Annotated in this window: 48 protein-coding genes, 1 tRNA gene and 1 pseudogene (1 of these 50 running past the window's edge); 28 read left to right on the top strand and 22 right to left on the bottom strand. The window is 62.9% G+C overall.

What is annotated here, in order from left to right:
* Window positions 1–1261, bottom strand: partial view of an ABC transporter substrate-binding protein gene (locus NKI35_RS27010; RefSeq protein ID WP_023685055.1) — the 5' portion only. It extends 8 nt beyond the left edge of the window; 1261 of the gene's 1269 nt are visible here — the first part of the coding sequence; its start codon is at window positions 1259–1261; its stop codon lies beyond the left edge, outside the window.
* A 106-nt stretch (window positions 1262–1367) separates the two neighbouring features.
* Here NKI35_RS27010 and NKI35_RS27005 point away from each other — a divergent pair, with 106 nt between their 5' ends.
* Complete coding sequence (locus NKI35_RS27005; protein ID WP_352741854.1) at window positions 1368–2237, top strand: helix-turn-helix domain-containing protein; 870 nt, start codon at window positions 1368–1370, stop codon at window positions 2235–2237.
* Window positions 2238–2476: 239 nt separating this feature from the next.
* Here the strand turns inward: NKI35_RS27005 and NKI35_RS27000 are convergent, their stop codons facing one another.
* The 5 genes from NKI35_RS27000 to NKI35_RS26980 form a co-directional block, all read right to left on the bottom strand.
* The gene (locus NKI35_RS27000; protein ID WP_352741853.1) at window positions 2477–3865 is read right to left on the bottom strand and encodes a HAMP domain-containing sensor histidine kinase; all 1389 of its coding nucleotides are present in this window, start codon (window positions 3863–3865) and stop codon (window positions 2477–2479) included.
* Window positions 3866–3921: 56 nt separating this feature from the next.
* Window positions 3922–4593, bottom strand: coding sequence for a winged helix-turn-helix domain-containing protein (locus tag NKI35_RS26995; protein WP_023740151.1), 672 nt, complete (start codon window positions 4591–4593; stop codon window positions 3922–3924).
* 120 nt (window positions 4594–4713) lie between these two features.
* Window positions 4714–5127: a cytochrome b gene (locus NKI35_RS26990; RefSeq protein WP_352741852.1), complete on the bottom strand. Its 414-nt coding sequence runs from the start codon at window positions 5125–5127 to the stop codon at window positions 4714–4716.
* A gap of 206 nt (window positions 5128–5333) precedes the next feature.
* On the bottom strand, window positions 5334–6134 hold the full coding sequence (locus tag NKI35_RS26985; protein ID WP_352741851.1) for a COG4705 family protein: 801 nt from the start codon (window positions 6132–6134) through the stop codon (window positions 5334–5336).
* Window positions 6135–6167: 33 nt separating this feature from the next.
* Window positions 6168–6455 carry a hypothetical protein gene (locus NKI35_RS26980; protein ID WP_352741850.1) on the bottom strand — a complete coding sequence of 96 codons (288 nt, stop codon included), beginning with the start codon at window positions 6453–6455 and terminating at the stop codon, window positions 6168–6170.
* A 229-nt stretch (window positions 6456–6684) separates the two neighbouring features.
* Here NKI35_RS26980 and NKI35_RS26975 point away from each other — a divergent pair, with 229 nt between their 5' ends.
* Window positions 6685–7317: a methyltransferase family protein gene (locus NKI35_RS26975; RefSeq protein WP_023685059.1), complete on the top strand. Its 633-nt coding sequence runs from the start codon at window positions 6685–6687 to the stop codon at window positions 7315–7317.
* Here NKI35_RS26975 and NKI35_RS26970 read toward each other — a convergent pair.
* Together NKI35_RS26970 and NKI35_RS26965 are read right to left on the bottom strand one after the other, a co-directional pair.
* Window positions 7311–7526: a hypothetical protein gene (locus NKI35_RS26970; protein WP_352741849.1), complete on the bottom strand. Its 216-nt coding sequence runs from the start codon at window positions 7524–7526 to the stop codon at window positions 7311–7313. The genes NKI35_RS26975 and NKI35_RS26970 overlap by 7 nt on opposite strands.
* Window positions 7523–8278, bottom strand: a complete 756-nt coding sequence (locus NKI35_RS26965; RefSeq protein ID WP_352741848.1) for a COG4280 domain-containing protein — start codon at window positions 8276–8278, stop codon at window positions 7523–7525. Before NKI35_RS26965 ends, NKI35_RS26970 begins: the two co-directional genes overlap by 4 nt.
* Before the next feature lie 59 nt (window positions 8279–8337).
* On the opposite strand from NKI35_RS26965, the pseudogene NKI35_RS31385 reads away from it, so the two are divergent.
* Window positions 8338–8523 (top strand): annotated as a pseudogene (locus tag NKI35_RS31385) (ABC transporter permease); the annotation flags it as partial.
* Between the two features lie 90 nt (window positions 8524–8613).
* Window positions 8614–9615, top strand: coding sequence for a LacI family DNA-binding transcriptional regulator (locus NKI35_RS26955; protein ID WP_023692902.1), 1002 nt, complete (start codon window positions 8614–8616; stop codon window positions 9613–9615).
* Between the two features lie 6 nt (window positions 9616–9621).
* On the opposite strand, the gene ocd is transcribed toward NKI35_RS26955, so the two are convergent.
* Window positions 9622–10683: an ornithine cyclodeaminase gene (gene ocd / locus NKI35_RS26950; protein WP_352741847.1), complete on the bottom strand. Its 1062-nt coding sequence runs from the start codon at window positions 10681–10683 to the stop codon at window positions 9622–9624.
* Complete coding sequence (gene rocF / locus NKI35_RS26945; protein ID WP_352741846.1) at window positions 10680–11615, bottom strand: arginase; 936 nt, start codon at window positions 11613–11615, stop codon at window positions 10680–10682. The genes ocd and rocF overlap by 4 nt, the downstream gene beginning before the upstream one ends.
* A 146-nt stretch (window positions 11616–11761) precedes the next feature.
* On the opposite strand from rocF, the gene NKI35_RS26940 reads away from it, so the two are divergent.
* The 4 genes from NKI35_RS26940 (at window position 11762) to NKI35_RS26925 (ending at window position 16398) form a co-directional block, all read left to right on the top strand.
* Entirely contained in the window at window positions 11762–12202 is a 441-nt protein-coding gene (locus NKI35_RS26940; protein WP_023685065.1) for an Lrp/AsnC family transcriptional regulator, read from the top strand.
* Window positions 12203–12792: 590 nt separating this feature from the next.
* Window positions 12793–14007 (top strand): glycosyltransferase family protein, encoded by a 1215-nt coding sequence (locus tag NKI35_RS26935; RefSeq protein ID WP_023754931.1) that lies wholly within the window; start codon window positions 12793–12795, stop codon window positions 14005–14007.
* 1 nt (window position 14008) lies between these two features.
* Window positions 14009–15253, top strand: coding sequence for a glycosyltransferase (locus NKI35_RS26930; protein ID WP_352741845.1), 1245 nt, complete (start codon window positions 14009–14011; stop codon window positions 15251–15253).
* Entirely contained in the window at window positions 15250–16398 is a 1149-nt protein-coding gene (locus NKI35_RS26925; protein ID WP_352741844.1) for a glycosyltransferase family protein, read from the top strand. Before NKI35_RS26930 ends, NKI35_RS26925 begins: the two co-directional genes overlap by 4 nt.
* On the opposite strand, the gene NKI35_RS26920 is transcribed toward NKI35_RS26925, so the two are convergent.
* Window positions 16376–17047, bottom strand: coding sequence for a class I SAM-dependent methyltransferase (locus NKI35_RS26920; RefSeq protein ID WP_352741859.1), 672 nt, complete (start codon window positions 17045–17047; stop codon window positions 16376–16378). The genes NKI35_RS26925 and NKI35_RS26920 overlap by 23 nt on opposite strands.
* Before the next feature lie 266 nt (window positions 17048–17313).
* Between NKI35_RS26920 and NKI35_RS26915 the strand changes: the two genes are divergently transcribed.
* The 3 genes from NKI35_RS26915 to NKI35_RS26905 all read left to right on the top strand — a co-directional run bounded on the left by NKI35_RS26915 (window position 17314) and on the right by NKI35_RS26905 (window position 21493).
* Window positions 17314–20028, top strand: coding sequence for an ABC transporter transmembrane domain-containing protein (locus tag NKI35_RS26915; protein WP_352741843.1), 2715 nt, complete (start codon window positions 17314–17316; stop codon window positions 20026–20028).
* A gap of 34 nt (window positions 20029–20062) precedes the next feature.
* Window positions 20063–20530, top strand: coding sequence for a cyclic nucleotide-binding domain-containing protein (locus tag NKI35_RS26910; RefSeq protein WP_023672144.1), 468 nt, complete (start codon window positions 20063–20065; stop codon window positions 20528–20530).
* Between the two features lie 111 nt (window positions 20531–20641).
* The gene (locus NKI35_RS26905) at window positions 20642–21493 is read left to right on the top strand and encodes an MBL fold metallo-hydrolase (RefSeq protein WP_352741842.1); all 852 of its coding nucleotides are present in this window, start codon (window positions 20642–20644) and stop codon (window positions 21491–21493) included.
* 1 nt (window position 21494) lies between these two features.
* Here NKI35_RS26905 and NKI35_RS26900 read toward each other — a convergent pair whose 3' ends face one another.
* Both NKI35_RS26900 and NKI35_RS26895 read right to left on the bottom strand, forming a co-directional pair.
* A complete protein-coding gene (locus NKI35_RS26900; RefSeq protein ID WP_352741841.1) occupies window positions 21495–22253 on the bottom strand; it encodes a polysaccharide deacetylase family protein in 759 nt (252 codons plus the stop codon).
* Window positions 22250–23338, bottom strand: coding sequence for a glycosyltransferase family 4 protein (locus NKI35_RS26895; protein WP_352741840.1), 1089 nt, complete (start codon window positions 23336–23338; stop codon window positions 22250–22252). Before NKI35_RS26895 ends, NKI35_RS26900 begins: the two co-directional genes overlap by 4 nt.
* Window positions 23339–23412: 74 nt before the next feature.
* Between NKI35_RS26895 and NKI35_RS26890 the strand changes: the two genes are divergently transcribed.
* The 7 genes from NKI35_RS26890 (at window position 23413) to NKI35_RS26860 (ending at window position 32983) form a co-directional block, all read left to right on the top strand.
* Window positions 23413–24591 carry a DUF3095 domain-containing protein gene (locus NKI35_RS26890; RefSeq protein WP_352741839.1) on the top strand — a complete coding sequence of 393 codons (1179 nt, stop codon included), beginning with the start codon at window positions 23413–23415 and terminating at the stop codon, window positions 24589–24591.
* Window positions 24592–24894: 303 nt separating this feature from the next.
* Entirely contained in the window at window positions 24895–26235 is a 1341-nt protein-coding gene (locus NKI35_RS26885) for an adenylate/guanylate cyclase domain-containing protein (RefSeq protein WP_023672139.1), read from the top strand.
* A 151-nt stretch (window positions 26236–26386) separates the two neighbouring features.
* Complete coding sequence (locus NKI35_RS26880) at window positions 26387–28282, top strand: ABC transporter ATP-binding protein (protein ID WP_023672138.1); 1896 nt, start codon at window positions 26387–26389, stop codon at window positions 28280–28282.
* Window positions 28279–30177 (top strand): ABC transporter substrate-binding protein, encoded by a 1899-nt coding sequence (locus NKI35_RS26875; RefSeq protein WP_023672137.1) that lies wholly within the window; start codon window positions 28279–28281, stop codon window positions 30175–30177. The genes NKI35_RS26880 and NKI35_RS26875 overlap by 4 nt, the downstream gene beginning before the upstream one ends.
* A 2-nt stretch (window positions 30178–30179) precedes the next feature.
* Window positions 30180–31178 (top strand): ABC transporter permease, encoded by a 999-nt coding sequence (locus NKI35_RS26870; protein ID WP_023672136.1) that lies wholly within the window; start codon window positions 30180–30182, stop codon window positions 31176–31178.
* Window positions 31175–32356: an ABC transporter permease gene (locus NKI35_RS26865; RefSeq protein ID WP_352741838.1), complete on the top strand. Its 1182-nt coding sequence runs from the start codon at window positions 31175–31177 to the stop codon at window positions 32354–32356. The genes NKI35_RS26870 and NKI35_RS26865 overlap by 4 nt, the downstream gene beginning before the upstream one ends.
* A gap of 147 nt (window positions 32357–32503) precedes the next feature.
* Window positions 32504–32983 (top strand): class I SAM-dependent methyltransferase, encoded by a 480-nt coding sequence (locus NKI35_RS26860; RefSeq protein ID WP_352741858.1) that lies wholly within the window; start codon window positions 32504–32506, stop codon window positions 32981–32983.
* A 15-nt stretch (window positions 32984–32998) separates the two neighbouring features.
* On the opposite strand, the gene NKI35_RS26855 is transcribed toward NKI35_RS26860, so the two are convergent.
* Window positions 32999–34414, bottom strand: a complete 1416-nt coding sequence (locus NKI35_RS26855) for an adenylate/guanylate cyclase domain-containing protein (protein WP_352741837.1) — start codon at window positions 34412–34414, stop codon at window positions 32999–33001.
* Between the two features lie 298 nt (window positions 34415–34712).
* Between NKI35_RS26855 and NKI35_RS26850 the strand changes: the two genes are divergently transcribed.
* The 3 genes from NKI35_RS26850 to NKI35_RS26840 all read left to right on the top strand — a co-directional run bounded on the left by NKI35_RS26850 (window position 34713) and on the right by NKI35_RS26840 (window position 37562).
* Complete coding sequence (locus NKI35_RS26850; protein ID WP_023715730.1) at window positions 34713–35534, top strand: hypothetical protein; 822 nt, start codon at window positions 34713–34715, stop codon at window positions 35532–35534.
* A 136-nt stretch (window positions 35535–35670) separates the two neighbouring features.
* Complete coding sequence (locus NKI35_RS26845; protein WP_023816106.1) at window positions 35671–36189, top strand: GNAT family N-acetyltransferase; 519 nt, start codon at window positions 35671–35673, stop codon at window positions 36187–36189.
* Window positions 36189–37562: a hypothetical protein gene (locus NKI35_RS26840; protein ID WP_031244223.1), complete on the top strand. Its 1374-nt coding sequence runs from the start codon at window positions 36189–36191 to the stop codon at window positions 37560–37562. Before NKI35_RS26845 ends, NKI35_RS26840 begins: the two co-directional genes overlap by 1 nt.
* 20 nt (window positions 37563–37582) lie before the next feature.
* Here the strand turns inward: NKI35_RS26840 and NKI35_RS26835 are convergent, their stop codons facing one another.
* Entirely contained in the window at window positions 37583–39346 is a 1764-nt protein-coding gene (locus tag NKI35_RS26835; protein WP_352741836.1) for an adenylate/guanylate cyclase domain-containing protein, read from the bottom strand.
* 290 nt (window positions 39347–39636) lie between these two features.
* Between NKI35_RS26835 and NKI35_RS26830 the strand changes: the two genes are divergently transcribed.
* Window positions 39637–42921 carry an adenylate/guanylate cyclase domain-containing protein gene (locus NKI35_RS26830; protein ID WP_352741835.1) on the top strand — a complete coding sequence of 1095 codons (3285 nt, stop codon included), beginning with the start codon at window positions 39637–39639 and terminating at the stop codon, window positions 42919–42921.
* A gap of 19 nt (window positions 42922–42940) precedes the next feature.
* Window positions 42941–43621 carry a redoxin domain-containing protein gene (locus tag NKI35_RS26825; RefSeq protein WP_352741857.1) on the top strand — a complete coding sequence of 227 codons (681 nt, stop codon included), beginning with the start codon at window positions 42941–42943 and terminating at the stop codon, window positions 43619–43621.
* A gap of 20 nt (window positions 43622–43641) precedes the next feature.
* On the opposite strand, the gene NKI35_RS26820 is transcribed toward NKI35_RS26825, so the two are convergent.
* Both NKI35_RS26820 and NKI35_RS26815 read right to left on the bottom strand, forming a co-directional pair.
* A complete protein-coding gene (locus NKI35_RS26820; protein WP_352741834.1) occupies window positions 43642–45669 on the bottom strand; it encodes an SAM-dependent methyltransferase in 2028 nt (675 codons plus the stop codon).
* Between the two features lie 323 nt (window positions 45670–45992).
* A tRNA-Gly gene (locus NKI35_RS26815) sits at window positions 45993–46067 on the bottom strand.
* Window positions 46068–46283: 216 nt separating this feature from the next.
* Here NKI35_RS26815 and NKI35_RS26810 point away from each other — a divergent pair.
* The 4 genes from NKI35_RS26810 (at window position 46284) to NKI35_RS26795 (ending at window position 48925) form a co-directional block, all read left to right on the top strand.
* Window positions 46284–46781: a prolyl-tRNA synthetase associated domain-containing protein gene (locus NKI35_RS26810; protein ID WP_023672125.1), complete on the top strand. Its 498-nt coding sequence runs from the start codon at window positions 46284–46286 to the stop codon at window positions 46779–46781.
* An 80-nt stretch (window positions 46782–46861) separates the two neighbouring features.
* Window positions 46862–47869, top strand: coding sequence for a thioredoxin (gene trxA / locus NKI35_RS26805; protein WP_352741833.1), 1008 nt, complete (start codon window positions 46862–46864; stop codon window positions 47867–47869).
* A gap of 111 nt (window positions 47870–47980) precedes the next feature.
* The gene (locus NKI35_RS26800; protein ID WP_023685086.1) at window positions 47981–48652 is read left to right on the top strand and encodes an LON peptidase substrate-binding domain-containing protein; all 672 of its coding nucleotides are present in this window, start codon (window positions 47981–47983) and stop codon (window positions 48650–48652) included.
* Window positions 48653–48682: 30 nt separating this feature from the next.
* The gene (locus NKI35_RS26795; RefSeq protein WP_023687636.1) at window positions 48683–48925 is read left to right on the top strand and encodes a Trm112 family protein; all 243 of its coding nucleotides are present in this window, start codon (window positions 48683–48685) and stop codon (window positions 48923–48925) included.
* A gap of 121 nt (window positions 48926–49046) precedes the next feature.
* Here NKI35_RS26795 and NKI35_RS26790 read toward each other — a convergent pair whose 3' ends face one another.
* Genes NKI35_RS26790 through NKI35_RS26780 form a run of 3 tightly spaced genes read right to left on the bottom strand, consistent with a single transcriptional unit; the run spans window position 49047 to window position 54788 of the window.
* Window positions 49047–52319 carry an error-prone DNA polymerase gene (locus NKI35_RS26790; RefSeq protein ID WP_352741832.1) on the bottom strand — a complete coding sequence of 1091 codons (3273 nt, stop codon included), beginning with the start codon at window positions 52317–52319 and terminating at the stop codon, window positions 49047–49049.
* Complete coding sequence (locus NKI35_RS26785; protein WP_023816098.1) at window positions 52316–53794, bottom strand: DUF6504 family protein; 1479 nt, start codon at window positions 53792–53794, stop codon at window positions 52316–52318. The genes NKI35_RS26790 and NKI35_RS26785 overlap by 4 nt, the downstream gene beginning before the upstream one ends.
* Window positions 53736–54788: an ImuA family protein gene (locus tag NKI35_RS26780; RefSeq protein ID WP_023747409.1), complete on the bottom strand. Its 1053-nt coding sequence runs from the start codon at window positions 54786–54788 to the stop codon at window positions 53736–53738. The genes NKI35_RS26785 and NKI35_RS26780 overlap by 59 nt, the downstream gene beginning before the upstream one ends.
* 228 nt (window positions 54789–55016) lie before the next feature.
* On the opposite strand from NKI35_RS26780, the gene NKI35_RS26775 reads away from it, so the two are divergent.
* On the top strand, window positions 55017–55439 hold the full coding sequence (locus NKI35_RS26775) for a metallopeptidase family protein (protein WP_023673918.1): 423 nt from the start codon (window positions 55017–55019) through the stop codon (window positions 55437–55439).
* A gap of 161 nt (window positions 55440–55600) precedes the next feature.
* Here the strand turns inward: NKI35_RS26775 and NKI35_RS26770 are convergent, their stop codons facing one another.
* A complete protein-coding gene (locus NKI35_RS26770) occupies window positions 55601–55807 on the bottom strand; it encodes a DUF1737 domain-containing protein (RefSeq protein WP_023699283.1) in 207 nt (68 codons plus the stop codon).
* Between the two features lie 63 nt (window positions 55808–55870).
* Complete coding sequence (locus tag NKI35_RS26765; protein WP_352741831.1) at window positions 55871–56767, bottom strand: HpcH/HpaI aldolase/citrate lyase family protein; 897 nt, start codon at window positions 56765–56767, stop codon at window positions 55871–55873.
* Between the last annotated feature and the right edge of the window lie 256 nt (window positions 56768–57023).

Below are 57023 nucleotides of genomic sequence, written 5' to 3'. Positions count from 1 at the left end.
TCGGCAGTCCCGTCGCCGAAGCGATCTGGCTGGCGGCGTCGTCGAGGGCGGCCTTGGCATCGGGATAGCCGCCGCCGAGATATTTGGTCTGCACGGCGCGCATGATGATTTCGGCGTCGCTCTGGAACGGCGTGCCGCGGCTCGGCACCACCTTGGGCAGCGTGGCGAGAATGTCCTTCCACACTGCCTGGCCGCCCCAATAGGGCAGGCCTTGCGAGACATAGGGATCGTCGAGCGCCGAGATCAGTGACGGCACCAGGCCGAAATCCCTGAGCATGGTGATCTGGCCCTCATTGGTCTCGAGCGTGTATTTCAGATAGGCGTAGGCGGCCTCCTTGTTCTTCGAGGCCGAGGTGATGGCGAGCGACGAGCCGCCGAGATTGGCGGCGCGCGGGCCGTCGGCGGTCAGGCTCGGCATCAGATAGACACCCCATTTGCCGTTTTCGCCGGCCGATTCGGTGCGGATGGTGCCCTCATACCAGCCGCCATAGACCTGGGTGGCGACGGTCCCGGCGGTGTTGTTGGTGATCTTGGTGCCCCAGTCGGCCGACGAGATGATGCCGGCGTCCTTCATGTCCTTGATCTTGGCCAGCGTGTCGACGCATTTCGGCTGGTTGACGGTGATCGACTGCCCATCGGCGGCGAAATAGCCGCAGCCCTGTTCGTTGGAAATCATGCGGAAGAATTCGGTGTCGCCGTTGAAATCGGCATTGGTCATGGTGACGCCGGGATTGGCGGCCTGGACCTTCTTGCCGGCGGCGATGAAATCGTCCCAGGTCTTGATTGAGGCCGGATCGACGCCGGCCTTCTCGTAGAAGTCGCGGCGGTAGAAGGCGGCTACCGGGCCGGAATCCCACGGCATGGCATAGGCCTTGTCGCCGACCTCCAGTTCGGTGCGCTTGAAGTCCGGGAATTTCTTCTGGTCGTCGGCGGTGTAGCCCAGCGTGTGCAAATCGACGAAGCAATCGGGGAACTGGCTCCAGTAATTCTCGGCCTCGCCGTTTTCGATCGAGACGATATCGGGCAGGCCGACGCCGCCGGCCGCGCAGCCGGCGATCGACTTGTCATAGGTCGGCTGGTTGCCGAGATCCTGAACGGTGACCTTGACGTCGGGATGCTGCTTGTTGAAGCCGGCCACCGTCGCCTTCAGCGACGAAGCGGCGATATTCCAGCTCCAGATCGTGATTTCGCCGGACTGCGCCAAAGCCGGGGTTGAGCCCAGGCCAAGCGCCAGCGCGGCACAGATCAGTGTCGTGCGCATTGAAATCCTCCCATTTCATTTGCTCTCTCTTCGCGAGCATGGCTAGACTAGGCGGCGCGGAAGGCTTGTCCCTGACAACGGGAATAAAAGATGGGCGGAAAGTAAGATGCCGGAACGGCCGTTTTACCAGCCTGGCGCCAGCAGCGTCGAAGGCCTGCCGATGGCTTTGCAGATGTTTCACAACCATCCGCTGGTGATGCTGAAGCCGCATTGGCATGCCCAGGTCGAGGTCAATTTCATCGTCCGCGGCAGCGTGCACTACCGCATGAACGAGCACGAGATCGCGCTCACGGCGGGCGACATGTGCCTGTTCTGGGGCGGGCTGCCGCACCAGATGGACGATCTCTCCGACGACGCCATCTATGCCGGCGCGCATCTGCCGCTGGTGCATTTCTTCCGCCTGCACCTGCCGACGGATGTCCGCCACCGGCTGATGACCGGCGCCACGCTGGTGACATCGGCGACCGACCAGGCCGACCATCACAATTTCGAACGCTGGAACCGCTATTTCCGCTCGGGCGATCCGGCGATAACCGAGCACGCCGTGAACGAGCTGCTGCTGCGGTTGGAGCGGGTGCGCTTCGAGCCCTACCGGCTGGTGCCGGAAACCGCCATCGGCCAGGAACCCGGCGGCCCGTTCGACCAGCAATCGCTGCGCAATGTCGGGCGCATGTGCGACTTCATCGCCGAGAATTTCCTCTACGAGATAGACTGCGTCGACATCGCGGCGGCGGCCGACATCCATCCCAAATACGCCATGAGCATTTTCAAGAAATCGACAGGCATGACGCTCAACGAATATATGAATCTGCTGCGGCTGAGCTACGCGCAGGCGCTGCTGATGCATGAAGACGCCAATGTGCTGCGCGTCGCCATGGATTCAGGCTTCGGCTCGCTCAGCGCCTTCAACAAATCCTTCCGCAAGCTGGCAGGGATGTCGCCCTCGGATTTTCGCCGGGGTGCGGTGGGCCGATAGGTTCGACGGTCATCTTGATCAACCCGCAGCCGTTCCGGGTGGAAACATGTGCAAGGCTAATCGCGACCGCCTTTGTCGGATGCGATCATCAACTTGGAGAAAGTTGTCAGCGACTTCGCGTTTCATGAGCGCCTTCCCCCACTCCGTCGCTGCTTCGCAGCGTCCCCTCCCCCCCGTCGTGGGGGGTAGTGGTGTCGTGCGAAGCTCGACGGTGTGGGGGCGACCTGGCTCTGGCGTTGTCATTTCAAGCCGGGACCGGTGCCCTCCGCCCGAGGAAACCCGACAATTACCGCCAGCCCAGGCCGGCGATCCTCCAGCGCAATCGTTGCACCATGCAAATCGGCGATGGCCTGCACGAGGCTCAACCCCAGCCCACTGCCGGGCGTGGTGCGGCTGGAGTCGAGCCGGTACAGCCGCTGGAACACTTTTTCGCGCTCCTGCGCCGGGATGCCGAGGCCGTTGTCGGCGACCTCAGCCACGATGCGGTCGTCCTGCCGTGTCACCGATATCTGGATCGCCGTGCCATCAGGGCAATGCCGCAGCGCGTTTTCCATGAGATTGGCAAACAATTGCGTCAGCAGGTCGCGGTCGCCGTGGACCAGGCATGGGGTGCCGTGGACGATCGTGGCCGACAGCGACTTGCCGTCATCCTCGGCGACACCGGCATAGATTTCGGCGATGGCATCGATGACGCCGTTGAGGTCGAGATCGACAAAGCGCGCCTTGCGGGCGCCGGCCTCGATCTGGGCAATACGCAACAGCGCATCGAAAGTCTCGTTGATCTGCAGGCTTTCCCCTCGGGCCTCCGCCAGCTCATCGGCAACTGCCTCACCCCGCGCCGTCCTGTCGGCGGCAGCCTCCAAAATCATCTGCAGCCGGTTGAGCGGCGTCTTCAGATCATGCGCGATGTCGGCGCTGACCTGGCGCATGCCGTCGACCAGGGCCGCCAGCCGCTCCAGCGCGGCGTTGACCTGGCGCGAGACGCCGTCAATGTCGTCGCCATTGCCGAGCAGTGGAATGCGGGCGTCGAGCCGGCCGTTGGAGACATCGTCCATGGTGGCGGCTATGCCGTCGAGGCGGCGCTGCACGCGCGACGCCAGCAGGGCGCCGCCGGCCACCCCAAGGCCGGAAATGATCAGGGTGGCCCAACCGAAGCTCATCAGCACGATGTTTTCCAACTCCCTTATCTCAGACAGCGAGAAGGCGACGGTCAGGCTGTTCGGCCCGACCGAACCGGACCAGGCGCGGTACATGGTGCCGGGCGTCACATCGGGCAGGGACGCTGCAAAATCGGAAAAGCCATCCGGAAGGTCGGCGGCGGTGAAATTCCCGGCCAGATGATTGCCGGCGGGATCGGTGAGCGAGAACAGCTGTTCCTTGCTCGGGCTGAGCGCGGCGTGGCTGTCGACTGCCGAAACCAGATCCTCCCGGTCGTTTCCGGCATAGGTCACCGCCACGACCGAATAGGTCTCCTTGACCGACTGGTCGAGCTGCTCGGCAAGATCCGCGCTCATCAGCTGGTAGACGATGGCGCCCGACAGGATGAAGGCGAGCACGAACAGCAAGGCGAAGGTCAGGGCCAGCCGAAACGGCGTGCTGCGCAGCAGGCGAGAGCCTGTCTCAGTCATAGTGCGTTTCAGTCATGGCAAGCTTCAGTCATGGCAAGTTTCTGTCATGCCGCGCCTCAGTCGTGAACACTGTAGCCAGTGTTGCGCACGGTGTGGATCAACGTGGTTTCGAACGGCCTGTCGATCTTGGCGCGCAGCCGGCTGATATGGGTTTCGACGACGCTGGTCTTGGGGTCGAAGTGAAAATCCCAGACGCGTTCCAGAAGCATGGTGCGGGTGATGACGCGGCCCTCGCCGCGCATCAGCACTTCGAGCAGGCTGAATTCGCGCGGCTGCAGGTCGATCGCCTGGCCCTGCCTGGTGACGCGGCGCTGGATCAGGTCCATTTCGAGGTCTGCGATGCGCAGCGTCGTCTTCAGCTCCTGCACCGCAGGGCGACGGCCGAGCGCGTTGATGCGGGCGAGCAGTTCGGAAAAGGCGAATGGCTTGACGAGATAGTCGTCGCCGCCGGCCTCAAGCCCTTCAACCCTGTCGTCGACGCCGCCGACCGAGGTCAGAAAGATCGCCGGCGTGCGCACGCCCGCCGCCCGCACCGCCTTGATCATCGACAGGCCGTCGAGGCCGGGCAGCATGCGGTCGACGACGATCACGTCATAGGCGTCGCGTGTCGCGGCAAACAGCGCGTCATGCCCGTCGCGCAGCAGATCGCAGACATGCCCGGCTTCGCTCAGGCCCTTGACGACATAGTCTGCGGTCCTGGGGTCATCCTCAACAAGGAGAAGTCGCATCTCTGTTCCGGTCTGTTGCCGAGGCTTTGCCAGAGCGGCATGCTAGCACCGGCGGCGGTCCGTTCCTAGAATATCCGCCGGCGCCTGGTCGCTCGTGGTCGTTGCACATGTCCATAAGTGTCATCCGACCGGATCGCGCGCAGGGACAAGCATCCTGCGCAGCACGGCGTCTTTCAGAATAAAATGATGGAAGAGTGCCGCACCGGCATGAATGCAGATCAGAACGATGAATACCGGCTTTGCCCAAGTATGGACATCGCCCATCCAGCTCCAAACATAAAAGGCCAGAAGCCCGGAAACAGGAGCGGCAACGAGAAGGCCATAGAACAGCGCATGCGTTGTGCGTGAGGCGAAAGCCATCCATTTCGGCATTGTGGATTGCGGCTTGGGCGCACCGATGAAGAGGCGGACGGCCAGTCGCACGAACACCAGCAACAGGATCGCCAGGCCGACCCAGTAATGGGCGGACCCCATGGTCTGCCCGTAGGACGACAGTTGGCGTCTGTCCGCTGCCGCATCGACATAGATTGTCATGTTTTCGCCGAACAGGAGCTGAACAGGACAAGCGCCGCTATCATCCAATGCAGGCTAATTTGGAGGCCGCTATAACCGGATTTCCTGGAGTTCATTCTTCCGTCCATGAGGTGAGCGCGATAGCTGCCCAGGGCGACCCACGGCAGGGATCCATTGACGTTTTGGCGCGTTCTCGTCGCGTCAGGCGGGCGTGCAGGTGCTTGCATCTACTCCGATTCAAGCAGGATTTTGTCGGCCTCGCCGGTGCCCTTCTTCAGACTCATATAGAGAACGAGGGCGACGATGCAGCCCAGGAAGATCATGCTGGTGAAGGTGGTGCCGAAGCCGAGGCCGCCATATTCGACCGGCTGCGACAGCAGGTCGCCGAACGAGGCGCCAAGCGGCCGCGTCAGGATGTAGGCCAGCCAGAAGGCGAGGATGGCGTCGAGGCCGAAGGCGAAATAGCCGAGGGCGATGAAGACGATGACCGCGCCGAACAAGAAGCCAGTCGTTAGATAGCCAATGTCGAACGTCTCGGCGACAAGGTCGCCGGCCGCGGTGCCGAGCGAAAAGGTGAACAGGATCGCCAGCCAGTAGAAGATCTCGCGCCTGGTGGTGACGATCGTATGGATGGAGAGCGTTCTTTCGCTGGCGTACCAGACCGCGAATGTCGCGGCGAGCAAGACCGTGAAGGCAATCGTGGTGGTTTGCAGACGGACGCCCAAATTGTCGACCAGATTGTCGGTGATCAAGGTGCCGACGACGCTGATCAGCACCACCGCCAGCCAATAGGCCCATGGCACATAACGCTTCTGCGCGAATTGCAGCGCCAGCGCGACGACAAGGATGCCGGTCATGATCAGCGAGGTGACGGTCAGTCCGAAGCCAAGATTGACGGCCAGATAGTCGGCCGCCGTCTCGCCCATGGTGACCGCCAAAAGCTTGATCAGCCAGAATTCGACGGTGACATCAGGGACCCTGTTGGGTGATGCCAGTGCGGCGGGTGCAGTGCTTGCAGACAAGCGCATGATGGGATCCTTGTCGTTTCGGCGGGGACGGGCCTATTCCCCGGTACGTGCGGCGAGGCTTGGCCTTACTTCCCCATGATCTTCATGGCCTGAGCGAAGAAGTCGTCGGCGCTTGTCGTCGTCGGCATTGCAGCGCTCGACGCCTTTGGCCTCGAGATCGGATACTTTGGTCTTGTCCGCGGCGCTCAGCGCCGCCAAGGCTTCCGCCGCGCGCAGGTCCTTCAGAGCGTCTTCGCAAGCCGTCGCAGCGGAAGCGGCTGAAAAGACCGGGTTGGCGATGGCAATGGCGCAGAGCGAGAAAGCGAGGGCTAGCTTTTTCATGCTGGTGTTCCTGTCTTGCGCCGGTATCCAGGCGGTGATGAAACGATGTCCGGCAGGTCGGCCGGCATAAGGACTATGGGCAGGCGACCTCGCCGCAATCTGTCCGCCCGCTTACAAATTCGTAAGAATGGCTGAAATTCCTGCCGGTTGCCTCGCCATCGCCGCACGGAAGCGGTAGTGGGTGGCGAGACACCGGCGCGATGAGCCCTGCCGGAGAGCAGGAACTATGATGAGCTACGCTCCCCCCAAGCCGGCAGCGAAGGCGTTCGACCAGCACAAGCGCCTGCTCGTCATACAAGTGGCGGCAGCCCTCGCCGTCATGCTGTTGCTGTTCACCAAGCCCTTTCTCGTCGAAGGCTCGGACGGGCACGAATACATCGAGGCGCTGGGCATCGGCTTCGTGCTGGTCTGCTTCCTTGGCCGTCTGTGGAGCATTCTCTATGTCGGCGGCAGGAAGAATGACGAGTTGGTCACCATCGGCCCGTTCTCGATGAGCCGGAACCCGCTCTACTTCTTTTCCACGGTCGGCGCCGCGGGCGTCGGGTTGATGTACGGCTCGGTGCTGGTGGCGGCGGCGCTGGCTCTGGTGAGTTACCTGGTGTTCCGGGTGACGGCGCGCAAGGAAGCCGAGTTCCTGTTTGGAAAGTTCGGCCCCGCCTACAGCGTCTATGCCGAACGCACGCCCCCTTTCTGGCCGAACCCGCTGCTGTTTCACGATCAAGCCGAACGCCGGTTCTCGACAAAGGCGTTGCGGCGGACGTTCACGGACGGGCTCTATTTCCTGGCGCTGTTCCCGGCCATCGAGACGATTGAGCAGTTGCGGATCAGCGGCATGCTGCCGGTGTTTTTCACCCTCTACTGACCGGAGCGCCGTGCCGCGCGGCGCACGCTGTAGAGCAAGATGACGAGGCAGCCGAGCAGAAGCAGGACGCCGCCGGCAAACGGCGGCAACGCCAGCAGCTTCACTGCCGCGGCAATCGCCACGATCAAGAGCAGCGCCAGCGTCGCAAGGCTGCCATCGTCGATGAACATGCCGACGAGCTCCTTTAGAATGAGGCGGACGACGTTCATCGAGCAACTCCTTGTGCAGCCTTGGGGTAGCTGGCGCGCAACCAGCGCACCATGGCGAAGGACGCGACGGCGATGATTGCGAAGATGGCCAGCAGCGCCAGATCGGCGCCCGGCCAGTCGGCGCCCAGGCCTTCGCCGGTCCAGAAAATGCCGAAACTTGTCAACATCAGGCCGACGGCGAATTTGAGCGCGTTTTCCGGCACCCGCGCCAGCGGCCTGTGCACCGCAAGACCGATGATCGTTACCAGGACGAAGGCCGCCAACGCGCCAAGGCTGGCATAGAAGGTCTGTGCATGCGCGGCGCCGACGGCAATGACGATGAACACCACCTCGACACCTTCGAGCAGCACCGCCTTGAAGGCTGCGAGCCCGGCCAGATAATCGGCGCGGCGGTCATTGGCCTGCTGCTGCAAAGCGGCGGTTTCCTTTGAAAAGGCCGCGTCCTCGTCATGCAGGGCGATGACGCCGACACTGCGCAAAATGGCCTTTCTCAACCAGCGCATGCCAAACAGGACCAGGAGCACGCCGACGACGAACTGCAGCACCGCAATGGGAATCAGCGCCAGCAGCGGTCCGAAGGCCAGCACCAGAGCCGCCAGCACCGCCAGCGCCAGCGCCGCGCCTGTCAGCGCTGGCCGCCAGCTGCGGGTGACGCCGACCGCCAGCACGATGGTGAAGGCCTCGACCACTTCGACGAAGGAGGCAAGGAACGAGGCGGTCACGGTGGAAAGTATGGGCGTCAGGCCGTTCATGAAGGTTTCCTGTCTGCGGGAATCACTAGCCTGAGAAGGATACAGCGCTCCGGCGGAAGGGAGAACGCGCCGGCATCGTCGCCATGGTCTATCTGTTGCGTCAACATCGGTGGCCCGGTCGCCGGCGTCGCTACGAGCTGCTCGGCGTCGGCGACAATTTCAAGCCGATCGTGCTAGGCCTTGTCATTGTGCTCGCCGTCATTCTGGATGCCTATCGGGAAAAGCTGTTGAGGGTGATCCGATAAAGCGCGTCGCGCTTTTTGGTTTTTGTTTTATGGATGTCATTTTCCCAGATCCGCCGGACACTCCGGGCGACATGCACTAGGGGACAAGAAATGACGACGATTGCCGATGTCGCGCGCCATGCCGGAGTGTCGGTCGCAACCGTCTCGCATGTGATGAACCGCACGCGCCATGTCGAGCCGGAGACGGCCGAGCGCGTGCATTCGGCCATCGCCGCCTTGCGCTACAGTCCGAACACGCTGGCGCGGAGCCTGAGGCGCGGCGAGACCAAGACCATCGGCCTGCTGCTGCCGGACAATTCCAATCCGTTCTTCGCCGGCGTGGCACGCCAGATCGAGGATGCCGGCTTCCTTGCCGGCTATACGGTGATCCTGTGCAACTCCGACGGCAGCGCCGAGAAGGAGGAGCGCTACCTCCAGGTGCTGATGGCCAAGCAGATCGACGGGCTGATCTTTGCCGGCTCGTCCGATCATGCGCGGGTGTTCTCCAGCCTTCTGCCCGGCGTCCCGGCGGTGCTGATCGACCGCGAGATCCATTCGGTCAATGTCGATTCCGTGCTGGTCGATCACGATTATGGCGGCTATCTCGCCGGCCGCTATCTGGCCGGGCTCGGTCACGAGAAGATCGGCGTCATCGGCGGCCCGCGCGATTCCAGCTCCAGCCCCGCCCGCCTGCGCGGCTTCGCCAGGGCGCTGCAGGAAGCCGGCCTCGACCTGCCGCCGGCCTCGGTGGTGGATTCCGACTACCACTTCGCCGGCGGCCGCATGGCGATGGAGCGGCTGATGGCGCAGGCGCCGGGGATCACGGCGCTGTTTGCCTGTAACGATCTGATGGCCATGGGCGCGCTGACAGTGCTGCGCGGGCGCGGATTGCGGGTCCCCGGCGACATGTCGATGATCGGCTTCGACGACATACCCTATGCCGTCACCACCTGGCCGCCACTGACGACGATCGCACAGCCGGTCGAGAAGATCGGCACGCGGGCGGTCAGCCTGCTGCTCGAGCGGGTTGCCGAGCCGGCGGCGCATTCGCGCCGCGAAGTGCTCACCCCGGTGCTCGTCGAACGGGAGAGCTGCGCGCCGTTGCGCGGCTGAAGCCCCTCAGGCGGCTGCCGGCTGCAGCGCTGCCCTGAGCAGCATGCCGAAGAGGTCGCGCGGCTCGTCGGGATCGGCGAGCAGGTCGAGCTCCTCGTAGAGGCCGGTGGCCTGAAGCTGGTCTCTGATATAGCGCAGCGCGGAAAAATCCTCGGTGGCGAAGCCGACGGAATCGAACAGGGTGATCTGTTCCGCCGTCTTGCGGCCTTCCGCCTTGCCGGTCATCACCTGCCACAACTCGGTCACCGGATGGTCGGCGTGGAGCTGCTGGATTTCGCCCTCGATGCGCGTCTGCGGCGGGAACTCGACGAAGATGTCCGAGCGAAGCAGGATGTCGCGGTGCAGTTCCGTCTTGCCGGGGCAGTCGCCGCCGACCGCGTTGATGTGCACGCCGGAACCGACCATGTTGTCGGTCAGAATGGTGGCGGACAGCTTGTCGGCGGTCACCGTGGTGATGATGTCGACTCCTTCCACAGCATCCTGGCCCGTTGTGCAGATGGTGACGTCAAAGCCTTTGCCGGCGAGGTTGCGGGCGCATTTTTCCGAAGCGGAACGGTCAATGTCATAGAGCCGCAGCCGGTCGATGCCGAGCAGCGCTTTGAAGGCGACAGCCTGGAACTCGGACTGGGCGCCATTGCCGATGATGGCCATCGAGCGCGCGCCCCTGGGCGCCAGATATTTGGCAGCGGCCGCGGAGGTGGCCGCGGTGCGCAGCGCCGTCAGGATCGTCATTTCGGTGAGCAGCATCGGATAGCCGGAGCCGACATCGGCGAGCACGCCGAAGGCGGTGACGGTCTGGCGGCCCTCGCGCATGTTCTTCGGGTGGCCGTTGACATATTTGAAGCCGTAGAGGCGGCCGTCGCTGGTCGGCATCAGCTCGATGACGCCGTCATGGCTGTGCGAGGCGATGCGCGGCGTCTTGTCGAACAGCTCCCAGCGGCGAAAATCCTCCTCGATATAGGCGGCGAGTTCGGTGAGGAACCGCTCGACGCCGATGGTCAGCACCAGCTTCATCATGCGGTCGACGCTGACGAAGGGGACGATGGCAAGGCGGGAAGGCTGGGTCATGCAATGCTTCCGGAATGGCTGCGGGTCGGGCGGTCCATGATGCGGCGGCCCATCAGGCTGGCGGCGAGGTCGACCATCAGAGTGGCGGTGCGGCCGCGCTCGTCGAGGAACGGGTTGAGCTCGACCAGATCAAGGCTGGAGACCAGGCCGCTGTCGGACAGCATCTCCATCACCAGATGCGCCTCGCGGAAGGTGGCGCCGCCAGGCACGGTGGTGCCGACGGCCGGCGCGATGGAGGGGTCGAGGAAGTCGACGTCGAGGCTGACATGCAGCAGGCCGTTTTCTTTTTCGACGATGGCCAGGAAGGCGCGCAGCAAAGGTGCGACGCCGTGCTCGTCAATGGTGCGCATGTCGTGCACGGTAACCCCCGCTTCGCTCAGCGCCCGGCGCTCCGCCGGATCGACGCTGCGCAGGCCCATGACGCAGATGTGGGCAGGGTCGACGGCGACAGGCAGGTCCGGGAAATAACCGTTGAAGCCCGGCCGGCCGCTGGCATAGGCGAGCGGCACGCCGTGCAGATTGCCGCTGACGGTGGTATCGAGCGTGTGGAAATCGGGATGTGCGTCGAGCCACAGCACGAAGAGCGGCCGGCCGCATTCGGCGGCGCGGCGGGCTATGCCCGACACCGTGCCGGCCGATATCGCGTGGTCGCCGCCAAGGAAGATCGGCATGGCGTTCCGCGAAGCCGCATAGGCGGTCTCGGCTATCGCCGCCGTCCAGGCGGAAATCTCCGGTAGGGCCTTCAGCGCGAGATTGCCATGGACGATTGCGCGCACGGCGGCCGGTTGCACCGCGCCCCAGTCCTCGACCTCGTGGCCAAGTTCCGACAGCACCGAGACAAGCCCGGCCGTGCGCAGCGCGCTTGGCCCCATCTCGCATCCCATCCTGCCGGCGCCGTCCTGCACCGGCGCGCCAACGATCCTGCAGCGCATGTTTCTTGTTGTCCTTGTAAATTGATTGGGCGGTTGATGCGTGGAATGAACCATCCCGGCCCGGCAGTATGAACAGGCGAAATTGGCATTTCGAGAAGAATGATTTATCAATCCGATAAGTCAGTTTGGTCAAAGTGGATAGAATCATGGACTTGCTCGACGAAAGGCTGGTCACGCTGCTCAGGCATGATGCCCGGCGCAGCATCTCCGATCTCGCGGTCGATCTCGGGGTGTCGCGCGCCACGGTCAGGGCGCGCATGGAGCGGCTGGAAAAAACGGGCGAGATCATCGGCTACACGGTGGTGCTGCGCGCCGACGCGGTCGACCAGCGGATACGCGGCGTGATGATGATCGAGATCGAGGGCCATGCCGCCGACCGCGTGGTCCGGGCGCTCGGCGGCCTCGCCGAGGTTTCGACCATTCACACCACCAATGGCCGCTGGGACCTGGTGGTCGAACTCGGAACGGCGTCGCTCACCGATTTCGACGCGGTGCTTAGGCGGATACGGCTCATCCCGGGGATAACCGGCAGCGAGACAAGTCTGCTGCTGGCGACGCCGCGCACCACAAGGGCAAGGTTGGCGTAGCCGTCGTTCCGGCCGGCGTGTTCACGCAAAGCTTTGTGACGGATCTGGCGAATGGGTCGCCTGCCTGCGAAATCTCATTGAGGGCGGAGCTATCCTCCACGTGACGGAGGAAGCCGGCATGACGCGAGATTGCACCAGCTTGAACGGTGCAAGGACCGGATGCTTGCCACAGGCCAAGGCTGATGGCAGGATAAAAGGCCGCAACGTGCGGCCTCTGGCGGCCGTTGTGTTTCGATGGATTATGAAGCATTTTCCCAAGGTGCGGGTTCTCCTCACAATGTGCGGCAGCCTCGTTTCGCCTTGGTCGCCCTTGATTTTTCGCAATGTGCGCTTTGCCTGCCTCAGGCGGCAGGGCATTTAATTCCACGGGGTCAAGCCTCATGACAGAGATTTGTGCTCGGGCCGTCTATCGTCGGCGAAGACAAGGCATGGCGCCACAATCAGCGCCCCTGGCATTCGTGACCTGGTGAAGAATGCCGTTGCGTACCTCTCGCCCCCATGTTTCAAAACAGGTCGATAGACCCGTGAGAATGGTTTCGAAGCCTGCGGGGTTGCCCACGGTCCGGCGAGAATTCTAAAAGACGTTCACAATGACACAGCACGCAAAAGACGCACGAATTCTCATGTACAGCCACGACACGTTCGGGCTCGGCCATCTGCAGCGCTGCCGAACGATCGCGCATTCGCTGGTCGGGGATTTCCGCGGACTTCAGGTGCTAATCATTTCGGGCGCCACCATCGCCGGCGCCTTCGACTACCGCGCCCGCGTCGACTTCGTGAAGATCCCCAGCGTCATCAAGCTGCGAAACGGCGAATACACCTCGCTGGAAAAGGACATCGATCTGCACGAGACGCTAAGGATGCGGCAGTCGATTATCCGCCACACGGCCGAGAGCTTCCGGCCGGATATCTTCATCGTCGACAAGGAACCGCTGGGGCTGCGCGGAGAGATCGAGGATACGCTGTCCTACCTCAAGACGCGGGGCACCACGCTCGTGCTTGGCCTGCGCGAGGTGATGGACGCGCCGCATTTGCTCGAAGCGGAGTGGGCACGCAGGGATGTGATGCGCAAGATCGGCCTGTTCTACGACAAGGTCTGGGTCTATGGCCCGCCGGATTTCTACGATCCGCTGACCGGCCTGGAGGTGCCGCCGGCGGTCAGGGCAAAGATGAAGTTCGTCGGTTTCCTGCAACGGAGCCTGCAGCAGAACCAGTTGCCCGGCCACCGGCCCGAGGGCGACTATATCCTGGTTACCACCGGTGGCGGCGGTGACGGCGCCGACCTGATCCACAACGTCATCGAGGCCTATCAGCAGGATCCGCTATTGCAGCACCGGGCGCTGATCGTCCTTGGGCCCTACATGCCGGCGCGCAAGCGCAACAAGCTGGTCAGGAAAGGGGCCAAGATCCCCTACGTCAAGATCATCGAATTCGACAACCGCATGGAAGAGCTGATTGCCGGCGCCAAGGCGGTGGTGGCGATGGGCGGCTACAACACCTATTGCGAGATACTGTCTTTCGACAAGCCGGCGCTGATCGTGCCGCGCGTCACGCCGCGCGAGGAACAGCTGATCCGGGCACGGCGCGCAGCCGAACTCGGCCTCATCGAGATGCTTTTGCCTGAGGAAGCCGAGGATGCCCAGCGGTTTGCCGATGCGCTGCAGGTTTTGCCGGGCCGGCCCCGCCCATCGCAGAGCAATGCGCATCTGACTCTGGAAGGGCTGCCTCATATTTCCGAAATCGTCGCGGAACTGCTCGACCGGCGGGCCGGCCATCACCTTTCGGTCATTGAAGGCATGAACTGAGTTGCAACACCGCAAGATCGTCGTGGTTCTGAAGGGCTACCCGCGGCTGTCGGAAACCTTCATCGCGCAGGAGCTGCTCGGTCTGGAGCGTGCGGGGTTCGACCTGATACTTTTCGCGCTCAGGCGGCCGACCGACGCAAAACGTCATCCCGTGCACGATGAGATCAAGGCCCCCGTCCACTATCTACCGGAATATCTGCACAGAGAGCCGCTGCGCGTGCTTCGGTCGCTGTTTGCCTGTCTGCCGCGGCCTGGCTTCTGGCGCGCGCTCAAATCGCTGGCTGCCGATATCCGCCGCGACTTTACCCGCAATCGCGCGCGCCGCTTCGGGCAAGCGCTCGTGTTGGCCGCCGAATGGCCGCAAGACGCGGGATGGCTGCATGCCCATTTCGCGCACACGCCGGCATCTGTGACGCGCTATGCCAGCCAGCTTCGTGGCTTGCCCTGGAGCTGCTCAGCCCATGCCAAGGACATCTGGACGTCGGCGGACTGGGATCTGGCCGGCAAGCTTTCCTCGGCGCGCTGGACGGTCACGTGCACGAAAACCGGCTTCGACCATCTGAAAAAACTCGCCAACGGCAGTTCGTCCGTGCATCTGAGCTATCATGGGCTCGACCTTGACCGCTTCGGCAGTTTCGGCGAGGCGCGAAAACAGCATGACGGCTCGGCGCCGGCCGAACCGGTCATGATCTTGAGCGTCGGACGCGCCGTTGAAAAGAAAGGCTATGATACGTTGCTCGAGGCTCTTGCCCTCTTGCCTGGCGATCTGGCGTGGCGTTTCGAGCATATCGGTGGCGGCGAGGAACTGAAACGGCTGAAAGCGCTGGCGCAAAGGCTCGGACTGGATGGCCGCGTCTCCTGGAAAGGCGCGCTGGCGCAGGAGGAGGTCCTCGAGCACTACCGCAGCGCCGACATCTTCGCTTTGGCCTGCAGGATCACCGCGGATGGCGACAGGGACGGCCTGCCGAATGTTCTGGTGGAGGCGGCCAGCCAGCGGCTTGCCTGCGTGTCGACCGATATTTCCGGCGTGCCGGAGCTTTTATCGTCGGATGAAACCGGGCTGCTGATTCCCTCGGAAAACCCGACTGCCCTGGCACAGGCGCTGGAGCGCCTGATCCGCGATCCCATCCTGCGCGCCCGCCTCGGCGACGCCGCGGAGCGGCGCGTGCGAAGCAATTTCGACCATGTGGCAGGCATTGGACAGCTCAAGGAACTGTTCGAGCGGGAGTGGCGGGCCGCCGAATGAAGCGGCTGCGCGCTTTCTTCTATGTTCAGCACCTGCTCGGCATCGGCCATCTCGCGCGCGCCAGCCGCATTGCGGCGGCTCTGGTCGATGACGGGTTCGACGTCACCGTCGTGACCGGCGGAGCGCCGATCGCGGGATTTCCGGGATCGGGTGTAAAATCCGTGACCCTGCCGCCTGTCACCTCCGGTGACGAAGGATTTTCCGGACTTGTCGACCTGCAGGGCAAAGCCATCGACGATGATTTCAAGAGGCGGCGCTCAGAGATGCTGCTGCAGGCTTTCCGGGATTACAGGCCCGACATCGTCATTATCGAGGCGTTTCCCTTTGGACGCCGGCAGATGCGTTTCGAACTCCTGCCGCTGATCGAGGCCATCGAAACGACATCGCCCAGACCGCTGCTGGCGACGTCCGTCCGCGACATCCTTCAGGAGCGCGTCAAGCCGAGCCGAAACGAGGAAACCGTCGATCTCGTCAACAGGCATTTCGATCTTGTCATGGTCCATGGCGATCCGGCTTTCGCAACCATCGATAAGACATTTCCGCTGGCTGGGGCGATCAGGGCCGAGGTCGCCTACACCGGGCTCGTTGCGGCGCCGCCGGCGCCCGCGGCCTCCGAGCGCTTCGACGTTCTGGTGTCGGTTGGCGGCGGGGCGGCCGGAAAGAGCCTTGTCAGATCCACCATCGCGGCGGCGCGCAATCCCGACAACGCCTGGACATGGTGTTTGATCACCGGCCCAAACCTGCCGAAGGACGAGTTTGACGCGATCACACGCGATGCCACCCCACGCCTGTCCATCTTCCGGTTCCGCGAGGATTTCGCCAGCCTGCTGACCGGCGCCCGCCTGTCGGTCTCGCAGGCGGGTTACAACACGGTCTGCGATGTCATGCGCGCGGGGTGTCGCTCGCTGCTCGTTCCATTTGCAGCCGGCGGGGAAACCGAGCAGACGCGTCGCGCGCTGATGCTCGAAGAGCTCGGTCTTGCAACGGTGCTGACGGAAGAGGAGCTGACGCCTGAAGGTCTGGCGCAAGCGATCGAACAGGCGCTTGCGGGACGGCCGCCAGCCGCGCATCGCCTCGATCTGGAAGGGGCGCGGCGCTCGGCGCAAATCCTGCGCGAGCGCTTCAAACAGTTCCAATCAGCATGAAGCGCGTATATTTTTTTGTCGGCAGTTCACCGGAGAACCTGATCTGCCGCAGCGCCGCCATGGCTTCGAAGGCTGCAAGTGACGCCACGCAGTTGATGTGCGTCGGCTCGCTGAAATAATCGTTCGATTGCAGCAGGACATTCGTGCCCTGCGGAAGCAGGGCAAGCCAGGCGCTTAGGTCGGCTATGTGTTCGCAGCTCGTATTGACCACCAGGTCGGGCCCGCCGGCGGCATAGTCGAGTGCGTACATATCTGCCGTCAGCGCTTGAAACCGGTCGCCGGCTTGCCGGTTGAGTGTCCGGGCGACCGCGCCGACTTCGGGATCGATGTCGATGCTGTCGATCGCCGCGATGTCGAAGCGGGCGTCGTTGAAAAGCATCGCCGGCAATACGCCGTACCATCCACCCAGAACCCATATGCGCTCGAACCGGCCGCCGCAGCTTTCGAACAGCCTGTCGAGCGCCCACATCTTGCAGGCGACCTGCTTGTGGTTGAAGGCATTGGCGATATCGGCCTGCGGATGCTTGGCGATGACGCGCGCCAGCCCGGTCACGAGAGGGTGGTCGAGATAGGCGGCAATTCCCCGCGTGAGGTCCAGGGCTTGCTCATGCCCATCCATGCCGGCATTGCGTGGTTGCGTGACATCCATCATATTCGTCTTCTATGTTGGGATTTCGGGCGACACAACGCAATCTTGCCTCATGCAAGGCTGTTCGACTTGCGGACGCGATTGTGCCGCAAGCCGTTTCGCCATTGCCCCGAGGAGGCCGATTGCATTTGTCCGGACCATCGGCCTCCATCCGGCTGGCGCGCAGCTGCCGCTTCGAGGTCTTCGGTGGCGGCGAAGACATGGCCGATACACCATTCGCCAGCAGGTGCCTTTACATTCCGCATCCTTCAAACTGACAATCGCATATGGAAACCAGCCTAGCCCGCTATATCTGGACGCACACCAGGAAGCAGCAGCTCTGGATATTGATGATCGTCGTGCTTTCGATGGTCCCGTATTTCATGTCGTTCGACCTGCCGAAGCTGATCGTCAACGGCCCGATCCAGGGCAAGGGGTTCGAGCAACCGGGCGCGACCCTGCCATTCATGAGGTTGCACTATAACCTGCCGTTCATCGGCGAGGTGCAGTTCTTCTCCGGTTTTCAGCTCGACCGCACGTCGACGCTGCTTGCGCTCAGCCTTGTTTTCCTCTTGCTGGTCGTCATCAACGGCTTGTTCAAGCTCTACATCAACACTTACAAGGGGCGGCTCGGCGAACGCATGCTGCGGCGTATCCGCTTCGACCTGGTCGATCGTGTGCTGCGGTTTCCGCCGATTTACTTCAAGCGGGTGAAATCCGCCGAAGTGGCGACCATGGTGAAGGACGAGGTGGAGCCGCTGGGCGGCTTCATCGGCGATGCCTTCCTGCAGCCGGTGCTGCTCGGCGGCCAGGCGCTGACGGCCATGCTGTTCATCATGGTGCAGAACGTCTGGCTCGGAATGATAGCGGTCGTGATCGTCGCGATCCAGATCGTGCTTATCCCGCGGATGCGGCGGCGGCTGCTCGTCCTCGGGCGCCAGCGGCAGTTGACGGCGCGCGCGCTTTCAGGCCGGGTTGGCGAAATCGTCGACGGCATCGGCGCGGTTCACGTCCACGATACGTCGAACTACGAGCGCGCCGACATAGCAGCCCGGCTCGGGCTCATCTTCAAAATCCGCTTCGATCTTTACCAATGGAAATTCATGGTAAAGTTCCTCAACAATTTTCTCGCGCAGCTCACGCCCTTTCTGTTTTACATGATCGGTGGCTATCTGGTCATTCAGGGGCGGTTGGATGTCGGCCAGCTCGTGGCCGTGATCGGCGCTTACAAGGACTTGCCCGGACCGATGAAGGAACTGATCGACTGGGATCAGGACCGGCAGGATGTCCAGGTCAAATATCAGCAGGTCGTCGAACAGTTCACCGTCGAGAATATCATCGCGCCGGAAATCGGAGCACTGACGATCGACGATCCCGATCCGATGACCAAGCCGCTGTCGGCGATCAGCCTGTCCATAGCCGACGATGGCGGCGCAATGCTCCTCAATCGCATCTCGCTCGAGGTCAAGCCGGGTGAGACGGTGGCGCTGGTCAGCACCGCAACAGGGGGAGCGGAGGCGCTTGCGGAAGCCTTTGCGCGGCTGACCTGGCCGGATAGCGGAAGGATCGTTTCGGGCTCCGATGACTTGCTCGATCTCCCCGAAGCCGTGACCGGCCGGCGCATATCCTACGCTTCGTCGGATGTTTTCCTGTTCCAGGCAAGCCTGCGCGACAATTTGCTCTACGGGTTGAAGCATGCGCCGCTGACATCGGTGACATATGACGGCGCCGCGGCGGACCAGCACCGTTGGAACATCGACGAGGCGCGCCGGTCGGGCAATCCGGATCTCGATATCCGCAGCGACTGGATCAACTATGCCTCCGCCGGCGCCACCGGCCCGCACGACCTCTTCGAAGCCGTGCGCCGGGTGCTCGACGCGGTTCTTCTGTCGCGCGACATTCTGGATCTTGGCTTGCGCTCTTCGGCCGACCTCAAGCGCCACACGAAGCTTGCCGGGCGGATCGTCGAATTGCGTGCGGCGCTGCGAACCCGGTTGGAGGAAGAAGGCCTGAGCGCGCTGGTGGTTCCTTTCGAACCGGGCGCCTACAACAAGGAAGCGACGATCGGCCAGAACCTGCTCTTCGGCGCCGCGGCCGGCCCCGAACTGGCTCACAAGGCACTGGCGTCCAATCCCTATTTTGCTTCCGTGCTGAAGCAAGCCGGCCTCGATCGCACGCTCTACGAAATGGGTATGGAGATCGCCGAACAGGCGATCGAGCTGTTTGCCGACCTCCCGCCCGAACACCAGTTCTTCCAGCAGCTCGCCTTCATGAGCGCCGAGGAGATACCCGCCTACGAAACCTTGCTGCAACGGCTCAAGAATCGCCCCTACGATGCGGTTTCGGAGAACGACCGCGCCATGATGGTCACGTTGAGCTTTGCCTATATCGAGCCCCGGCATCGCTTCGGCCTGCTGACCGACGAGTTGATGAGCAAGATCATCGCTGCACGCAACCAGTTCTATGAAAACCTGCCGGCCGAGCTGGAGAAAGCTGTCGAACGGTTTGACCCGGCCAAATATATCGCCGCAGCCACCGTCATGGACAATGTCCTGTTCGGGCGTGTCGGCAACAACCATCCCGACGCGCCGGACCGCATTCGCTCCATCGTCTATGATATTCTTGACGAACTGGGGCTTTATGCCGAGCTTCTGGATGTCGGCCTGGACTTCAACGTCGGCGCCGCCGGCAGGCGGCTGACCGGCGGACAGCGACAGAAGCTCGATGTTGCCCGCGCCTTGCTCAAGCGTCCCGATTTCCTCATTCTCAATCGGCCGCTGTCGGCGCTCGACCAGCGCGTGCAGGATAAGGTGCTGCGAAATGTGCTCGACGAAGCCAGACGCGACGGCCATTCGCCGGCAATTGTGTGGGTGGTGACGAATCCGGCAATGGCGGCGATGTTCGATCGCGTTGTGGTCTTTGACTCAGGCCAATTGGTGGAAGACGGAACACACGAGACACTCCTGGCGGGAAACGGTATCTTCAAGGAACTTGTGTCATAGTCTGGCAAACGCGAATTCAGGAAGGTTTGCGACAATGCTGCTCAAGGATGAAGTTGGAATGCTGCAACGCGTTCCCTTGTTCTCTGGCATCGAGCCGACAAAGCTCAAGCTGCTCGCGTTCACGTCCGATCGCGTGAACTACAGTGCCGGCCAGATTCTTTTCCGGCAGGGCGACGAGGCAGACGCCGCCTATGTCATCCTTTCGGGCAGCGCGGATATTCTGGTCGATTCCGACAATGGGCCGATCAAAGTTGCCGAATTGCTGCCAAATTCGATCGTTGGCGAGATTGCCATATTGTGCAACAGCTCCCGTACTGCCACCGTCAAAGCGGCAAGTGAGCTGGAGGCCTTGAGAATCCGCAAGGACCATTTCCTGAGGCTTATGAAGGAGTTTCCCGAAATGACCATCGAGATATTGCGGGTTCTTGCCGATAGGCTAAGCAGTACGACCGCGGACCTGATCGACGCACGAACGGCCGAGAGCGATTCACAGTTGCACTGAAGCGGCGAGCCGCTCTGTTTCTTTGTTTTGATGCAGTTTCCGGAACCGTGTCACACCTTTCCTGGAACGACTCTGGCAGCAGTTGGTTGGCTACGATGGGCGAAAGGGTGCATGGACGACGATTTCTTCCTTGTCAGGTTTTGGGGCGTGCGCGGCAGCATTGCGGTGTCGGGGCCAGAATTTGCTCGCTATGGCGGCAACACGATCTGCATCGAGATGCAATGCGGCAAGCATACGCTTCTGTTCGACGCGGGCTCCGGCTTGCGGCCTGCCGGCAGGACGCTTCGGGCGGCGGACGTCACCGATTTCGACCTGTTTTTCACCCATTGCCACTACGACCACGTCATCGGGCTGCCGGCTTTCAAGCCTATTTATGAACGAGGCATCAAAGTTACGCTTTGGTCCGGGCATCTGGCTGGACGCATGACGACGCGGCAGATGGTCGATGAATTCATTCGGCCGCCATGGTTTCCGGTGACACTCGGTGTCTGCAAGGCGAGCCTCGACTGCCGCGATTTCGCATCCGGAGACGTGCTTCGGCCGCGCGAAGGAGTTGTTGTGCGGACCGGTAGTCTTACCCATCCGGGCGGCTGCATCGGCTACCGGGTCGAATGGGGGGGCCGCGTCGTGGCGGTCATCACAGACACCGAGCACGAGCCGGGCAAACTCGATCCGGCGGTGCTCGGCCTGATCGAGAATGCCGACCTCGTCATTTACGATTGCACCTACACCGAGGAGGAAATGGAGCGCTACCGCGGTAACGGGCACTCGACATGGCAACAGGGCGTCAAGCTCTGCGAGGCGGCCGGCGCGCGCGGGCTTGCGCTGTTTCACCACGATCCGGCACGCACCGACGATGAGCTGGACGAGATGGAGAAACTGGCCAAAGACAGATTTGCCGGCGCTTTTGCGGCGCGGGATGGCCAGACGCTCACATTTCCAGTCTTGCACAAAAAGCGCTGAGCTATTTTCCGGCGCTGCGTTCTGTCAGTGTGCTGATCGGAAGCCATGCGCAGCCTTCTGCCCGCGCGGTGATCGTGAACAGCCGTTCGAGGAAAAGCCAGGCCGATTCATCATGGACGAGATGGTGGGTGAGCAGGCCGACCGGTTCGCCGCCGCCGAATGCACGCTGCAATTGCGCGACGATGGCCTGAACCAACAGACCATGATCGCGGCAGCCGCGCGTGCCATGCCAATCCATGATGTCGACATTGCTGTTGATGACCGCCAGGGAAGCCGGCCTTGGCGGCCCGAACACCGACAATGCCGCAAATCCTATCGATCGGAGGTCGGGTACCAGGCCGGCGTCGATCCGGTTCCAGGGCGGCACCAGCATCGGAACCGCACGTGCGCCGTGCAGGCCGCTTACACGCGACAGCCCGCCGGCCAGCTCATCCAGCACCACCTCGCGTGGCCGATGCGCGCCAAGCTCCTGCTTTTTTTGACCCTCGGGCGCATGATTTCGGTGCGCCCAGCCATGAATGGCGACCGTGGCATGCGGCGCCGCGTCAAGCCGGACGACAAGCGTCCCGTCGGTCCGGGCCGGAATGACGGCCAGAGTGACCGGCACCGCGAAGTCACCGGTGAGGTCGAGCAACCGATCGAGCGCCGGCGTCGGATCCACGGCGTCATCGTCGCGCAGCCAGAACTCTGCCTTGCGGCCCGCCCGTTGCCGGTGCGCCAGCTCGTCCACCAGGGGCTGCCAAGTCGGGTCGGATGTCATGACAACGGGATCATCTTGAGAAGTTCGGCCAGGCGGGCCTTTGCAGCACCGAGAGAGCGTTCTTCGAGAACGAAACGTCTGGCCTCTGCAGCCATGATGGTTCTTTCATCATTATTGGCCAGAAGCCTTGCAATTGCGGAAGCGAACGCCGCCACATCGCCTGGCGGGGTGAGAAACCCGGTCTGGCCATGCCGCACGACCTCCGGCACGCCGGCAATGTCCTGAGCCACCACCGGAAGGCCGGCGGCCTGTGCTTCAAGATAGGCAATGCCATAGGCCTCGCCGTAACCCGGCCAGACGTAGATTCCCCCGCGATAGAGGACATCCGGCACGGCGACCGGCTCAATCGCGCCAAGCCATTCGATACGGTCGGCGGGCAAGCCGGCGAATTGCGCCTTTACCTCGTCACGGGCAGGTCCGTCCCCGACGACCGACAGCGTCCAGGGGAGGTGGCCGATCAACCCGAGCGCCTGCGCCAGCATGCGATAGCTCAAGACCTTGTCGCCCGGGCGCATCATGGCGACGGTCACGAGGCGCATCGGATAATCCAGTACCGGCATTTCGTGGAATGCCGATGTGTCGATGAAGGGTGAAAGCATACCGAGAGCGGCGTGGGGAACAGCATCCGCCAGCCCCTGGCGATCCCTTTGCGTGAAGCAGATGTTCAGCGCCGCCTGCTCGATGGCTCGCGCCACCAATGCCTGGCTATCGGCCCACGAACCGGCGTTGCGCCGTTCGGAATAGGAGGCTTCGGCCGTCACATAGGGGACAGCAAAGGCCAACGCCAGCTCGGGCCCGATCAGGTCGGGCGCCTTGTAGTAGGGATGATAGGAGAACCAGAGATCGGGCTTGCCGTCACGGTCCCAAAGCCTTGTCAGTCGCGCGGCTTCGTCCCGGGCCTCGATCATGAGCGCATCGAAACTTTTCGGTTCCGGCTGGCGTAGATAGAAGCGCAACTCCGATGCCAGTTCGACGCTATGCCCGCCATGCTGCAGCGCCTGGACCAGCATCCGTGCCATCTGGCGGTCGCCGGAGACAACGGGATGATTGGGCGACTTCAGCGGGGCGTAGAAGGCAATTCGCATCGCGCGATCCTATCATCGCAAAGCCTGCCCAAGTCAATTTCGAGGCATGATCGACTTCACCTTCAAGCGCTGGAATGTGCTATCTGATGCTTATGGAAACAGCTGTCGCGTCCGACCCGTTCGTCGCTTCTTTGCCGGTCTTCGCAAAGTTCGAAAGCGTTGCCGATATCGACAACTATCGGCCTCTCCCCGATGGCTGGGCGCTGGCCACCGCCGACATCGTCGGCTCGACCAAGGCGATCGAAGCCGGGCGCTACAAAACCGTCAATATGGCCGGCGCCAGCGTCATTTCGGCGCTGCTCAATGCACTGGGCCGGCAAGATCTTCCCTTCGTCTTCGGCGGCGACGGCGCGCTCGTGGCGTTTCCCGGCTCGGCGCTGGAGATCGCCCGTAACGCGCTGGCTTCTGTCCAGACATGGGTGGCGGACGAACTGGACCTGACCTTGCGTGCCGCAATCGTGCCGATAAAGGACATAAGAGCGCAAGGCCTCGACGTTCGCGTGGCGAGGTTCCAGGCCTCCGAAGCAGCCTTCTATGCCATGTTCGCCGGCGGCGGCGGCAGTTGGGCGGAAGCCGAAATGAAAGCCGGGCGCTACCGCGTCGACCCCGCCCCGGCCGGCGCGCGGCCGGATCTGACCGGCCTCTCCTGCCGCTGGAACCCGATCGAAGCCCGGCATGGCGAAATTGTCTCGATCATAGCCGTGCCCGGGGCATCGCGCGACTTGCGTGGTTTCCAGTTTCTGGCTTCCGACATCATCACCCTTGCCGGCAGGCAGGAGCGCGATGGCCACCCGGTGCCGGTGGACGGTCCGGCCTATAGTCTCTTGCCCGCCGGTCTCGATGTCGAGGCACGGGCCACGGCGCCGCCGGGGCGGCGGTGGCTGGCCAAGCTGTGGGTGATCTTCCTGATGACGCTTACGGCCGTCACCGACAAATTGGGCTGGACGATCGGCGGTTTCGATCCGAAGGTCTACAAGCGCGAGGTGGCCAGCAATTCGGATTTCCGCAAGTTCGACGACGGCTTGAAGATGACCATCGACGTCGACGCGGATGTGTTGCAGCGGATCGAGAACCGGCTGAAACAAGCGGAAGAGGCCGGCATCTGCAACTATGGCCTTCACCGCCAGAAGTCGGCCTTGATGACATGCCTCGTCATCTCGCCGCTGCAGCGCGATCATGTTCACTTCATCGATGGCGCCGCCGGCGGCTATGCAATGGCTGCCGCAAGCCTGAAGGCGAAGGCGCCGGTCTGATGACGGCTTGGGGAATCGATTTTCCGCAATGCGCCGCGGCCATGGTTCTTGAGACCCGGCGAGCCCAACGGTGCCTGAGCCGACCAATTATTTGCGCGATGTCAGGATCGGGATTGCACTTCGCCGGCAGCCTCGCCACATAGTGTTGCAGGTGATTTGTGCGGTCGACGTCTGCTTGCTTCCTGCAAGGACAGTCATTCGGGATATTCTTCGCCGGCTTCTGCCCCCGAAGCCGGCTTCATTGACTTCGAGAATTTTGCGGATCAAAGGAGATGGCTCGTCTTCGACGGGTTTCGAGATAGCATGAGCACAGCGCAAGCAGAAATTTCCAACATTCTCATGGATAAGGTTGCCGATTGGCTGACCCAATCGGCGCTGGCGGGCGACGACCTGGAAACATTGGTCAAGGGTTTTTGTGAACGGCTGGCTGCTGCCGGCCTGCCGCTGAAGCGGGTGCATTTGAGCTTTTCGATGCTGCATCCGCTTTATGACGCGCTCGGTTTCACCTGGATTCGCGGCCAAGGCCTGGAAGTGGAAGGCTTCCGGAGTGAGAACGGCGTCCATTCCGACAGATTCCTGACCAGCCCATACTACCATCTGCTCAGCAACAAGCTCGACCATCTGCGGCGCCGGCTCGACCCGTCGGTGCGGTCGGAGTTTCCTGTTTTCGATGAGCTCAGGCTTATGGGCGTCACCGATTACATGGCTTTCGTCCATCCCTTCAACGGCGATACAAGTCAGGGCATGTTGGGGTCCTGGTCCACCGACAGTGCTTCAGGCTTCAGCGACAGCATGATTTCGGCGCTGCTGCGGATCCAGAACCATCTCGCCATAGCAAGCAAGATGGCGGTGCTCACCAAGCTCGCCGACAACATGATGACCACGTATCTCGGCGGTGACGCCGGCAGGCGCGTGCTGGACGGCCAGATCAAGCGCGGCGAGGGCGACACAATCCGGGCCGCGCTGGTGATGGGCGATATGCGCGGGTCGACAAGGCTCGCCGAAACCTCCGGCCGCGAAGTCTATATCGATACGCTGAACCAGTTTTTCGATGCCATCGCAGCACCTTTCAATCGCAAAGGCGGGCAGATCATGAGTTTCCTGGGGGATGGATTCATTGCCGTCTACCCCTGCGAAAGGCACCGGGCGCAGTCAGAGATCGCCTGCCAGGCTGCTCTTGCGGCTGCGCACAAGGCCAGCATGCGCATGATGGAGCTCAATCTGCGCAGAAAAGAGCAAGGACTGGGCGACATAAAATTTGGTATCGGCCTGCATGTCGGCAATGTGATGTTCGGCAATGTCGGGCTTACCGACCGACTCACATTCTCCGTCTTCGGCTCGGCTGTAAACGAGGTCCAGCGTCTCCAGACCCTCACCAAGAAATATCCGCACAGCGTTCTCGCCAGCAAGGACTTCGCCGGTTATTGCGGGGCCAACAGTTGGCTGACGCTCGGCGAGGAGGAACTGGCGGGCAGCAAGCAGAAGCTGACGGTGCTTTCACCCGATCTGTCGGGTGCTCTCGCACTCGATGAAGACGCTGCGCTGCAGCCGTTTCACGATCGGATATCGGACGCCGAGCAGGTCATGCTACTTCATCGCGATGCCGCGCGGCTGTCGGCAGGCGACCGGAGGAAGCTCCAGTAGTCACCACCATCCGATCTGGACGCCCTGGTATGCTGTCCGGCCGCCGGTCGCCGGGGAATTCGTTTCGAATCCAAGTTGCTCTGCGCTGACAATGCGCTAGTCTTGCTTTTTGGGGCCGGTCGGGAGGCGCCAGATTGGGGCTGGTGTGGGAATGGATGCAGGCGTTGATCTGCTGCGGATCGAGGATGTTGGCATCTCTTTTGCCATTGTCGGGGGACCGTTGCATGCCGTCAGGCGGGCAAATCTTCGCGTCCTGCCCGGCAAGGTCACCGCACTTGTCGGTGAGTCCGGTTCCGGAAAATCGGTTCTCAGCCAGGCGGTGATGGGCATCTTGCCGAACACGGCCCATGTTCGCGGCCGTATCCTGTTTTCCGATCCCAAAAAGCCCGGCACGACGCAGGATATCCTGCAGATGCCGCGAGACGGACCCGAAATCCGGGCGTTGAGAGGCAGCCGCATCGGCAAGATCTTTCAGGAGCCGATGACATCGCTGTCGCCGCTGCACACGATCGGCAACCAGGTCAGCGAATCCCTGCAGATTCATACGCACATGGATCGGACGGAGCGCAAGGCACGGACCGAGGAAATGCTCGGCCTCGTCGGGTTTCCCAATCCCAAGCGCGCCTACGACATGTATCCATTTGAACTTTCGGGAGGATTGCGGCAACGCGCCATGATCGCCATGGCGCTTATCTGCCGGCCCGCTCTGTTGATCGCCGACGAGCCAACGACGGCGTTGGATGTCACCATCCAGGCGCAAATCCTGCAATTGCTTCGTGGGCTCCAGACCAAGCTCAACATGGCAATGCTGCTGATCACGCACGACCTCGGCGTGGTCGCCAATGTCGCCGACGAGGTGGTCGTCATGTACCATGGCGAGATCATGGAAGCAGGCCCTGTGGAGGCAATATTCCGCCGGCCAGGCCACCCTTACCTGAAGGGCCTCATGGCAGCCGTTCCGCATTTCGACCTGAAGCCTGGCGAAAGGCTGAAGGCGCTCCGCGAGGTGCCGGTGAATGTTGGGACCCTGCTGGGCAAGCAGACGGCGCCGGAAGCGAAAGGGCCGGACGACATTCTGCTGTCGGTCAGGGATCTGAAAAAGGTCTACACCATCCGCAACTCCGGATGGTTCAGCGGGAGCCATCAGACCTCTGTTCGCGCCGTGGACGGCGTGAGCTTCGACATCAGGCGGGGTGAGTGCCTGGGCCTGGTTGGCGAAAGCGGCTGCGGCAAAACCACCGTCAGCAAGATCCTGATGCGGGCCGTCACCCCTACCGGCGGCTCCGTGATCTTCAACGGCCGCGACGGACCGATCGACGTCCTGGAAGCAGAGGGAGACGCCCTGCGCTTGCTGCGGGCGAAACTCCAGATGGTCTTCCAGGATCCGGTTTCGTCGCTTTCGCCTCGCATGACAGTGGAAAACATCTTGAGCGAGCCGCTGGAAATCCATCAACGTGGCAATGCCGCGTCCCGGCTAGCCACAGTCAAGAGCCTGATGCAGGCAATCGGGCTCGATCCGCGCTTCATCCAGCGTTATCCCCACAGCTTCTCCGGCGGGCAGCGTCAGCGTATCGGCATTGCGCGCGCCTTGGCGCTGGGGCCTGAACTGCTGATCTGCGACGAGCCGGTTTCGGCGCTCGATGTCTCCGTGCAGGCGCAGATCCTGAACCTTCTGAAGGACCTGCAGAAGGAACTGGGCCTGACCTACCTGTTCATATCCCACAATCTGGCGGTGGTGGACTACATGGCGGACCGCATCGCGGTGATGTGCGGCGGGCGTATCGTCGAGCTTGCACCGCGCGAAATTCTGCTCAGGAAACCGATCCACCCCTACACGCGCTCACTGCTCGCCGCAGTCCCCTTCCCCGATCTCGACCGGCCGATGGATTTCAAGACGCTGAAGCTCGGCGGCGCTTCCGACACCAGCGCATGGGGCCCGCAATTCCGCGACGAGGGCGAAGAGGATATGCTGTCGCCGCTCGATCTCGGCGGCGGCCATCTCGTGCTGGCCCGACGTTCGGCCGATGTCAGCGAGTTACGCCATTGATCAGCCGCCGCACTGTCCTTGGTCTCATGGCTTCGGCATTTCTGCCGGGCACGGCGCGCGCCGGCGATCTGGAGCCGGATTTTCTTCAGCCGCAGCTGAAAGCCAGGGCTCTGCCGCCCCTCGCGGAGCGCCTGCCCAAAAGCCCGCGCGCGTTGAACCTCGCGGCGATGGGCCGGCAGCCCGGCCAGTATGGCGGCACGCTGCGTACGATCATCGGCAGCCAGAAAGATATCCGGATGATGACGATCTACGGGTATTCCCGGCTGGTCGGCTATGACGAAAAGCTTAACTTTCAGGCCGACATTCTCGAAAGTTTCGACGTAAAGGATGATCGCGTCTTCACGTTCAAGATTCGTGAAGGCCATAAATGGTCAGACGGCAGCCTGCTGACGCCGGAGGATTTTCGTTATTGCTGGGAAGATGTCTGGCTGAACGATGAGCTTTCGCAAGGGGGGCTCGCCCCTGCCCTGCTGGCGGACGGCAAGCCGCCACGTTTCGAGATCGTCGATCCATTGACGGTGCGCTACAGTTGGGACGCGCCCAATCCCGACTTCCTGCCCAAACTTGCCGCTGCTTCGCCGACACCGCTTGTTTTGCCAGCCGCTTATCTCAAGCAGTTCCACAAGAAATATCAGGATCCATTCCGGCTCGCCGGCCTGATGAAGGAGAACCGGACCGCAAAATGGACGCTGCTGCACATCCGCATGTCGCGGCAGTATCGCCCGGAGAACCCGGATCTGCCGACACTCGACCCCTGGCAGAACCGGACCAAGCCGCCGGCCGAGCAGTTCATCTTCGAGCGCAACCCGTTCTTTCATCGAACAGACGAGAACGGCCGGCAACTGCCCTATGTCGACCGGATCATCATGAATGTCAGCTCGTCGGCGATCATCTCCGCCAAGACCGGTGCGGGCGAGAGCGACCTGCAATGCATGGGAATCGACTTCAGCGATTACTCCTTCCTGAAGGACGCGGAGAAGCGCTACCCGGTGAAGATGCATCTGTGGAAACGCACACAGGGTTCGCGGCTGGCGCTCATGCCCAATCTGAATTGTGCCGACCCGGTGTGGCGCGGCCTTTTGCGTGACGTGCGCGTGCGCCGCGCCCTTTCGCTCGCTGTGGACCGGCGCGAGATCAACATGGCCGTCTTCTACGGATTGGCGCAGGAAAGCGCCGATACGGTCTTGCCGGAGAGCCCGCTCTACCGGCCGGAATTCGCGAAAGCCTGGGTCGCCCACGATCCCGACCAGGCCAATGCACTGCTTGACGAGGTCGGGCTTCAGGCCCGTGACGATGACGGCCTGCGGCTACTTCCCGATGGACGCCCGGCGCAGATCATCGTGGAAACGGCCGGCGAAAGCACGCTGGAAACCGATGCGCTCGAACTCATCACCGATCACTGGCGCAAGATCGGCATCGCTTTGTTCATCCGGACTTCGCAGCGCGACATCTTCCGCAGCCGTGCGCTTGGCGGCCAGATCCTGATGTCGATGTCGTCGGGCATCGACAATGGCGTGCCGACCGCCGACATGAATCCATACCAGCTGGCCCCCACCATCGACGACCAGCTGCAATGGCCGCTCTGGGGCGCTTACTATCTGTCGCATGGCAAGATGGGTGAGGCGCCCGATGTTCCTGAAGTGGTCGAGTTGATGGCTTTGCTCAAGCGCTGGAACGGATCGACCGAATCCAGCGAGCGCGCCGAAATCTGGAACTCGATGCTGTCGATCTACACCGATCAGGTGTTCTCTATCGGTACGGTGAACGAAACACTTCAGCCGATTCTGGTATCCTCGCGGCTGCGCAACCTGCCTGACAAAGCACTCTACGGCTACGACCCGACCTCCTATTTCGGTGTCTATTTGCTGGACACATTCTGGCTTGGAGGCTCCTGAGCGTGCTTCGATATCTTGTCTGGCGCATCGCCGTGATGGTTCCAACGCTGCTGGTCATATCGGCGCTGGTGTTCACCATCATCGAACTTCCACCGGGCGATTATTTCGACAGCTATGTCGCTGAGCTTCGGGCCCAGGGCGAAGCGGTGGATTCCGACCGCATCCAGATGATGCGCAAGGAATATGGTTTCGACCAGCCGCCGGTCATTCGCTACTTCTACTGGGTGGGCGGGATGCTGCACGGCGATTTCGGCTATTCCTTCGAATATGAACTGCCGGTTCGCGACGTCGTCGGCGACCGAATGTGGCTGACCGTGCTGGTTTCCTTCGTCACGATCATCTTCACCTGGCTCATCGCCTTTCCGATCGGCATGTACTCCGCCACGCATCAATACAGCTGGGGCGACTACGGCCTGACTTTCTTCGGCCTTCTCGGCCTTGCCATTCCGAATTTCATGCTGGCGCTGATCCTGATGTATTTCGCCAACATCTGGTTCGGCACGTCCATCGGCCACCTCATGGACCAGCAATATCTCGGCGAGCCGATGAGCTGGGCCAAGGCGAAGTCGATCCTCGCCCATCTCTGGATCCCGGTCCTGATCATCGGCACCGGCGGCACGGCGAGCATGATCCGGCGGCTGCGCGCCAATCTGCTCGACGAACTGCACAAGCAATATGTCGTTACGGCGCGCGCCAAGGGCCTGCATCCGTTCAAGGCGCTGGTCAAATATCCGCTGCGCATGGCGCTCAATTTCTTCATTTCCGACATCGGCTCGATCCTGCCGGCCATCATCTCCGGCGCTGAGATCACGGCTATCGTTTTGTCTTTGGAAACGACCGGGCCGATGCTGATCAAGGCGCTGCAAAGCCAGGATATGTATCTGGCAGGGTCATTCCTGATGTTCCTTGCCTTCCTGACGGTTATCGGCGTGCTGATTTCCGACCTGGCGCTGGCGCTGCTTGATCCACGAATTCGTTTGCAGGGTGGCAGCACCAAATGAAGCAGGACTCGCCGCTGCCCGCTCCGGGTGCTCCACTGCAACACTACGTTTCCGGCGCGCCCTTCGACCTGCAGTCGGTCGAGGCGATGACGCCGGAGCAATCGAAGGTCTTTCAGGCATCGCAGTTGCGGCTGATGTGGTGGAAATTCCGCAAACACCGGCTTGCGCTTATATCCGGCATATTCCTGGCAGTGCTGTATTCCGGGATACTGATCTGCGAGTTCCTGGCGCCCTACAATCTGCACTCGCGCAACATGGACTACATCTATGCGCCGCCGCAGCACGTGCACCTGTTCCACAATGGCGAGTTCGTCGGGCCGTTCGTCTATGGCCGCCAGATGACGCTGGATATGGACACGCTCAAGCGGAACTACATCGAGAACCACGACGATGTTCAGCGGCTCCGTTTCTTCTGCAAGGGCGACACTTATCGGTTCTGGGGCCTGATCGAAGGTGACAGGCATTTTGTCTGTCCTGCCGAAAACGGGCAGCTGTTTCTGGCCGGCACCGACAGGCTGGGGCGCGACGTGCTCTCGCGCATGATCTATGGCGCACGCATTTCACTGACTATCGGCCTCGTCGGCATCAGTTTCAGCTTCCTGCTCGGCATCGTCATCGGCGGACTGGCCGGCTATCACGGCGGTATCTTCGACCTGATCGTCCAACGGATAATCGAAGTCCTGCAATCGATTCCCAGCATTCCGCTATGGCTGGCCCTGGCGGCGATCATGCCGATAACCTGGAGTCCGATCCTGATCTATTTCGGCATCACCGTCATCCTCGGGCTGCTCGACTGGACCGGACTGGCGCGGGCCGTGCGTTCAAAGCTTCTGGCCTTGCGCGAGGAGGATTACGTTCTGGCGGCGCAGTTGATGGGCGCCGGAAGCAGCCGCATCATCAGGCGGCATCTCATTCCCGGCTTCATGTCGCATCTGATCGCGACGGCGACGCTCTCCATCCCTGGCATGATCCTGGGCGAAACGGCGCTGAGCTTCCTCGGGCTCGGCCTGAGGGCGCCGATAACCAGCTGGGGCATCCTGCTCACCGAGGCGCGCAGCGTCAGCGTGATCGCGTTCTATCCATGGCTGCTTTTGCCGATGCTGCCGGTCATCCTCGTTATCATGGCGTTCAACTTCCTCGGCGACGGCTTGCGGGACGCCGCAGACCCCTACAAGTGATATCGCTGTTCCACCGCGCGGCCTGCCGAACACTCCACCCGGTATGACGCTTGTCGGCGGCCGGTTGCGTTATTGCAGGGTTCGTCGTTCGCCTTTATATGCAGCAAGCCTCGATCGGGGCTGCTGGTTCAGGACACACAATCGCATATGAGTCGCCTCGATAATTTCATCAGCAGGATGACCGCGCAGCGCGACATTCTCAATCGAATCTGCCCCGAGGTGGCGAAGATGGAGGGGCTTGTGCTTGAGCTCGGCCTCGGCAATGGCCGGACATTCCACCATCTGCGCGAGCTTCTGCCCGGGCGCCGGATCGTGGTGTTCGACCGCGAAGTTGGCGCGCACACTAGCTCAATTCCCGAAGCTGAAAACCTCGTGCTCGGCGAAATACGCGAGACGGGCCGCAAGTTCATTGGCATCGAAGCCGCCCTTGTTCATGCCGACATTGGCACCGGCTATGACGATCGCGATGCAGTGACCGCTACCTGGCTTCCCGATCTGATTGCGAGCCTGCTTCGCGTCGGCGGCTTCGCGGTCAGTGGCACGCCGCTCGATCACCCGCAGCTGCAACACCTCCCGGCGCCCACTTCGGAGCCCGCCGACCGTTATTTCCTCTGCAAGCGCGTGTGAGCGGTAGAGAACTCTTCAGGGGATCGTATAAACCGCAATCTCCCGCTCGATGCCGCGCAGCGAGACCTCGTGCGGCACGGGCGTCAGCGCGTTCCTGTGCAACAGATCGGCGGTGAGATTGTCGTCGACCACCGCACGCGTGGCGAAGATCGCCTGTGCGTTGGCGAGGTTCTGCACCCGCGAAGCAATGTTGACCGTCTGGCCGAAATAATCCTGCCGCTCGTTCATGGACACGGCTATGCAGGGGCCGGCATGAACACCGATCTTGAGCAGAAGGTCCTCGCGCCCGCTTTTGTCATTGAGCGCCCGCATGGCGTCGCGCATCCGCAGCGCCGCGGCAATCGCACGGTCAGGCGTCGCGAAGGTCGCCATCACCGCATCGCCGATCGTCTTCACAACCGCCCCTGCCTCCGCCGCGACGATCTCGTGCAGAACCTGGAAGTGCTCGCGTACGAGATCGAAGGCTGAAAGATCGCCCACCCGCTCGTAAAGCTCGGTCGATCCGCGCAGATCGGTGAACAGGAAGGTCAGGCTGGTGATCTTCAGGCGCTGGTTGATGTCGAGCGTATCCGTGCGATAGAGATCCCGGAACGTCTGGTTGGTGAGCAGGCGCTTGGCGGTCACGAAGGGCCGGCGCTTGCCCAGGAAATCATGCAATACCGGGCAGGCGATGAAGACCGTCGGCAGCACGCGCGTGTCGGTCCTGTTTTCCAGCGAAATGCGCAATGGGCCGGGTTGCATCTCCAGCGTCTGGCTCTGGACATGGTCGCGGTCGAAGGCCAGAGAGAGGTTTCGCCGCTCTTTTGCCGGTTCGCCCTTCGCGTCGATGAACTGGGCCGAATGCGTGACCGGCTCGAAGACGATGATGAATTGGGGCGGAAGCTGGATGTGCAGAACCGCCTTTTCACCGGGCGCAAGCTCGATATCTTCCAGCGAGAACGCTTCCATCTTTTCCGCCAGATCCTCGTCCGGCAGATCGGCCCCGGACGCCCAGTAGATCTGGCGGTAATATTCCACCAACGGCAGTTCGTGTGGATTGTGGGCGGCAATCCTGCGCACGCGGGGACTGACGGTGAATGTCACCTCGACCATCTCGTCGAGTGTCGGCGAATAGCCCTGGGAGCACAGCGCGCAGCTGTATTCGTCCTTCTGCATGGTTTTCAGCGTGGCGTTGGTGTCGAGCACGCCGCCACAGCCGGGGCACAGAACATTCCAGGAAATGTCGAAGATGCCCACCCGCGCCGCATGGAGAAAGGCGCTTATGGTGCGTTCCTCGTCGAGGCCATGCTTGCTGGCGAAGGCCAGCGCATTGATGCGGCAAAGTTCGCGGTCCTTGCCCTCGGCGATGGTTTGCCGGATTGCGTCGATTGCCTGCGGATCGACATCGGTCGATTGCCGCAGAAGCGAGAACAGATCCTGAGCTTCGGTCATCGTGCAGGCTCCGGAAATTGCGCCGCTAGAGCATGATGCCGAAAAGTGTGAAGCGGTTTTCGGACGACATCATGCTCTTCCTGATTCAGAGGCGGATTCAGATTTCAGGTCGGACAGACCTGAAATCATCCGGCTCTAGGCGTGTTGGCCGGACCGATCTTCGACCCGAACGCTCCATCCTACTGCTAAACGGACCGTACGGCCATTCGAATGGACAAGCCTGGTGACAGGTCAATTTCCATTTGTTGAATTCCAAACTATGATAGCCCATGGGGCATTCATCTCTGGGGTTTTCTCCATGCCGACACGCGACAACCCGCCATTTCCGGCGGCCCTGCGCCTTTTCTCGGCGGGGGTCATCATCGTCCTGATCGTCGGGGCCGGCCTGTTTTTCGCGCCTGCGCTGGTCAAGCCGCGCTGGCCCTGGGCCGTCACGCCGTTCAATGCCCGCTTCCTCGGCGGCTTCTACACCGCCGAAATGGCAGTGATGGCGGCGCTGCTGGTCTGGAATCGCTGGTCGCCCGGCAGGCTCGTGCTGGTCATGGCCTTCATCTTCACCGTCATCGTGTCGGCGGCTTCGTTCATCAATCTCGGTTATTTCAACTTCGAGCGCAAAGCCCCCTGGCTCTGGTTTCTGGTCTATCTTGCGTCAGCCGCGGTATCCGGGCTGTTCCTGTGGCGGGCAAGGGCCCGCCCTTCTGCAAAAGGCGTGATCTTGAACCCCGCATGGCGCGCCTACCTACCGGTGGAAATGACGATCCTCGGGGCCTACGGCGTCGGCCTGTTGCTGTTTCCCCTGACATTCGGTGGCTTCTGGCCATGGCCGATCGATGCTTTTCACGCCCAGGTCTACAGCGCCATCTTCCTCGCGGGTGCAGGCGGCACCTATCTCGTCTGGAGAAGTGCGCCGCGTGAGGAATTGCTGGTGCTCGGCCTGGCGCAGTTTCTGGTTGGCCTGCTTGCCGTCCTTGGCCTCGTCATCACCGACGCCGCCGTGCACCGGATCGACTGGACGGCGGCCGGGACATTGTGCTGGCTCGCCCTTTTCGGCTGGATCGGCATCAGCGGGATCCTCAAACTCTACGCCGCCCCCCGGCATTTTGCCGCGCAATCGGCATAGGTCGCAGAGACGGCTGGATTTTCAGGTGACGTCCGGTGCATCGTGCCGGGCATATTGCCTCTGTCCTTTGTTCTGACGCAATTCCGGACGGAAAACCGCTCACACTTTTCCTGGAATTGCTATAGCCGGAAAAGCCATGACCAGCACGCCACCCCTAGAGAAAATCCAGCCGCAGCTCCGGGCCGTCCGGCCAAGCGATGCCGAGGCGCTTTGCGCTATCTTCAATATGCCGGGCTTCCGCTGGGGCACGCTCAGGATGCCGTTCGAGATGGTGGAGCAGGTGGAGCGGCGCATCGCCAAGTCCGGCCCGGAAACCACCTGGATCGTTGCCGAGCTGGACGGCAAGGTTGTCGGCCATGGCAGCCTGATCGCACAGGGTTCGCCGCGCCGCTCGCATATCGGCGAGATCAATATCGGCCTCGATGATGGCTTTGTCGGCAGGGGCATCGGCTCTGCCATCCTTGGCGCGCTGCTTGACGTGGCCGACAATTGGCGCGCCCTGAAGCGGGTCGAATTAAGCGTCTATGCCGACAACGAACCGGCCATCCGTCTCTACACAAGCCACGGCTTCGAGGTCGAAGGCCGGCATGTGAAGGCCGGTTTTACCGACGGGCAGTACCACGACCTCCTGAGCATGGCCCGGCTGCGGTTCTGATGACCACCGTCCCTGCCCTTGCCCCTCCGGTGGACATTTTGGCTGTGCTGTCGCTGCTCTGCCCGGAGGTCGTGCGTGACATCGAGCAGAACTGGAATGCGCCGGTTTCCGATTATGCCCGCCATCTGTGGCGGCCGGTGGCAAGGCCTGCATCGGCCCTGTCGATCGCTGCCCGCTCGATCCTGCGCGACGTCCTGCAGCAGCGCCTCGGTGCGATCATGCAGCCCGAAGCGATCGACAAGGCCCTCGACGAATTCGACCACAGACCGGTTATCCAGTCCGGCCTGCACTGCCTGCTTCTGATGGATCGCATCACCTTCGATGCCCTGCTGCTTGCCTGGCTCGGCGCGGTCGAAAACGGGCTGTCGGCTTTTTTCGGCTTCATGGGAACGACCATGACCATGGAGACAACCGGCCGGGAGGGGCCGGGATGGCTGGATGTCGGCGACGACAAGGTCAATTTGTTTGGCATGGGCCGCCACAAACTGTGCCGCAAAAGCGCCTGCGCGGCCGGTCCCGTCGCCCTCAACGGGCGCGCGCTCGAAACGGTGGGCAATGAGACGGATGCCAGAAGCTGGCTCGGCACGCTGCTTGCCAGCCAGGACAAGGTATTTGCAACAGCCGCCGATGCGCTGACAGAACTCAACGAGCATCTGGTCGCCGATTGGGATCGTTCCGGCATGGCTCGGCCGGTTTTCGTCGATGATAGGCTGGCCGCGACTGTCGTTTCGCGGCATCTGGAAGATGAAGGCAGCCTTCTTTCCAGGCTGCTCCTCGAGCCCGCAAGGCGCCGGCGTCTCGACCATGCCTTGCAAGAAGCCGCATCGGGCCTATTTGGCAGGTTCCTGCCCAATGCCACGGCCTATTTCTGGGGCATCCGCGAGCAGCGCGTGCGCAAGCTCGTCCTCGAGAACGGGCGGCTGATCGAGCCTGACAGGCCGCATGGTCTTTCCATCCCGTTCGAGCGGCCGCATCTTCAGCAGGCACTGCTCGACGGCATGCTTTTGCCGGACTTGTTCCTGATGTTCCTCGCCCTTGCCATATTGCCGCGCGTGCGGGTCGTGGGCGGCCTGAGACAGATTGGCTATGTCGCGCTTTTCCACTCGATCCTGCTGGCTGCGCTGGATGAAAACGCGCCAGAAGAGCGCGATCTGGCCGCCGAGTTGCAGGTTCGGGAAAATGCCTGGGGCATGCGGGTCATCGATGAAAAGATCTCGGTCCGCGAGCAGCTTGCCGGCCTGCCGGAAGGGGCGCTCTTCCCGGACCTGCTGCGGCAATACCGGTTGCGGACATTTGCCGAGACGACCGACGACCTGAAACCGGTTCGCGAAAACGCCCGATGGCGCAAGATCGGCCGGGCCTCAGGCCTCTGATCCGGCCGGGCTTTAGCCAGTCATTGCACCACGCCGGCCTTGCGGAGCCCCTCGACCATGAGTTCGAAATCGGCAGGGTTCTTGTAAGGCAAGACTTTGCGACGGTGTTCCAGCGAATAGGCGGGATTGACGCGAAGCAGGTCCTGCCATGCCGCATGGGCCTGCTCCAAACGGCCCAGATGGCCGTAGCATGCGGCCAGAAGCGCACGCGAGACGTCGGTGACAGCGTTGCGAGCCAGCCGTTGCAGCAAGAGGTCGACGGCCTCTTCGTACCTTCCCAGTTGAAACGATGCCAAAGCCTGGAAGTGCAGAAGCACATCCGGAAAGTATGGATTCAAGGTCTTTCCCCGGGCGAAACTCTCTAGCGCCTCCGCGGGTCTACCCGAATAATACAGCGCCTCGCCGCGGGCGACGTGCGCTTCGGCGAAGTTCGGATTGAGGGCTATCGCGCGCTCGACCTCGCCGATGGCTTCATCGTGCCGCCGTGTGTAAAGCTTGGCCGATGCCAGTGCCCAGTGCGCCCAGGGATCGCTGCCATCCAGCGTTACCGCTCGCGTTGCTGCCTCTTCCGCTTGCGCCATCGAGTTCGACGCACCCCACCTGTTGAGGTAATCGAGCCCGTGCGTGAGGGCTAGGAAAGCGTGGGCAGAGGCAAATTTCGCGTCCAGTTCGATGGCCCGCTGCAAGAGCTCGCGGGCCGCGACGTTCGTGTCCTTCGTCAGCCGGTGCCACAGCTCCCGGCCCCGCAGGAAACAGTCATACGCCTCCGGGTTGCGCTGGTGTTCGGGCGCCAGCCGCAGACGGTCATCCTCGGTCAGATTGAGCGCCAGCGCACCGACGATGTGCTGCGTCACGTCATCCTGCACGGCGAATATGTCGGTCAGATCGCGATCGAACCGCTCCGCCCAAAGATGGCCGCCTGAGATTGCATCGATGAGCTGCGCGGTGATGCGTACCTTGTTCCCCGACTTGCGTACGCTGCCTTCAAGGACATAGCGCACGCCGAGCTTCGTGCCGACATCCTGCACATGGACGTTCTGGCCCTTGAAGATGAAGGACGAATTGCGAGCGATGACGAAGAGCTGTGACAGTTTGGACAGCGCCGTGATGATGTCTTCGGAGATGCCGTCGGCGAAGTAGTCCTGTTCGGCATCACCGCTCATATTGGCGAACGGCAGCACGGCGATCGACAGTTTCGGCGGCGCTGCCGCAGCCGGAGGGCTCGTCGGGGTTTGCGAGGTCGCGGCCACCTTGGCCCCGGCGCCGACTTGCAGCGAATACACTCGGATCGGCTCGGCGATGTTCTTGAGCTGTGTGCTGCCGAGATCGCTGACCGAGAGGTCAAGCCTGGCCTTGACCTGGCGATAGGCATCCTCGGACAGGCAGATGGCGCCGGGCGCCGCAACGCCCTCCAGACGCGAGGCGATGTTGACGCCGTCACCCATCAGGTCGCCATCGCTCTCTTCGACCACGTCGCCCAGATGGATGCCTATCCTGAACTCGATGCGGCGCTCCTGCGGTACGCCGGCATTGCGCTCAACCATACCGTTTTGAATCTCAACAGCGCAGCGCACGGCATCGACCACACTGCGAAACTCAACCAGTGCCCCATCTCCGGTACGCTTGATAACCCGCCCGTGGTGCACTGCAATGATCGGATCGATCAGGTCGCTGCGCAGTGCCCGCAACCGCGCCAAGGTACGATCTTCGTCCGCGCTCGCGAGCCGGCTGTATCCGACCACATCTGCAGCCAGGATTGCGGCCAGCTTACGGTTCTCGCTCATGGGTCGCCTCCTCATCTCCATCATAGCAGGAAGACGGCGGGACGAGGGAATTTTCGCAAATCACGGCCACGCAGCCGCCCGTATCGGCAGTGCTCCACCGCCGAACCCAGACCGATGCCCATTTGCGCTGCCGCTTGCCGGTTGACGACTATCGGTTCATCCTTGTGAATACCCCGGCCGTGACGAGCGTGGCGAGATCACGCGTCATGGCCCAAGGTCAAAGAGATAGAGCATGATGTCGTCCGAAAATCGCTTCACACTCTTCGGCATCATGCTCTGGTGAGGTGTCCATGAACTGCTCGGGCTGCGGTTTCGAGATCGAGGGCGGTTACGCCTTCTGTCCGAAGTGTGGCCGCCGCCAGCCCGTGCCATGCGCCAGTTGCGGCTACGCCTGCGCACCTGATTTCGAGTTCTGTCCTAAATGTGGGGCAAGCGTCGGTGCGTCCGCAAAAGCTGCCGAACGGCCTGCTCCGACACCAAGCCGCACCATTGCGCAGCCCTCTCGAGCTCCATCGCCGAACATCGAAAGCGAAGAGGGGCCGCATTCCGTCTCCGACGCCGATCGACGAACGGTAACGGTGCTGTTCGCCGATCTCTGCGGCTTCACGACACTCAGCGAGCAGCTCGACCCCGAGGTCATGCAGGCGCTGCAGAACGAACTGTTCAAGGAATTGACGGCGGCCGTGCAAGGCTTTGGTGGTTTCGTCGACAAATTCATCGGCGACGCTCTGCTCGCCTTGTTCGGTGCGCCGGTCGCGCATGAGGACGATCCGGAACGTGCGCTTCGAGCCGCTCTCGACATGATCGCCCGGACGGCGCGGCTCGGTGAAAGCACCCGCCACTCCGGCTCGCCGCTGCTGCTCCACATAGGCATAAACACGGGTCCGGTCGTTACTGGCGGATTGGGCATCGGCACCGCCAAATCCTATTCGGTGACCGGCGACACGGTGAATACGGCGCAACGCCTGCAATCGCTGGCTGCACCGGGTGAGGTGCTGGTGGGCGAACTCACGCACAGGCTGACCCGGCATGCCTTCTCGTACGAGTCGCTGGGCGATGTCGTCTTTCGCGGCAAGGCTGGCAGTGTGCTCGTCCACCGACTGGATGCACCGCTTGCGGCGCCGCGTGCAGCGCGCGGGCTCGAGGCGCTCGGCCTCAGTGCGCCCATAATAGGTCGTGATGCGGAGCTCAACAGAATGCTGGCGAGCCTTGACTTGGCGTGCGGCGGCTCGGCCCAGCTTGTCCGCCTCGTCGGCGAAGCCGGTATCGGGAAGTCGCGGTTGGTGAAGGAGTTCGTCGCCCGCGTCGGCGACGAGGATCGTTTTCGCAACGTCGCCGTGCGGCAGGCCACGTGCTCACCGCTGGGTGAACAATCATTTGGCGCCCTGGGTGCAGTGGTGCGCAGCGCTGCCGGGATGATGCAAAACGACAATGGGGACGAAATGCGGGGCAAGCTCGCAGCCTTGCTTGCCGATCTCGGCCTGCAGGGCGAGGAGGCGAAGCGGCTGATGCCTTTGCTCTACCATGTGCTTGGCCTCGGCGACCCCGATGCCACCTTGCAGCATGTCGAGCCCGAGCAGCTGCGGCGGCAAATTCTCTACGCGGTCCGCACAATCATAGAACGGCGGCTTGCGTTGTCGCCGCTGTTGATTGTCGTCGAAGACCTGCATTGGGCCGACTCCGTCTCGCTCGAGGCACTGCGTTTCGTGATGGACAGACTGGAACGCACGCGGCTGATGTTGCTGGTCACGCATCGTCCGGCGTCGGACAACGACCAACTCGACTCAAGTCGGGTCAGCCACACAGCGCTCAGGCTTTCGCCGCTCGACAGCGATGACGGACGCCGCCTGGTGGCGGCGCTTTTCGGCGAGAGCTGGGTAAACGCCGCAGGAGGGCTTCTCGACCAGATCCTCGAGCGCGCGGGCGGCAACCCGCTTTTCTTGGAGGAGATCGTTCGCGGCCTTATCGATCGCGGTGTATTGGTGCGCGAGGGCCAGCAATGGCGGACCGTGGCAGGCGAAGTCGCAACCGGCATCCCCGCCACGATCCAGGCAATGTTGCTTGCTCGCGTCGACCGGCTGCCGCAAGAGGTGCGCCGGTTGGCCCAGGAAGCCGCGGTAATCGGCCCGCGCTTCGATGCCACGCTTCTGAAAGGCGTGGCAGCCGACCCCGGCCGACTGGAAGCGGGCTGCGAACTGCTTTGCGATGCGGAAATCATCGAGGAAGTTGCCGGATCAGGCTCGGTCTCGTCGCAAAGCTACCGCTTTACGCAAACATTGCTGCAGGACGTGATCTACCAGAATCTGCTCCTGCAACGCCGGACCGACATCCACCGCAGGGTAGGTGCCGCCCTGGAGCAACTGTGCGGCGACAAGCCGGAACGGTTCGAGGATCTGGCCGTGCTCGGTCATCATTTCGCTCAGAGCGCCGAGCGGGAGAGGGGCGCGCATTACCTGCAGGCGGCGGGAGATCGCGCTCGCATGATATACGCCAATGACGACGCCCTTCGTTTCTACGAGCGAGCACTGACTGCGTTGGGCGCGATCGGGCAAACACCGCTCAAACTGGCAATTGCAGAGCGCATTGCCGATTTGAGCGGCCCGGCAGGCCGCCGCGAGATTGCACACCGCCACTACGAGGCGGTGCTGCAGGCCTATCGCGAGTCAGCCGATCGTGTCGCGGCGGCGCGCGTTTTGCGCAAGATCGGTCGGCTGTTTTGGGACGTGGGCAAGCGGGACGACGCGGAATCGCGCTACGCTGAAGCGGCAGCGCTCCTCGATGGAGCGGATGCCCCGATCGAGCAGGCGCATCTCTGGCAAGAACGTGGCCGACAGGCGTTCCGCAGCGGAGATCACACTCTCGCGGCAGAATGGGCAGACGCGGCGCTGGATTGCGTACGCTCTCTGACAACGGAACATGTCTCCGATGATGCCACCCTCGTGACCGCCGAGGCACTTAATACCAAGGCTGTTGCGCTGGCTCGCCTTGGGCGAAACCATGAAGCCGTGCGTGAGGTTGAGCGCAGCATTGAATTGGCCGAAGCCGCCGGTCTGCTGGGCGCGGCCTGCCGCGGCTACACCAATCTCGGGGTGCTCTACACGACCATCGATCCGGCGAAGGCGATGGAGGTCTGTCGGCGCGGTCTTGAAGTGGCGCGCCGTATTGGCGATTTGGGTTTCCAGGCGCGCCTCCTCGCCAATCTGGCGGTAGCTTGTTGTACTTTCACGGATCGCTGTCCAACGGAGGGCGTGCCTGCTGCCGAGAAGGCCATCGAGATTGACCGGGCGCTCGACCAGCGCGAGCACCTGCCAGTGCCGTTGATCGTGCTTGGGCAGATCCACCAGTGCAACGGCCATCCGGAACTGGCGATCGGCTTGTTCCACGAAGCACTGGAGGTAGCCCGCGAAACGGGCGAGCCCCAACTGCTGTTTCCGTGCTATGATGGACTCGCAACGCTTAATCTCGACCTCGACAATCTGGCCGAGGCCGAACGCTACTTTTCCCTGGCGCAGGGTATATGCGCCCAGCACGGGCTCGACCCGGAAGCGCTTGTGGTGCTGCCTTTTCTCGACTAGCCGGGATAGGGGGTTGGACATGTCCGCGCCTAGTGGATTGATACCGCTTCAACCGGGCGACCGGGCGCCGAACCTGATACTCGACGCCATTACCCAGGAAGGCAAGATTGCGCTTGACGACTTTCGCGGGCAAAAACCGGTGCTGGTCGGCCTGTTTCGAGGTCTGCATTGTGCGTTTTGCCGGCGCCACATCGCCGCTCAGGCGCGTCTCGATCCGGAGCTGCGCGAAAAGGGCGTGGAGAGCCTGACGGTGGTCAACACGCCGACCGAACGGGCGCGGCTCTATTTCCGCTACCATCCAATGCCGAACCTGCTTGCGGCGTCGGACCCGGAACGCGCTTCACATCGTGCTTTTGGACTGCCCAATCTCGAATTCACCGAGAACGAGACGAACTGGCCGTACAAGGTCGCGATGGCAGCGGCACAGGACATGCGGGTCGACATACCTGGCGAATTGCCCGGTCCCATGGATCCGATGACAGCCGCCGCAATCCTTGACAAGAAGGACCACTACGAACTGACCGAAGCCGACGAGCAGATGATGGCCACGGGACACGGACAACTGGTTGGTCAGTTCCTGCTGGACCGGCAGGGGATCGTCCGCTGGAGCTTCACGGAGGTCCCGGAGGGTGGGCGATACATGTTTGGCGCCCCAAACCCTAAGGAGCTGATGTCAGCCGTGTCGCAAGTCGCCCAATAATGAACTGACAAGTTCACCGTTTATCCGAGCACGGCCTCGACAGTGGCAATAAAGTCATCGAGCGAGCGGTCGCCGCGAATCTCGATGCGCGGAAGGTCGATGAGATCGCTATCGAGGTCCGCCGGCCCGTGCCTGCGGCCGAAGCCTACTCGATAGCCGCACTCCCTGGCCAGCCGGCCAAGCCGTCGGTCGGTGACGGAGAAGGGTGCCGCGAACGCCCTGGTTGGCCGGCCGGTCCAGCGTTCGATGAACAGACGAGAGCGCAGGAGCTCGGCGGCCAGGTCAGCGCTCGACAGACCATCGATGGCGCGATGCGTCGCCATGTGGCTGCCGAAGAAGGCGCCTTCGGCAGCGAGGCGTCGCACCGTCCCGGCGCCCATAAGCGGCGTCGGCGGACCGATGTCGGTGTCCCACTGTGCACTTTCGCCCACCAGGTCCGTCACCAGGAACACTTCCGCGGTCAGGTCGTTGGCGCGCAAGATCGGCCAGGCATGGTCGGCGAAGTTCTGGAAGCCGTCATCGAAGGTGATGAGCACCGGGCGGCCAACGAAAGGCTGACGGTTGGCGATGAATGCTTCCAGCTGCTCGGAGCCAATGGCGTGAAAGCCATTGGCGCGCACCCATGCCATCTGGCTGGCGAATGCGGCGGGCGTGAGCCGAAAACGAGCGAGCGCGGCCGGACCTTCATCGGCAACGCCGTGATACATGAGGACAGGGATATGCCGGCGCTGCTCGTTACGTGCGACGTCGCGGCGCAAGGCTCGCGCCCCACCCCAGACGATATTTCGCGCGACACCGATTTCGATGGGCGCGCGGATCGGCACATGATCGATCACCGTGTCCGTCGCCACCTCGTCCGGCGACAGGCGGCGGAAGCGGTCTATGCGGTAGAGCTCGGTCTGGATCGATTGCTCGAGGACGAGGCCTTCGGTCGCCGCCAGCGTCTCGGAGATCGCCTGGGCGCCGAATGTATTCCAGTCGAAGCCGGTCTTTTCGACATTGTCACGCAGCACGAATGCGTGTGCGCTGATGAAGCTGCCGCCAGGCGCCAACGCCTCGGCGAATTTCCTGGCGATGCGCCGTAGCTCGGCGAGATCATCGAGGTAGTAGAGCACTTCCGAACAGACGATCAGATCCATCTCACCCGGCAGCGTGTCGGCAGCGAAATCGAGTACGCCGAACTCGACATTCGGCTGATCGTTGCATCGGGCGCGGGCTCGCCCGACGGCTATGGCGGAAATGTCGGTTGCGGTCAAATGGCCGACGCGAGGCGCCAGCTGCCGCGTGAAGTGGCCCTCCGCGCAGGCCAATTCAAGCGCCCGCCCGATGGGACCGGGAGGCAGAATTTCGAGCTGGCGCTCGTATTTTTCCTGCTCATAGGACGAACCGTAGTTCCACGGATCCTCGGTCGCGAAATAGCTGTTCCAGAACGCCGTGCGATCCTTGTCGTGCTTGTCCGCGACCCGTGCGCGGCGCGGCGCAACAGGCTCTGACGGTTCAGCGCTCGACCGAACCAGGTCATGCGCCTGTGCGGCCAATTGCGCGAGTTTGCCGAAGTGGCTGTCCTGATCGGGCTCGCTTCCCGCCATGGCAAACGATGCCTCGGCTGCAGGCGTGTTTGACGTGGTCGCGCCGGCGCCCTTTTGCGGTGCAGGCGATCCTCCCGCAAGCCGCTCAGCAGGCACTACATCCAGGATCAATTCAATCCAATGATCGCTCGTCACCGTCCCGAGTGCACCGAACTGCACGACAGCCTGGATCCGGCCATCCAGCATCAGATGGGCATAGATCTGATCGATGCCTTCCGGCAGTTCGGTCGCGGTCGGATTGCGAGCGTCGACGCGAATTCCGAGCGTTCGCGCCAGCCTGCGCGGCGTGGCAAGATCGTCGGGTTCGAGAAGCATTTGCTCAAGCTGGTACTGGACGCGGCGAGCCGCTGCGGGATTGTCCCAGATCTTGCCGAGTTCGATGATCAATGCGGTGGTTGCGCTGCCGAACCTCGCCCATCCGGCAGCCAATTGCGCCGGCACCGACAGGCTTCCTGCCATGAGGCCATCGAAGATTACCTTGGCAATCTCATGCGCCCACTTGCGTCCCGCCGGGAGTGCGCGCAGGGGCTGCGGGTCGATCAAGCGCGAGCCTGAGCCGCATTCGGACGCGGCGTTCCGCAACGCCAGCCAAGCAAGCGCTTCAGATGCGGTGCCGCCTTTCGCCGAAATTGAACCCGAGGGATTGTGCGCCACGCCGTCTTACCTGCGCCTGGTTCTGAGGGAGAACAAGTGTCCCGCAACGCGCTTACATCGCCGGTCTGGAAAAAGCAAAAGGCGCCCCGAAAGGCGCCTCTTCATCGCTTGATTCCCCTAGAGGAAACTGGAGCGGGTGAAGCGATTCGAACGCTCGACCCCAACCTTGGCAAGGTTGTGCTCTACCCCTGAGCTACACCCGCTCACACGGCCCTTTGGCCGCAAGCCGGGCCTATATGGCTGAAGAGCGCGGCGATTGCAACAGGGAAATGACGGGCTTTTTGGTCGCGCCAAATCGCTTGGCGGAACCTTGTCGGCCACGCGGGTGGTTCATCGACTTCCCGCATGACGGTCTTGTCTCGGCGGCATCATTGGCCGTAAACGGCGTTGCCGCGCGCCGATACAGGGGAAGACCACCAATGCCGAAGACCGAAGCCGAGCTTTTCGCCTTTCTTGCCGATCTCGGCATATCAGTGTCGACCGTGCGCCATCCGCCGCTCTATACGGTGGCCGATTCGCAGTCGCTGCGCGGCGAGATACCGGGCGGGCACACGAAAAATCTGTTTCTCAAGGACAAGAAGGACAATTTCTTCCTGGTCAGCGTCGGCGAGGAGGCGGTCGTCGACCTGAAGCAGATCCACACGATGATCGGCGCCGCCGGCCGGGTGTCGTTCGGCAAGCCGGAGATGCTGATGGAGCTGCTCGGTGTCATTCCGGGCGCGGTCACCGTGTTCGGGCTGATCAACGACACCGAAAGACGGGTCAAAGTGGTGCTCGACCAGGATTTGATAGCACATGCGACAGTCAACGCGCATCCGCTGACCAATGAGGCGACGACGTCGATCGCGTCCGCCGACCTCATCAGATTCGTCGAGGCAACCGGACATGATGCTGCTATCTTGAAAGTCTCGGCTTGATCGCCACATGGATGGCGAAAACTGACCTCTAGTTAAGGACGTCGCGCTGCTCCGCTGGGCGCGATCGGAAGGGCGACGACATGAGCGACAACAACAATCCGTTTGGCGGCCAATTCGGCGGCAATTCTGGCCAGTACACCACGTCCGTGCAATATGGCGGCGCCGAGCCGGCCAAGTCGGCACTTGGCCCGACACCCGGCGCAGCACCTGCCGCTGGCGAGCTGATCAAGGACACCACGACCGCCACTTTCGCCGCCGACGTCATCCAGGAATCGCGCAAACAGCCGGTACTGGTCGATTTCTGGGCGCCGTGGTGCGGGCCCTGCAAGCAGCTCACGCCGCTTCTGGAAAAGGCGGTCAAGGCCGCCGGCGGCAAGGTCAAGCTGGTCAAAATGAACATTGACGATCATCCCTCGATCGCCGGCCAGCTCGGCATCCAGTCGATCCCGGCGGTCATCGCCTTCAAGGACGGCCAGCCTGTCGACGGCTTCATGGGCGCCATCCCCGAGAGCCAGATCGCCGAGTTCATCACCAAGGTCGGCGGCAAGGGCAATGGCGCGCCGCCGGTGGCCGAAGCACTGGCCGCGGCGGCGGAAGCGCATGCGGCGGGCGATGCGCAGACCGCAGCCGACATTTACGACGCCATCCTGGCGCAAGCGCCGGAGACGATCGAGGCGATTGCCGGGCTGGGCGAGCTTCTGTTCGAGGCCGGCGACAGCGACGGCGCCGAGGCGCTGCTGGCAACGGCGCCGGAGGCCAAGAAAAATGCGCCGGCACTTGCCGCGCTGCGTGCCAAGATGACGCTGGCTGCGGAAGCGGCAGCACTTGGCAATCCAGCTGAATTCGAGCAGCGACTGGCCGCCAATCCCGCCGACCACCAGGCGCGTTTCGACCTCGCCATGATCCAGAACGCCAGGGGCGAGCGCCATGCGGCGGCCGACAATCTTCTGGCGATTATAAAAGCCGACCGGACGTGGAACGAGGACGGCGCCAGGGCGCAGCTGCTGAAACTGTTCGAGGCCTGGGGCATGACCGACGAGGCGACGCTGGCGGCACGGCGCAAATTGTCGTCGCTGCTGTTTTCCTGAGCCGTTTGCCGGCCAAATTGCCGGGGCGTGGCTGTCGGGCCTTGCGGCCGGCGGCCGCCGCGCCAGATTAGGCCGATAACATCGCGCCCGAAGCGGGTCGGAGGAGTGAAGGTGCAGGTCGGAAACGCATTTTACCGGGTCGGCAAGGATCTGCCGGCAACCATTCCGGTGTTTCCGCTTGCCGGCGCGCTGCTGCTGCCGGGCGGGCGCATGCCGCTCAACATCTTCGAGCCGCGCTACCTGCAGATGGTGGATGAGGCGATCGCCGGCGCGCGGCTGATCGGCATCGTCCAGCCCAGCCTCAATGGCGCGTTGCGCGCCGACGGGGAGCCGGAACTGTGCAATGTCGGCTGCGCCGGGCGCATCATCTCGATGGCCGAGAGCGGCGACGGCCGCTATCTGGTTTCGCTGCAGGGCGTCTGCCGTTTCCGCATCACCAGCGAATTGCCGGTGAAGACGCCTTTCCGGCAATGCAAGCTGGCGCCGTTCCTCACCGATCTTGCCGAAGACCAGGCGGCAAGCGAGGTCGACCGGCCGGCGCTGTTGAAAGCGTTTCGCGCTTATCTGCAGGCCAACGATCTCGAAGCCGATTGGGAAAGCGTCAGCCGCGCCGAGAACACCATGCTGGTCAATGCGCTGTCGATGATGGCCCCCTACGGACCGGCCGAGAAACAGGCGCTGCTGGAGGCGCCCGACCTGAAAGCCCGCGCGGAGACGCTGATCGCCATCACCGAAATGGCGCTGGCGCGCGAGAATGAGGACTTTGGCTCCAGCCTGCAATAAGGGCTGAGCCGATGGCTGAAGGGGGATCCAATGGCTGCGGATGGGCGTGACGGCAAGTCGGTCAATGTCGATCCAAAATTGCTGGAGCTGCTGGCCTGCCCGCTGACCAAGGGGCCGCTGGCCTGGGACCCGGTGCGCGGCGAGTTGATCTCGCGGATCGCCAAGCTCGCTTATCCCGTGCGCGACGGCATCCCGATCATGCTGCCCTCGGAGGCGCGGACGATTTCGGCGGAAGACGTGCTGTCGCCGCCGCGATTGGGTGGGCCGGGCTGAGGGACCAGGGGTGGTTCAAACGGACCTCAGCCTAAGAAGCCATTCTGTTGGCGATCCTTCGCGCCCCCCTCTGCCCTTGCCGGCATTAATGTCATGGGCTCCCGACCGCCCTGCACTTGCCCTACTGAAAATTCCGCCCCTTGGGCATGACCCTTTCAGCTTTGTCCGAGAGGGTGGCAATGTCGGGCCGGGCAGCCGGCGTCATCTCTTCCAGCAGCACCGTCAGCCACGGTGTCAAATCCTCGATCTTTTCGGCGACGATGTGGATGACGTCGGATTCCGACTGCAGCTTGCCGGTGACCTTGACGAAGCGCGCGCCCATGACGATGGGCCGGAAACGGGTAAAGGTCCGCTCCCAGAAAATGACGTTGGCGACGGCCTTGTCGTCTTCTAGCGTCAGGAAGATCGCATTGCCCTTGCCGGGCCGCTGCCGCACCAGCACCAGGCCGGCGACCGAGACCCGCCTGCCGTCGCGCACCGAGCCGAGATTGGCATTGGGAATGACGCCGGCGCGGTCGAGCCGCTCGCGCAGAAAGGCGACCGGATGCGCCTTCAGCGACAGGCCGAGCGCGCGGTAGTCGTGGATGACGTGCTCGCCGAGCGGCATTGTCGGCAGTTTTGTCTCGGGCTCGAGTTCGCGCAGCCGGATCGCCGGCTGGTCGAACAGCGGCAGCCGTTCGGCGGCGCTCTTGCCATCCAGCGCGCGCACCGCCCACAAGGCTTCACGACGATCGAGGCCGAGTGAGCGGAAGGCGTCAGCCTGCGCCAGTCTTTCGATTTCGCCGACATCGAGGCCCGAGCGCAGCCAGACATCCCTGACGCTTGTATAGCCGGCGCCGCGCCGCGCGGTGAAAGCTTCCATACGCTTCTCGGCCAAGCCCTTGATCTGACGGAAGCCAAGCCGGACGGCGTACCGGGTCTTGATGACACCGCGCATTTCGGCATGGCGCGCCAGGATGCGGCCCGGATCGAATTGGGCTTTCTCCAGGGTGCAGTCCCAGTCGGAAAAATTGACGTCGACGTCGCGGATGTCGACGCCATGGTCGCGCGCGTCGCGCACCAGCTGGGCCGGCTGGTAAAACCCCATCGGCTGCGAATTCAGGATCGCGGCGCAGAACACGTCGGGATAAAAGGTCTTGAACCAGCAGGAGGCATAGACGAGCAAAGCGAAGGAGGCGGCGTGGCTTTCGGGAAAGCCGTATTCGCCGAAGCCTTCGATCTGCTTGAAGCAGCGCTCGGCGAAGTCCTTGGTGTATCCCTTGCCGACCATGCCGTCGATCATGCGCTGGCGGTAATTGCCGATGGTGCCGGTGCGCTTGAAGGTGGCCATGGCGCGGCGTAGTTCGTCGGCTTCGCCGGGTTTGAAACCACCGGCGACGATTGCAATATTCATCGCCTGTTCCTGAAACAGCGGCACGCCGAGTGTCTTCTTGAGAATAGCCTCCAGCTCTGGCTTTTGATATTCAGCCGCTTCCTTGCCCTGCCGACGGCGCAGATAGGGGTGCACCATGTCGCCCTGGATCGGGCCGGGCCGCACGATCGCCACCTCGATGACCAGGTCGTAGAATTCGCGCGGGCGTAGACGCGGCAGCATCGACATCTGCGCGCGCGATTCGATCTGGAAGACGCCGAGCGTGTCGGCGCGGCAGATCATGTCGTACACGTCGTTCTCTTCCGGCGGCAGGGTGGCCAGCACATAGGGTCGGCCGTAATCATCCCGGGCCTTCGGATAATGGTCGGTGAGCAAGGTGAAGGCGCGCTTCAGGCAGGTCAGCATGCCAAGCGCCAGAATATCGACCTTCAGGATCTTCACCGCGTCGAGATCGTCCTTATCCCACTCGACCATCTTGCGCTCGTCCATTGCCGTCTTGACGATGGGGACGATCTCGTCGAGCCGGTCGCGGGTAATGACGAAGCCGCCGACATGCTGCGACAGATGCCGGGGAAAGCCCATGATCTCGTTGGCGTGGGCGATCACGTGACGGGTCGAGGTCTCGTTGCGGTCGAGGCCGCCGGCATGCGCCTCCTTCTCGCCGAGCTCCGAGGTCGACCAGCCCCAGATCGAACTGGAGAGCGCAATGCGGACATCGTCCGACAGGCCCATGGCCTTGGCCACCTCGCGCAGCGCCGAGCGGCCGCGATAGCTGATGACGGCGGCAGCCAGCGCGGTGCGCTTGGCGCTGTATTTGGAGTAAATGTACTGGATCACCTCCTCACGCCGCTCATGCTCGAAATCGACGTCGATGTCGGGCGGCTCGTTGCGCTCCTCGGAAATGAAGCGCTCGAACAACGTGTCGATGCGCTCGGGGCCGACCTCGGTGATGCCGATGCAGTAGCAGACGATCGAGTTGGCGGCCGAGCCTCTGCCCTGGCACAGAATGCCCTCATTGCGGGCGAACTGGACGATGTCGTAAACGGTCAGGAAATAGCGCGCATAATTCAGACGCTCGATCAGAGCGAGCTCCTCACTGATGCGCTGCAAGACGGAAGCGGGGACGCCCGCCGGATAGCGCGTGGCGGCCCCCTCCCTGGCCAGACGCTCTAGCTCGGCCTGCGGCCCAAGTCCTGATTGCGTCGGCTCGTCGGGATAATTGTACTGGAGGTCGCTGAGCGAGAAGGTCAGTTCGCCGGCAAAGCGCAGCGTCTCGGCCAGCGCCTGCGGATGGCGGCGGAAGAGACGGGCCATTTCCAGCGGCGGCTTCAGATGGCGCTCGGCGTTGGCCGTCAGCTCCAGCCCGACCTCGGCGACCGGCAAATTGAGGCGGATGGCGGTGAGCACATCTTGCAGCGAGCGGCGCTCGGCGCTGTGATAAAGCACGTCGTTGGTCGCCATCAGCGGCACGCCGGCGATGTCCGCCATGCCCGCCGCCTGCTCAATGCGGAAACGGTCATTGCCGCGATGATCCGGCGCCATGCCTAGCCGCAAATTAGCGCCGAAGCGGTCTTTCAGTTGACGGACCAATGCCAAGGGATCGTCGGCATTCGCCGAGAGATCCGGCAGCACCGCCAGCGACAGCAGGTCGCCCCATTCGAGCAGGTCGCTGCGCTGGAGAAGGGTCGCGCCCTTCTCGTTTTCATCGCGCAGATTGGCTTGCGTCAGCATGCGGCAGAGATGGCCCCAGCCCTTGCGGTTCTGCGGATAGGCGAGAATGTCCGGCGTGCCGTCGCCGAACACCAGGCGGCAGCCGGGGTGATAGGCGAGCTTCTCGACCTTGGCCTGCTGCCAGGCGCGCACGACGCCGGCCACCGTGTTGCGGTCTGCCAGTCCGATCGAGGAAAAGCCGAGGAATTTGGCCGCCACCACCAGCTCCTCCGGCTTGGAGGCGCCGCGCAGGAAGGAGAAGTTCGACTGGATGCCGAATTCCGCATAGGGGATGACGGTCAGCGCGTTCATGCGAAGACCCCATGCATGAACCAGCGCGGCGGCACCTGCGGGTTGCCATAGAGGCCTTGCCGGTAGAGCCAGTAGCGGCGGCCGTCGGCATCCTCGATCCGGAAATAGTCACGCGTCGATGTGAGCGGATCGCTTGACGTTTCACGCCACCATTCCGGCGCGATGCGTTCCGGCCCCTCGGCGCGCGCGACCCGGTAGAGCGCGCGGCGCCAGCGGAAATTCATCGGCGGACCCTCAGGCATTTCGGTGGCCGGCACCTCGATCGGCTCGGGCGAACGGAACAGCCGGATCGGCCGTTCCGGCGGGAAGATGGTTGCGCGCGGCGCGTCTTTCGAGCCCGGCTTCCTGAGCGGTGTTTTGCGTTGTGGCGCTTCCGAGAACGGGATGGTGGCGATGGCGCGCTCCGGCAGATGGCTCTCGAGGGCGACCGGTTTCAGCACCGCACTGTCGCCGAGCCTGGCGCGGATGCGGTCGGCAAAGAGTGCCATGTCGGCGCCGTCATCCTCGGTCTCGCCGGTCAAATCGGCCTGCTGCATGTCGAAGCCGGCGGCCGCCAGCACCGAAAGCCGCACCAGGTCGAAGCCGTAGCCGGCATCGATGTCCTGTTCGAGCGCGGCCAGCCGCTCATGGAACAGGCGCTGGATAAGCTTGGGTTCGCGCAACGGTCGCGAGGTACCGACAGCGATGCGGCTGACGGCGCCGTCGACGCGAAACAAAAGCAGCGCCAGCATCCTTGCGCCCTCGCCGCGGCGTTCGAGATCGGCCTTCAGCGTCACCGCCAGCAAGAGCACCAGCCGTTCGATCTCGGCGGTCAGCACGACCGGCTCGGCCAGGTGGCGTTCGACCGAAAGCGGGGCCACGGGCAGGCGCGGCGATACCGCCTCGTCGAGGCGGCCGAGCGCCTGGTCGAGCCGCAACAGCAAGGTCGCGCCGAAGCGACGGGCGAGCGGCGCGCGCGGCGCTGCCATGACCGCGCCGGCGGTCCGCAGGCCGACGCTTTCCAAGCTGGCGCGGATATCGGCCTCGATGCGCAGTGCCGCCAGCGGCAAGGGGGCGAGCAGCGCTTCCTCCTCGCCGGAGACAACGATGCGGTTGCCGCAGAAGCGCGCCGCCGCCCAGGCTGCACCCGGCGTCGCGGCCAACCCGGCGCGGACATCGAAACCCTGCTGGAAAAACCGCGCAAGGATGTCGTCCAGCATGGCGCGCTCGCCGCCGAACAGATGCGTGCAGCCGGTGACGTCGAGATAAAGGCCATCAGTACCGTCGAGCGCCACCAGCGGCGTATAGCGATCGCACCAGTCGGCGAGGCCTTCGAGCAGCCGGCGATCGGCGTCCGGATCGGCCTCGACGATGTCGATCGAGGGATGCATGGCGCGCGCATCGGCAATGCCCATGCCAGGCTTCAGATGCAGCGCCTCAGCCCGCTCGTCGAGGGCCGATATGCGCTGGGCGTTGCGGTCGCGATGGCTGATCACGAGCGGTGGGTGAGATGGCGGCAGATGATCCGAAGGCCGGGAACGCCACGACCGTCCCAGGCGCTGGCGCAGGATCCGTTCTGCCGCCAGATGCGGGAACCACAGCGACAGAATTCTCTGCCCGTTTTTCGCGGGGCTTTCTTTCTTCGAATGCGTGTTCATCGGGGTTCCACTCCAGTGTGAATTGTCCAGGCAGAGCGGTGCGGCTCTTGCCGATGCTGACGGTGAAGGCAGGCCGGCCGATCGAGCCGGCGAGCGACCCGGCGATCGTCCGGCGGCTCGCCGCTGGTGCAGCCGACACGATGAGGCGCACCGGGGCGGCGGTCGGCTCGGCTTCGCCGGCCTGGCGCAGCAGGAACACCGGCCGGCCGGCGTTTTGGGCGCGCGCGTGCAGCCGGCGCGTCGCGGTGAGGTCGAGCCGCTGCGGGCTGCCACGGATTTCGAGGATGATTGCGGCGAGCGCCGTCATCTTCGCGGCCTCCTCGGCTACCCACAGCGCATCGGTGAGTTTCGGCGCCTCGGAAAACAGCAATTGCTCCGGTGCGATACCGAAAATGCCCTGCAATCCCCTGGCATAGGGAAAGCCGGCCTCGCGAAAAATCTCCGATGTGCCGATCCACAGCACGGGCAAGGGCTGGCCCTTGAGGATCAGGCTGACAAGCGACAGCACAAAGCCGGCGACGGCCCCGGCATTGCGGGTCTCAAGGCCATGGATTTCGCTCAAGGCGGCTTTCGGAAGGCCGCCGCTGAGGGCCGCATCGAGGCGCTCGACGCCGGTGGCCAGGAAAGCATCCGGCGAAGCCACGGCAAGCCCGCGCCGGATGATGGTGACATCGGCATCGGGTTCAGGCGCGGCGTCGAGACCGCCGCCAGGACCCGCGCGCAGCCCCTCGCCAGCCGGCGCGGCCAGGCGCTCGGGCAGCGTTCCCTCGATCTTCGCGATCTGGCGGCGCAGGGCAAAAACAGTCTCCCGCGCCACGGCTGATGTCGCCATGACGGTCAATTTCTCTCACAACTGTTCCTGTTATGTTCCTATAGATTCCAGAGGGTGCCGGAAGAGTCAAGCGGAGTCAGAAGGAATTTATTCCTTGATCAAAGGTGGCGAGGCCAACCTTGGACTTTGGTCGCAGCCATTCGGCGCAAAGAAACAGTCATTGGCCAGGTACCCGTCCATTTGCCGAGTCCGGAGGGAAAGCCTATATGCCGGATCAAAGGACAAAGCATGGCCCGCATCTACAAGACCCGCACCTGGCACGATGAACTCTCGCCTTCGATCGAGGAGATCGAGTTTCTGGCGCTGGAGGCGTACGCACATCTGCCCGACGATTTTCGCAAGCTGACCGGCGAGATCGTCATCATGATCGCCGAATTCCCGACCGACGAGATCATGGACGATCTGTCGCTGGAGACGCCGTTCGACCTGCTCGGCCTGTTCGAGGGCCGCGGCATCGCCGAGCGCTGGAACCCGCAGACCGGCGAAGGCCCGAACCGCATCACCCTCTACCGCCGCGCCATCCTCGACTACTGGGCCGAGAACGAAGAGACGCTGGGCGACATCGTCACCCATGTGCTGATCCACGAGATCGGTCACCATTTCGGCCTGTCGGACGACGATATGGAAAAGCTTGAAGAGGCGGCGGAGTAAGGCTGTGCGATATTCAGGTGAAGCCGGCCTGCGAACGGCAGCTTCCTGCGCTTCCGGTGCTCGCGTACTTCAAGTACGCTCCGCTCCGGTTCTCGGAAACCGCCGTTCTCGGCTCGGCCTGACCTGAATCTCGACACAGCCTGCGTCGGTGCCTGGCAAAGCTACCAGTCGCTCAGCTTGGTATCCGGCCCGTATTCCTGGCCGTCGATATCCTTCACCACCGACTGGCCGCAGCGCATCGATTTGGTCTTCTTGTCATAGGCGTAGGTCGGCGAGCCGTACAAATGCCAGCCCTTGTTCAGCGCCGCGGTTACCTTGTGACAGAAGGTGGAATCATCGGGGGCGGACAGAAAGCGGTAGAGTCTCATGGGTCAGGTCCTGTCGTAAGTTCTGTCTTGCAGGGCGGGATATTCCGAAGCCGGCTTAGGCAATCATGCGCCGATGGCGGCGGCCTTCGCCAGCAGTTTTTCGACTTGCGCCAGGTGCAGCCGTTCGACCATCCTGCCATCCAGCGCAATCACGCCCTTGCCGGCATTTTCGGGCAAGGCGAAAGCCTCTTTCACCGCATGCGCCTCGGCAAGGGCTTCGGGCGCGGGGGCAAAGGCGCGATTGGCGGCTTCGATCTGGGCCGGATGGATCAGCGTCTTGCCGTCGAAGCCCATGGCCGCCCCTTCCGTGCATTCGCGCGCAAACGCGTCGAGGTCGCGAAAATCGTTGGAGACGCCGTCGAGCATGTCGATGCCGCCGGCCCGCGCCGCCAGCACCATCTGCATCAGCCAAGGCACGAGGTAGCGCCGATCAGGCGTCGCCAGAATGCCGGTTTCCTTGACCAGATCGTTCGTTCCGGCAACGAAACAAGCTAGGCGCGAGGCCGGGTCGCGGCCGAGTTCGGCAATGGCGCCGATATTGAGCATGGCCTTGGGCGTCTCGATCATCGCCCAGAGCTTGACGCTGTCGGGGGCAAAATTATCGTCGAGCACGTCGCCGACTTCGAGGATATCGCGCGGCGTGGCGACCTTGGACAACAGGATGCCGTCGGGCGCGAATTTCGCCGCGGTCAGCAGGTCATCGTTGCCCCATTCGCTGGACAGCGCGTTGACGCGCACGATCATTTCGCAGCGGCGCCCATGCTGATTGGCAACTGGCCGGCTGGCGAAGATGCCGACCAGTTTGTCCCGCGCCGCAATCTTGTCGGCGGGGGCAACGGCGTCCTCGAGGTCGATGATGACGGCATCGCAGGCAAGCGTCGCGATCTTGGCCAGCGCCTTGTCATTGGAGGCGGGGACGTAAAGCACCGAGCGGCGCGGGCGGTAAGGTTCGCTTGTCATGGCCGATCTATGCCGCGTGTGGGCGGGGGAGGCAAGCGTCCGACCGGTACCTGATGACGAGCCAACTGCGAAAGCTTGCGCTGCCCCGCCCGTCCCGCAGCAGTTGCGGAAGGGGGCCTTTCCTCTCCCCCGTCGATCGGGGGAGAGGTGTCGAGCGGAGAGAGACGGAATTGTGGGGGGGGGCGGGGGTGTAGTCCCGTGTGTCGCCACGGGACGCGGGGTTTTTCAGCCATAGACGGAGGAGCTCGGGGGGGGG

The organism is Mesorhizobium sp. M0676 (genome assembly GCF_040320535.1).
Taxonomy (GTDB): Bacteria; Pseudomonadota; Alphaproteobacteria; order Rhizobiales; family Rhizobiaceae; genus Mesorhizobium.
The sequence above is the reverse complement of the archived record's forward strand: the minus strand, read 5'-3'. Positions and strand labels throughout refer to the sequence as shown.

Bases quoted from the DNA above. Each gene is read 5' to 3' on its own strand.
- NKI35_RS26830 (WP_352741835.1), top strand. From the start codon at position 39,637: ATGAACTGCTCGGGCTGCGGTTTCGAGATCGAGGGCGGTTACGCCTTC.
- NKI35_RS26980 (WP_352741850.1), bottom strand. From the start codon at position 6,455: ATGAAAAAGCTAGCCCTCGCTTTCTCGCTCTGCGCCATTGCCATCGCC.
- NKI35_RS26810 (WP_023672125.1), top strand. From the start codon at position 46,284: ATGCCGAAGACCGAAGCCGAGCTTTTCGCCTTTCTTGCCGATCTCGGC.
- NKI35_RS27005 (WP_352741854.1), top strand. From the start codon at position 1,368: ATGCCGGAACGGCCGTTTTACCAGCCTGGCGCCAGCAGCGTCGAAGGC.
- NKI35_RS26860 (WP_352741858.1), top strand. From the start codon at position 32,504: ATGAGTCGCCTCGATAATTTCATCAGCAGGATGACCGCGCAGCGCGAC.
- NKI35_RS26865 (WP_352741838.1), top strand. From the start codon at position 31,175: ATGAAGCAGGACTCGCCGCTGCCCGCTCCGGGTGCTCCACTGCAACAC.
- NKI35_RS26905 (WP_352741842.1), top strand. From the start codon at position 20,642: ATGGACGACGATTTCTTCCTTGTCAGGTTTTGGGGCGTGCGCGGCAGC.
- NKI35_RS26895 (WP_352741840.1), bottom strand. From the start codon at position 23,338: ATGCGAATTGCCTTCTACGCCCCGCTGAAGTCGCCCAATCATCCCGTT.
- NKI35_RS26890 (WP_352741839.1), top strand. From the start codon at position 23,413: ATGTGCTATCTGATGCTTATGGAAACAGCTGTCGCGTCCGACCCGTTC.
- NKI35_RS26790 (WP_352741832.1), bottom strand. From the start codon at position 52,319: ATGAACGCGCTGACCGTCATCCCCTATGCGGAATTCGGCATCCAGTCG.
- NKI35_RS26985 (WP_352741851.1), bottom strand. From the start codon at position 6,134: ATGCGCTTGTCTGCAAGCACTGCACCCGCCGCACTGGCATCACCCAAC.
- NKI35_RS26770 (WP_023699283.1), bottom strand. From the start codon at position 55,807: ATGAGACTCTACCGCTTTCTGTCCGCCCCCGATGATTCCACCTTCTGT.
- NKI35_RS26880 (WP_023672138.1), top strand. From the start codon at position 26,387: ATGGATGCAGGCGTTGATCTGCTGCGGATCGAGGATGTTGGCATCTCT.
- NKI35_RS26970 (WP_352741849.1), bottom strand. From the start codon at position 7,526: ATGAACGTCGTCCGCCTCATTCTAAAGGAGCTCGTCGGCATGTTCATC.
- NKI35_RS26825 (WP_352741857.1), top strand. From the start codon at position 42,941: ATGTCCGCGCCTAGTGGATTGATACCGCTTCAACCGGGCGACCGGGCG.
- NKI35_RS26915 (WP_352741843.1), top strand. From the start codon at position 17,314: ATGGAAACCAGCCTAGCCCGCTATATCTGGACGCACACCAGGAAGCAG.
- NKI35_RS26910 (WP_023672144.1), top strand. From the start codon at position 20,063: ATGCTGCTCAAGGATGAAGTTGGAATGCTGCAACGCGTTCCCTTGTTC.
- NKI35_RS26965 (WP_352741848.1), bottom strand. From the start codon at position 8,278: ATGAACGGCCTGACGCCCATACTTTCCACCGTGACCGCCTCGTTCCTT.
- NKI35_RS26920 (WP_352741859.1), bottom strand. From the start codon at position 17,047: ATGGATGTCACGCAACCACGCAATGCCGGCATGGATGGGCATGAGCAA.
- trxA (WP_352741833.1), top strand. From the start codon at position 46,862: ATGAGCGACAACAACAATCCGTTTGGCGGCCAATTCGGCGGCAATTCT.
- NKI35_RS26795 (WP_023687636.1), top strand. From the start codon at position 48,683: ATGGCTGCGGATGGGCGTGACGGCAAGTCGGTCAATGTCGATCCAAAA.
- NKI35_RS26775 (WP_023673918.1), top strand. From the start codon at position 55,017: ATGGCCCGCATCTACAAGACCCGCACCTGGCACGATGAACTCTCGCCT.
- NKI35_RS26850 (WP_023715730.1), top strand. From the start codon at position 34,713: ATGCCGACACGCGACAACCCGCCATTTCCGGCGGCCCTGCGCCTTTTC.
- NKI35_RS26835 (WP_352741836.1), bottom strand. From the start codon at position 39,346: ATGAGCGAGAACCGTAAGCTGGCCGCAATCCTGGCTGCAGATGTGGTC.
- NKI35_RS26935 (WP_023754931.1), top strand. From the start codon at position 12,793: ATGACACAGCACGCAAAAGACGCACGAATTCTCATGTACAGCCACGAC.
- NKI35_RS26820 (WP_352741834.1), bottom strand. From the start codon at position 45,669: ATGGCAGGAAGCCTGTCGGTGCCGGCGCAATTGGCTGCCGGATGGGCG.
- NKI35_RS27000 (WP_352741853.1), bottom strand. From the start codon at position 3,865: ATGACTGAGACAGGCTCTCGCCTGCTGCGCAGCACGCCGTTTCGGCTG.
- NKI35_RS26925 (WP_352741844.1), top strand. From the start codon at position 15,250: ATGAAGCGGCTGCGCGCTTTCTTCTATGTTCAGCACCTGCTCGGCATC.
- NKI35_RS26995 (WP_023740151.1), bottom strand. From the start codon at position 4,593: ATGCGACTTCTCCTTGTTGAGGATGACCCCAGGACCGCAGACTATGTC.
- NKI35_RS26975 (WP_023685059.1), top strand. From the start codon at position 6,685: ATGAGCTACGCTCCCCCCAAGCCGGCAGCGAAGGCGTTCGACCAGCAC.
- NKI35_RS26855 (WP_352741837.1), bottom strand. From the start codon at position 34,414: ATGACCGAAGCTCAGGATCTGTTCTCGCTTCTGCGGCAATCGACCGAT.
- NKI35_RS26900 (WP_352741841.1), bottom strand. From the start codon at position 22,253: ATGACATCCGACCCGACTTGGCAGCCCCTGGTGGACGAGCTGGCGCAC.
- NKI35_RS26765 (WP_352741831.1), bottom strand. From the start codon at position 56,767: ATGACAAGCGAACCTTACCGCCCGCGCCGCTCGGTGCTTTACGTCCCC.
- NKI35_RS26990 (WP_352741852.1), bottom strand. From the start codon at position 5,127: ATGACAATCTATGTCGATGCGGCAGCGGACAGACGCCAACTGTCGTCC.
- rocF (WP_352741846.1), bottom strand. From the start codon at position 11,615: ATGCGCTGCAGGATCGTTGGCGCGCCGGTGCAGGACGGCGCCGGCAGG.
- NKI35_RS26845 (WP_023816106.1), top strand. From the start codon at position 35,671: ATGACCAGCACGCCACCCCTAGAGAAAATCCAGCCGCAGCTCCGGGCC.
- NKI35_RS26940 (WP_023685065.1), top strand. From the start codon at position 11,762: ATGGACTTGCTCGACGAAAGGCTGGTCACGCTGCTCAGGCATGATGCC.
- NKI35_RS26840 (WP_031244223.1), top strand. From the start codon at position 36,189: ATGACCACCGTCCCTGCCCTTGCCCCTCCGGTGGACATTTTGGCTGTG.
- NKI35_RS26885 (WP_023672139.1), top strand. From the start codon at position 24,895: ATGAGCACAGCGCAAGCAGAAATTTCCAACATTCTCATGGATAAGGTT.
- NKI35_RS26780 (WP_023747409.1), bottom strand. From the start codon at position 54,788: ATGGCGACATCAGCCGTGGCGCGGGAGACTGTTTTTGCCCTGCGCCGC.
- ocd (WP_352741847.1), bottom strand. From the start codon at position 10,683: ATGACCCAGCCTTCCCGCCTTGCCATCGTCCCCTTCGTCAGCGTCGAC.
- NKI35_RS26955 (WP_023692902.1), top strand. From the start codon at position 8,614: ATGACGACGATTGCCGATGTCGCGCGCCATGCCGGAGTGTCGGTCGCA.